The 56509-nt window shown below is 69.3% G+C and carries 49 protein-coding genes and 3 tRNA genes (1 of these 52 cut by a window edge); 37 read left to right on the forward strand and 15 right to left on the reverse strand.

Features of this window, described 5'->3' with window-relative positions:
- Nucleotides 1–265: 265 nt before the first annotated feature.
- The 7 genes from AC5JJ2_RS11765 to AC5JJ2_RS11795 all read left to right on the forward strand — a co-directional run bounded on the left by AC5JJ2_RS11765 (nucleotide 266) and on the right by AC5JJ2_RS11795 (nucleotide 6907).
- Nucleotides 266–988, forward strand: coding sequence for a flagella basal body P-ring formation protein FlgA (locus tag AC5JJ2_RS11765; protein ID WP_495858180.1), 723 nt, complete (start codon nucleotides 266–268; stop codon nucleotides 986–988).
- Nucleotides 985–1566 carry a flagellar basal body L-ring protein FlgH gene (locus tag AC5JJ2_RS11770; RefSeq protein WP_495858181.1) on the forward strand — a complete coding sequence of 194 codons (582 nt, stop codon included), beginning with the start codon at nucleotides 985–987 and terminating at the stop codon, nucleotides 1564–1566. The genes AC5JJ2_RS11765 and AC5JJ2_RS11770 overlap by 4 nt, the downstream gene beginning before the upstream one ends.
- 118 nt (nucleotides 1567–1684) lie before the next feature.
- Entirely contained in the window at nucleotides 1685–2788 is a 1104-nt protein-coding gene (locus AC5JJ2_RS11775; RefSeq protein WP_495858182.1) for a flagellar basal body P-ring protein FlgI, read from the forward strand.
- 325 nt (nucleotides 2789–3113) lie between these two features.
- Nucleotides 3114–3467 (forward strand): rod-binding protein, encoded by a 354-nt coding sequence (locus tag AC5JJ2_RS11780; protein WP_495858183.1) that lies wholly within the window; start codon nucleotides 3114–3116, stop codon nucleotides 3465–3467.
- Nucleotides 3400–3897 carry a flagellar protein FlgN gene (locus AC5JJ2_RS11785; RefSeq protein WP_495858184.1) on the forward strand — a complete coding sequence of 166 codons (498 nt, stop codon included), beginning with the start codon at nucleotides 3400–3402 and terminating at the stop codon, nucleotides 3895–3897. The genes AC5JJ2_RS11780 and AC5JJ2_RS11785 overlap by 68 nt, the downstream gene beginning before the upstream one ends.
- Nucleotides 3898–3906: 9 nt before the next feature.
- Entirely contained in the window at nucleotides 3907–5862 is a 1956-nt protein-coding gene (gene flgK / locus AC5JJ2_RS11790; RefSeq protein WP_495858185.1) for a flagellar hook-associated protein FlgK, read from the forward strand.
- A 112-nt stretch (nucleotides 5863–5974) separates the two neighbouring features.
- On the forward strand, nucleotides 5975–6907 hold the full coding sequence (locus AC5JJ2_RS11795; protein ID WP_495858186.1) for a flagellin N-terminal helical domain-containing protein: 933 nt from the start codon (nucleotides 5975–5977) through the stop codon (nucleotides 6905–6907).
- Between the two features lie 128 nt (nucleotides 6908–7035).
- Here the strand turns inward: AC5JJ2_RS11795 and AC5JJ2_RS11800 are convergent, their stop codons facing one another.
- The 3 genes from AC5JJ2_RS11800 to AC5JJ2_RS11810 form a co-directional block, all read right to left on the reverse strand.
- Nucleotides 7036–7494, reverse strand: a complete 459-nt coding sequence (locus AC5JJ2_RS11800; RefSeq protein WP_495858187.1) for a YaiI/YqxD family protein — start codon at nucleotides 7492–7494, stop codon at nucleotides 7036–7038.
- Nucleotides 7495–7506: 12 nt separating this feature from the next.
- Complete coding sequence (locus AC5JJ2_RS11805) at nucleotides 7507–8550, reverse strand: Gfo/Idh/MocA family protein (RefSeq protein ID WP_495858188.1); 1044 nt, start codon at nucleotides 8548–8550, stop codon at nucleotides 7507–7509.
- 70 nt (nucleotides 8551–8620) lie between these two features.
- Nucleotides 8621–9922, reverse strand: a complete 1302-nt coding sequence (locus AC5JJ2_RS11810) for a patatin-like phospholipase family protein (RefSeq protein WP_495858189.1) — start codon at nucleotides 9920–9922, stop codon at nucleotides 8621–8623.
- Between AC5JJ2_RS11810 and pfp the strand changes: the two genes are divergently transcribed.
- From pfp to hemF, 12 genes are all read left to right on the forward strand, one after another.
- The gene (gene pfp / locus AC5JJ2_RS11815) at nucleotides 9921–11210 is read left to right on the forward strand and encodes a diphosphate--fructose-6-phosphate 1-phosphotransferase (protein ID WP_495858190.1); all 1290 of its coding nucleotides are present in this window, start codon (nucleotides 9921–9923) and stop codon (nucleotides 11208–11210) included. The genes AC5JJ2_RS11810 and pfp overlap by 2 nt on opposite strands.
- Before the next feature lie 663 nt (nucleotides 11211–11873).
- A complete protein-coding gene (locus AC5JJ2_RS11820; protein ID WP_495858191.1) occupies nucleotides 11874–12374 on the forward strand; it encodes a hypothetical protein in 501 nt (166 codons plus the stop codon).
- 197 nt (nucleotides 12375–12571) lie between these two features.
- Nucleotides 12572–12643 (forward strand) — tRNA-Asn (locus tag AC5JJ2_RS11825).
- Between the two features lie 102 nt (nucleotides 12644–12745).
- Nucleotides 12746–12816, forward strand: a tRNA-Gln gene (locus tag AC5JJ2_RS11830).
- A gap of 105 nt (nucleotides 12817–12921) precedes the next feature.
- Nucleotides 12922–12992: transfer RNA gene (locus tag AC5JJ2_RS11835), tRNA-Gln, on the forward strand.
- A gap of 120 nt (nucleotides 12993–13112) precedes the next feature.
- Nucleotides 13113–14075 carry a glycosyltransferase family 2 protein gene (locus tag AC5JJ2_RS11840; RefSeq protein WP_495858192.1) on the forward strand — a complete coding sequence of 321 codons (963 nt, stop codon included), beginning with the start codon at nucleotides 13113–13115 and terminating at the stop codon, nucleotides 14073–14075.
- 49 nt (nucleotides 14076–14124) lie between these two features.
- Nucleotides 14125–15105, forward strand: a complete 981-nt coding sequence (locus tag AC5JJ2_RS11845) for a glycosyltransferase family 2 protein (RefSeq protein ID WP_495858193.1) — start codon at nucleotides 14125–14127, stop codon at nucleotides 15103–15105.
- A 39-nt stretch (nucleotides 15106–15144) separates the two neighbouring features.
- On the forward strand, nucleotides 15145–16356 hold the full coding sequence (locus AC5JJ2_RS11850; RefSeq protein ID WP_495858194.1) for a cofactor-independent phosphoglycerate mutase: 1212 nt from the start codon (nucleotides 15145–15147) through the stop codon (nucleotides 16354–16356).
- A 189-nt stretch (nucleotides 16357–16545) separates the two neighbouring features.
- Nucleotides 16546–18339 (forward strand): alkaline phosphatase family protein, encoded by a 1794-nt coding sequence (locus AC5JJ2_RS11855; protein ID WP_495858195.1) that lies wholly within the window; start codon nucleotides 16546–16548, stop codon nucleotides 18337–18339.
- A gap of 11 nt (nucleotides 18340–18350) precedes the next feature.
- Nucleotides 18351–18881 carry an O-acetyl-ADP-ribose deacetylase gene (locus AC5JJ2_RS11860; RefSeq protein WP_495858196.1) on the forward strand — a complete coding sequence of 177 codons (531 nt, stop codon included), beginning with the start codon at nucleotides 18351–18353 and terminating at the stop codon, nucleotides 18879–18881.
- Nucleotides 18882–19079: 198 nt separating this feature from the next.
- The gene (locus AC5JJ2_RS11865) at nucleotides 19080–19826 is read left to right on the forward strand and encodes a YdjY domain-containing protein (protein ID WP_495858197.1); all 747 of its coding nucleotides are present in this window, start codon (nucleotides 19080–19082) and stop codon (nucleotides 19824–19826) included.
- Nucleotides 19823–20731, forward strand: a complete 909-nt coding sequence (gene hemF / locus AC5JJ2_RS11870; protein WP_495858198.1) for an oxygen-dependent coproporphyrinogen oxidase — start codon at nucleotides 19823–19825, stop codon at nucleotides 20729–20731. Before AC5JJ2_RS11865 ends, hemF begins: the two co-directional genes overlap by 4 nt.
- Here the strand turns inward: hemF and AC5JJ2_RS11875 are convergent.
- On the reverse strand, nucleotides 20689–22026 hold the full coding sequence (locus tag AC5JJ2_RS11875) for a sigma 54-interacting transcriptional regulator (protein WP_495858199.1): 1338 nt from the start codon (nucleotides 22024–22026) through the stop codon (nucleotides 20689–20691). The genes hemF and AC5JJ2_RS11875 overlap by 43 nt on opposite strands.
- Before the next feature lie 367 nt (nucleotides 22027–22393).
- On the reverse strand, nucleotides 22394–22864 hold the full coding sequence (locus AC5JJ2_RS11880) for a hypothetical protein (RefSeq protein ID WP_495858200.1): 471 nt from the start codon (nucleotides 22862–22864) through the stop codon (nucleotides 22394–22396).
- Between the two features lie 272 nt (nucleotides 22865–23136).
- Here AC5JJ2_RS11880 and AC5JJ2_RS11885 point away from each other — a divergent pair, with 272 nt between their 5' ends.
- Nucleotides 23137–26211 carry an FAD-binding and (Fe-S)-binding domain-containing protein gene (locus AC5JJ2_RS11885; protein WP_495858201.1) on the forward strand — a complete coding sequence of 1025 codons (3075 nt, stop codon included), beginning with the start codon at nucleotides 23137–23139 and terminating at the stop codon, nucleotides 26209–26211.
- Between the two features lie 98 nt (nucleotides 26212–26309).
- On the opposite strand, the gene AC5JJ2_RS11890 is transcribed toward AC5JJ2_RS11885, so the two are convergent.
- Together AC5JJ2_RS11890 and AC5JJ2_RS11895 are read right to left on the reverse strand one after the other, a co-directional pair.
- Nucleotides 26310–27767, reverse strand: coding sequence for a hypothetical protein (locus AC5JJ2_RS11890; protein ID WP_495858202.1), 1458 nt, complete (start codon nucleotides 27765–27767; stop codon nucleotides 26310–26312).
- 219 nt (nucleotides 27768–27986) lie between these two features.
- Nucleotides 27987–28394 (reverse strand): thiol-disulfide oxidoreductase DCC family protein, encoded by a 408-nt coding sequence (locus tag AC5JJ2_RS11895; protein WP_495858203.1) that lies wholly within the window; start codon nucleotides 28392–28394, stop codon nucleotides 27987–27989.
- Between the two features lie 199 nt (nucleotides 28395–28593).
- On the opposite strand from AC5JJ2_RS11895, the gene panB reads away from it, so the two are divergent.
- From panB to AC5JJ2_RS11915, 4 genes are all read left to right on the forward strand, one after another.
- Complete coding sequence (panB, locus tag AC5JJ2_RS11900) at nucleotides 28594–29397, forward strand: 3-methyl-2-oxobutanoate hydroxymethyltransferase (RefSeq protein WP_495858204.1); 804 nt, start codon at nucleotides 28594–28596, stop codon at nucleotides 29395–29397.
- A 9-nt stretch (nucleotides 29398–29406) separates the two neighbouring features.
- Nucleotides 29407–30336, forward strand: a complete 930-nt coding sequence (locus tag AC5JJ2_RS11905) for a WD40 repeat domain-containing protein (protein WP_495858205.1) — start codon at nucleotides 29407–29409, stop codon at nucleotides 30334–30336.
- A 234-nt stretch (nucleotides 30337–30570) separates the two neighbouring features.
- Nucleotides 30571–31509: a WD40 repeat domain-containing protein gene (locus tag AC5JJ2_RS11910; RefSeq protein ID WP_495858206.1), complete on the forward strand. Its 939-nt coding sequence runs from the start codon at nucleotides 30571–30573 to the stop codon at nucleotides 31507–31509.
- A gap of 33 nt (nucleotides 31510–31542) precedes the next feature.
- Nucleotides 31543–32451 (forward strand): WD40 repeat domain-containing protein, encoded by a 909-nt coding sequence (locus AC5JJ2_RS11915; protein ID WP_495858207.1) that lies wholly within the window; start codon nucleotides 31543–31545, stop codon nucleotides 32449–32451.
- A 10-nt stretch (nucleotides 32452–32461) separates the two neighbouring features.
- Here AC5JJ2_RS11915 and AC5JJ2_RS11920 read toward each other — a convergent pair whose 3' ends face one another.
- The 6 genes from AC5JJ2_RS11920 to AC5JJ2_RS11945 all read right to left on the reverse strand — a co-directional run bounded on the left by AC5JJ2_RS11920 (nucleotide 32462) and on the right by AC5JJ2_RS11945 (nucleotide 39991).
- Entirely contained in the window at nucleotides 32462–34627 is a 2166-nt protein-coding gene (locus AC5JJ2_RS11920) for a S8 family serine peptidase (RefSeq protein ID WP_495858208.1), read from the reverse strand.
- 260 nt (nucleotides 34628–34887) lie between these two features.
- Nucleotides 34888–36492, reverse strand: coding sequence for a prenyltransferase/squalene oxidase repeat-containing protein (locus AC5JJ2_RS11925; RefSeq protein ID WP_495858209.1), 1605 nt, complete (start codon nucleotides 36490–36492; stop codon nucleotides 34888–34890).
- A gap of 170 nt (nucleotides 36493–36662) precedes the next feature.
- A complete protein-coding gene (locus AC5JJ2_RS11930) occupies nucleotides 36663–37529 on the reverse strand; it encodes a hypothetical protein (protein WP_495858210.1) in 867 nt (288 codons plus the stop codon).
- Between the two features lie 328 nt (nucleotides 37530–37857).
- Nucleotides 37858–38403 carry an ExbD/TolR family protein gene (locus AC5JJ2_RS11935; RefSeq protein ID WP_495858211.1) on the reverse strand — a complete coding sequence of 182 codons (546 nt, stop codon included), beginning with the start codon at nucleotides 38401–38403 and terminating at the stop codon, nucleotides 37858–37860.
- 175 nt (nucleotides 38404–38578) lie between these two features.
- Nucleotides 38579–39052 (reverse strand): ExbD/TolR family protein, encoded by a 474-nt coding sequence (locus AC5JJ2_RS11940; protein WP_495858212.1) that lies wholly within the window; start codon nucleotides 39050–39052, stop codon nucleotides 38579–38581.
- A 102-nt stretch (nucleotides 39053–39154) separates the two neighbouring features.
- The gene (locus AC5JJ2_RS11945; protein ID WP_495858213.1) at nucleotides 39155–39991 is read right to left on the reverse strand and encodes a MotA/TolQ/ExbB proton channel family protein; all 837 of its coding nucleotides are present in this window, start codon (nucleotides 39989–39991) and stop codon (nucleotides 39155–39157) included.
- A gap of 523 nt (nucleotides 39992–40514) precedes the next feature.
- Between AC5JJ2_RS11945 and AC5JJ2_RS11950 the strand changes: the two genes are divergently transcribed.
- The 6 genes from AC5JJ2_RS11950 to AC5JJ2_RS11975 all read left to right on the forward strand — a co-directional run bounded on the left by AC5JJ2_RS11950 (nucleotide 40515) and on the right by AC5JJ2_RS11975 (nucleotide 48619).
- A complete protein-coding gene (locus tag AC5JJ2_RS11950) occupies nucleotides 40515–42869 on the forward strand; it encodes a transglutaminase TgpA family protein (protein WP_495858214.1) in 2355 nt (784 codons plus the stop codon).
- Between the two features lie 118 nt (nucleotides 42870–42987).
- Entirely contained in the window at nucleotides 42988–43563 is a 576-nt protein-coding gene (locus tag AC5JJ2_RS11955; RefSeq protein ID WP_495858215.1) for an isochorismatase family protein, read from the forward strand.
- A gap of 214 nt (nucleotides 43564–43777) precedes the next feature.
- Nucleotides 43778–44962 (forward strand): pyridoxal-phosphate-dependent aminotransferase family protein, encoded by a 1185-nt coding sequence (locus AC5JJ2_RS11960; RefSeq protein WP_495858216.1) that lies wholly within the window; start codon nucleotides 43778–43780, stop codon nucleotides 44960–44962.
- A gap of 407 nt (nucleotides 44963–45369) precedes the next feature.
- The gene (locus tag AC5JJ2_RS11965) at nucleotides 45370–45960 is read left to right on the forward strand and encodes a hypothetical protein (RefSeq protein ID WP_495858217.1); all 591 of its coding nucleotides are present in this window, start codon (nucleotides 45370–45372) and stop codon (nucleotides 45958–45960) included.
- The gene (locus tag AC5JJ2_RS11970; RefSeq protein ID WP_495858218.1) at nucleotides 45953–47191 is read left to right on the forward strand and encodes a BaiN/RdsA family NAD(P)/FAD-dependent oxidoreductase; all 1239 of its coding nucleotides are present in this window, start codon (nucleotides 45953–45955) and stop codon (nucleotides 47189–47191) included. The genes AC5JJ2_RS11965 and AC5JJ2_RS11970 overlap by 8 nt, the downstream gene beginning before the upstream one ends.
- Nucleotides 47192–47407: 216 nt before the next feature.
- Nucleotides 47408–48619 carry a hypothetical protein gene (locus AC5JJ2_RS11975; RefSeq protein WP_495858219.1) on the forward strand — a complete coding sequence of 404 codons (1212 nt, stop codon included), beginning with the start codon at nucleotides 47408–47410 and terminating at the stop codon, nucleotides 48617–48619.
- A gap of 54 nt (nucleotides 48620–48673) precedes the next feature.
- On the opposite strand, the gene AC5JJ2_RS11980 is transcribed toward AC5JJ2_RS11975, so the two are convergent.
- Entirely contained in the window at nucleotides 48674–49726 is a 1053-nt protein-coding gene (locus AC5JJ2_RS11980) for a DUF1559 family PulG-like putative transporter (protein WP_495858220.1), read from the reverse strand.
- A 384-nt stretch (nucleotides 49727–50110) separates the two neighbouring features.
- Between AC5JJ2_RS11980 and AC5JJ2_RS11985 the strand changes: the two genes are divergently transcribed.
- The 5 genes from AC5JJ2_RS11985 (at nucleotide 50111) to AC5JJ2_RS12005 (ending at nucleotide 54476) form a co-directional block, all read left to right on the forward strand.
- Nucleotides 50111–50665, forward strand: a complete 555-nt coding sequence (locus tag AC5JJ2_RS11985; RefSeq protein WP_495858221.1) for a hypothetical protein — start codon at nucleotides 50111–50113, stop codon at nucleotides 50663–50665.
- Between the two features lie 137 nt (nucleotides 50666–50802).
- Nucleotides 50803–50964 (forward strand): hypothetical protein, encoded by a 162-nt coding sequence (locus AC5JJ2_RS11990; RefSeq protein ID WP_495858222.1) that lies wholly within the window; start codon nucleotides 50803–50805, stop codon nucleotides 50962–50964.
- A 54-nt stretch (nucleotides 50965–51018) separates the two neighbouring features.
- Nucleotides 51019–51351 carry a hypothetical protein gene (locus AC5JJ2_RS11995; RefSeq protein WP_495858223.1) on the forward strand — a complete coding sequence of 111 codons (333 nt, stop codon included), beginning with the start codon at nucleotides 51019–51021 and terminating at the stop codon, nucleotides 51349–51351.
- Between the two features lie 146 nt (nucleotides 51352–51497).
- Entirely contained in the window at nucleotides 51498–53927 is a 2430-nt protein-coding gene (locus AC5JJ2_RS12000; RefSeq protein WP_495858224.1) for a CehA/McbA family metallohydrolase, read from the forward strand.
- An 87-nt stretch (nucleotides 53928–54014) separates the two neighbouring features.
- On the forward strand, nucleotides 54015–54476 hold the full coding sequence (locus AC5JJ2_RS12005; protein ID WP_495858225.1) for a hypothetical protein: 462 nt from the start codon (nucleotides 54015–54017) through the stop codon (nucleotides 54474–54476).
- Nucleotides 54477–54605: 129 nt separating this feature from the next.
- Here the strand turns inward: AC5JJ2_RS12005 and AC5JJ2_RS12010 are convergent, their stop codons facing one another.
- A complete protein-coding gene (locus AC5JJ2_RS12010; protein WP_495858226.1) occupies nucleotides 54606–55190 on the reverse strand; it encodes a hypothetical protein in 585 nt (194 codons plus the stop codon).
- A 54-nt stretch (nucleotides 55191–55244) separates the two neighbouring features.
- On the opposite strand from AC5JJ2_RS12010, the gene AC5JJ2_RS12015 reads away from it, so the two are divergent.
- Entirely contained in the window at nucleotides 55245–55802 is a 558-nt protein-coding gene (locus tag AC5JJ2_RS12015; RefSeq protein WP_495858227.1) for a Uma2 family endonuclease, read from the forward strand.
- A gap of 9 nt (nucleotides 55803–55811) precedes the next feature.
- Nucleotides 55812–56509 carry the 5' portion of a DUF58 domain-containing protein gene (locus AC5JJ2_RS12020; RefSeq protein ID WP_495858228.1) on the forward strand. 208 nt of this gene lie beyond the right edge of the window, so 698 of the gene's 906 nt are visible here — the first part of the coding sequence; the start codon lies at nucleotides 55812–55814; its stop codon lies off the right edge, out of view.

Here is a 56509-nt window from a genome sequence, read left to right on the forward strand (position 1 = left end):
GCCGCCCCCCCGCCCCCCCCCCCCCCCCCCGCGGGGGCCCCCCCCCCCGCCCCCCCCCCCCCCGCCCGGGCCGCCCCCCCCCCCCCCCCCCCCCCCCGACCTTCCTCCCGCGGTGAGGGTCGCGTCCGCGGCGGGAAGCCCACCCCCCTCCCTAGCCCTCCCCCCCAAGGGGGGAGGGAACAGGAAGGGCCGTCGTGGGGGATGGGCAGCCCTCGTTCTCTTCTTCCTCACGAATGCCGCGTCGGCCGGCGAGGCGGTCGTCGTCGTGCTGCCGGCGAAGGCGGCGGCCGGCACGCCGGTCGTCACCCTCGGCCAGGTCGCGAAGCTACACGGCGGCGACGACAAGCTCCGCGCGAAACTCGCGGCCGTCGATCTGTTCGAGCGAACGAAGAAAGACGCGGCCGTCACCGTCTCCCGGCGGCAGATCGAGATTCGCCTGCAACTGGCCGGGTACACGACGGCCGACGTGCTCGTCGGCGGGGCGGAATCGGTCACCGTCGCCGTCGCGAAGAAGACGGTTCCCGCGGACGACGTGATCTCGGCGGCGAAGAAGGCGCTGCTCGCGCAGTTCCCGGAGAACGGCGACGGGCTGGCGGTCTCGCTCGCCCTGCCGCTCGCGGTGAAGCTGCCGGAAATCGTGGACGCTGACGCGATCGGCATTTCCGCCGTGCCGCACGCCGCGACGGTGAAGCCCGGCCGCGTGCAGATGGACGTAACGATCAAAATCAACGGCGAGACGAAGCTGGCGCACCCGGTCCACTTCGACGTGAAGGCCACGAAGGTCGAGCCGATACTCGTAAAGGCCCGCCAGCCCGTGCGGCTAGTCGTCCGGCAAGGGGCGATGACGTTGGAAGCGACCGGGGAATCCCTGCAAGACGGGCGGGCCGGCGAGACGATTAAGGTTCAGAACGCGGTCACGAAGAAGGCCGTGACCGGCCGCGTGTCCGCGGCCGGGGTGGTCGAGGTCGAACTCGGAGGCCCCCCATGACCCGCTGGCTGCTCGTCCTTCCGCTGGCCCTCGCGGCCGCCGTGCCGATCGCCGCCGACGACATCTGGCAGCGCCGCGACCCGCGGCAGGCGTTCCTGTTCCAGGACAACCGCGCCCGGAACGTCGGCGACATCGTCACCATCATCGTCAACGAGACGACGAACACGAACGAGCGGGAGCAGCGGGCCCTCGACAAGAACAGCAACGCGAACGGGACCGCGAACGTCGGCGGGACGTCGTTCCTGAACTTCACGAACGCCTTCCGCCGCCGGTTCAACGGCGCGGCGCAGCTGACGAGCAACCGCGTCTTCCAGGACCGGATCGCGGCGACCGTCGTGGACATCATGCCGAACGGCAACCTCGTGATCGAGGGCTACCGCAGCCGGGTCGTCTCGACGGAGGAGCGGGTGCTGCGGATGACCGGCATCGTCCGCCAGCAGGACATCGGCAACGGCAACGTGGTGCAGTCGTCGAGCATCGCGAACCTGAAGGTGAGCTACCTCGGCCGCGGCCCGGCGACCCGGACGGTGAACCAGAACTACCTCGGCCGGCTCGTCAACCGCGCCTGGCCGTGGTAGTGGGAAAATGAATTAGCCACAGATGAACACAGAGAACACAGATGAAAACCAAATCATGATTTAGTTTTGATCCGTGTTTATCGGTGCTCATCTGTGGCTAATTGGCTGGGCTATTGAAATGAAGAGTCTGCTTTCAATCTCGATTCTTCTCGCGGCCGCGACGACCGCGTCGGCGCAGGTGCGGATCAAGGACATCACCGAGATCGGCGGCGCGCGGAGCAACCAGCTCGTGGGCTTCGGCCTCGTCGTCGGGTTGGACGGCACGGGCAGCCGGAGCACGTTCACGCAGCAGATCGCCGTGGACATGCTCCAGCGGTTCGGCGTGTCGGCGCAAATCTTCAGCCAGTCGCCGTCGGACGCGGTCATCCGCTCGACCAGCATCTCGGCCGTCATGGTCGTCGCGGACATCGGCCCGTTCGCGCGGGTCGGCGGCCGGCTCGACGTGACCGTCTCGGCCCTCGACGACGCCCGGAGCCTACAGGGCGGCACGCTCGTGTTCACGCCGCTGAAGGGGTCCGACGGGCAAGTGTACGCCACCGCCCAGGGGCCGCTGTCGGTCGGCGGGTTCGCCATCGGCGGCGCGGCCGCGGGCATCCAGAAGAACCAGCTCAACACCGGCCGCATCCCGAACGGCGGCGTGATCGAAAAGGAAGCGCCCGGCAGCTACGTCTGCCGCGGCCGGTCGCAGTTGCTGCTGAAGGACCCCGACTTCAACACCGCCCGGCTGATCGCGAAGGCGATCAACGCGCGGCATCCCTTGTCCGCCCTCGCCGTGGACGCCGGGTCGGTGGACCTCGATCCGGGCATGGACATTACGAAGACGCCGCTTCAGTTCCTGGCGGAGGTCGGGCTGCTCGAAGTGAAGCCGGACGTGCCGGCGCGGGTGGTCATCAACGAGCGGACGGGGACGATCGTGACCGGCGAGAACGTGACGATCTCGGCGACGGCCATCGCGCACGGCAACCTGTTCCTGTCCGTGGCGGAAGCGCCGCTGGTGTCGCAGCCGGCCCCGCTGGCGGGCGGGACGACGGCCGCGGTCCCGCGGACGGCCGTGGGCGCGGCCGAGCAGCGGAGCCGCCTCGTGCCGGTCCCGAAGGCGACGACGGTGGCCGACCTGGCCCGGTCGCTGAACGCGCTCGGGGTGACGCCGCGGGACTTGATCTCGATCTTCCAGGCGCTGAAACAGGCCGGCGCGCTGCACGCGGAGTTGGTGATCCTGTGACAGTCATAGTAGCAGGCACACTCCGTGTGCCGTTTCCTTCCCGCCGCGGGGAGTTCGTGCGAGTCACCGCGGCCGACCATAGTAGTAGGCACACTCCGTGTGCCGTCTCCTCGGCGTGTCGGCGAGTTCGCCCGAGTCGCGGCCGCCGATACCGGACAGCGTGCGAACCCCTCGGCGGGTCGGCGAGTACGTCCGGGTCGCTGCGACCCACAGCAAACGGCACACGGAGTGTGCCTACTACTATGCCACGGCTCGAATCGAAGGTTTGCTGGAACCTGAAATTCCATCTCAACTCCTGAAACCCATGACCCCAACGTCCTCATTCTTGCCCCCCTTCGCCGCCCCCGCCGCCACCGCCACGGGGGGCGGTGCTAAGGTTCCCGCGGCCACCAAGGTCGCGCAGACGGCCCGCGAGTTCGAGGCCACGTTCCTCGGCATGCTGCTGAAGGAAATGCGGCAGACGCTCGACGAGGAGGACGGCGGCCTGTTCCCCGGCGACGCCGGCGACGTGCAGGGCGGCATGTTCGACCTGTTCCTCAGCCAGCACCTGGCGGACGCCGGCGGCGTCGGCCTCGCGGCCGTCATCGAACGACAACTACAACCTCCAGACCATGCCTCCCAGCCCCGCCCCCAGCCACCAGCAGTTGACCGAGCGGCTGCTCGGCCACCTTCGCCATGAGGAATCGCTCCTGCACGTCAGCAAGGAGTGCCTCACCGCCGTCCACCACGCGCTGCGGCAGGGCGACCTGAAAGCCCTCGACGCCGCCCGGCCGCAGCAGGAGCAACTCGCCGCCGACCTCCGCGAAGCATCCCAGGCCCGCGCCCAAGTCGCCGCCGAACTAGCAATCTCCCTCGGCCTGTCGCCACAGAATCCGGCCCTCGGGGACATCGCCGACCGGCTGCCGCTCGCGCCGGGGCGGGAACTTCGCGCCGTGCGGGACGACCTCCGGGCGGCGCTCGGCGAGGTGGTCGAACTTCAGCGGGCGAACGCAAATCTCGTGCAGACCCTTCGATCCTACTTCCGCGGGGTGCTGTCCGGCCTGACGACCCCCGAGGCGTCTTCCACCCGTTACGGCCCGACCGGCGGCCGCCTCCAGACCACCGGCTGAACCCCACCCATGAACGCCCTCACCATCGGCACGGCGGCCCTCGCGGCCGGCCAGCGCGGGCTGGCGGTCACCGGCCAGAACATCGCCAACGCCACCACCCCCGGCTACCGCCGCCAGGGCGTCGTGCTTTCCAACCGCGAGACGGCCGGGCAGGGGACCGGCGTGGACGTGGTCCGCATCTCCCGGTTCGACAGCCCGCCGCTGCGGTCCGCCATCCTCCGCGGGAACAGCGAAGAGGCCGCCACCGCCGCCCGACTCGACGTTCACCGGCAGGTCGAGGCCGCCCTCGGCCAGTCGCCGAGCGACATCGGCAGCGGGATCGCGGACGTGTTCACCAAGCTCGACCGGCTCGGGTCGCGGCCGGCCGACACGGCCGCCCGCCGGGAGTTCCTCGCCGCCGCCGGCGAACTCGCCGGCCGGTTCAACGCGGTCGGGACCGAGATCGGCCAGCTCCGGGCCGACGTGGGCGGGCGGATCGGCCAGGAAATCGACCAGGTCAACGGCCTGACCACCCGGATCGCCGACCTGAACGCCCGGATATACGGCGTCGAAATCCGCGGCGGGACGGCGAACGAACTCCGCGACCAGCGGGACCAGCTCGTGGACGACCTGTCCCGGAAGGTCGATTTCCGGATCGTCGAGCAGCCGTTCGGCGTGGTGAACTTGATCGGCCGGGACACGGCCGTCGTGGTCGGCAGCACCGGCACGCAATTCGAGGCCGCCACGAACGCGGCCGCGCGGATCGAGGTCCGCGTCGCCGGGACGACCGCCCCGGTCCGGTTCGACGGCGGCGCGGTCGGCGGGCTGCTCGAGACGTACAACGTCGAACTCCCCGCGACGCAGGGCCGGCTGGACGACCTCGCCCGGCAGTTCGTCGGCAAGCTGGACCAGGCCCAGGCCACCGGCCTCGGCACGACCGGCCCGCTGACGCAACTCGTCGGCACCCGGCCGGTGGCCGACCCGGCCGCCCCGCTCGCGACGCAGAACCTGGACCTCCCAATTCAGAACGGCCGGCTGACGATCAGCCTCACGAACACGGCGACCGGCGGCCGGACGAACGCGGACATCGCCATCGACCCGGCGACGCAGAGCCTCAACGACGTGGCCGCCGCGATCACCGCCGGGACCGGCGGGCAGGTGACGGCCACGGTGGACACGCCGGCCAACGTCCTGCGGTTCCAGGCGGCCGCCGGGTTCGCGTTCGACTTCGCCGGCCGCGTGCCGACGACCCCGCCGACGAACGCCCTGACCGGGACCAGCACGCCGACGCTCGACGGCGCGCTCGACGGGACCGGCAGCGAGAACTTTACCTTCAACGTCGTCGGCGGCGGCACGGTCGGCACCACGGCCGGGCTTCAGCTCGAAGTCCGCGACGCGGCGAACGCCGTCGTCAACACGCTGAACGTCGGCGACGGGTACACGCCCGGCGCGCCGCTGGCCGTCGGCAACGGCCTGTCCGTCCGGCTGTCCGCCGGCACGCTGACCGGCGGCAGCTTCGCCACCCCGGCCGAGGGGACGGCGGACACCGCCAACGTCCTCTCCGGCCTCGGCGTCGGCGGCCTGTTCGCCGGGACGAGCGCCACGAGCATCCGCGTCCGCCCGGAGGTGGCGGCGAACCCCGCCCTCGTCGCCGTCGGCCGCAACGGGCAGCCCGGCGACACGTCGAACCTGCAACGGCTCGCCGCGCTGCGGTCGGCCCCGGCGTTCGGCCCGCGGTCCTTCAGCCAGGAGGCGTCCGACATCGCCGCGACCGTCGGCACGGGCATCCGCGCCCTGGACGACCGGCAGACGACGCAGACGAACATCGTGCAGAACCTGTTCGCCCAGGAGCAGGCCGTCGGCGGCGTGGACGTGAACGAGGAAGTGGTGAAGCTGCTCGACTTCCAGCGGATGATCGAGTCGGCCGCCCGGTACATGGGCGTCGTGAACGAGGCCCTCGACGAGATCGTGAACATCGTGCGGTAAGCCGAGGTCAGAGGTCAGGAAACTAAAAACCGGATTCCTTCGATAAAGTCTTTGCTGACTTCTGACTTCTGACCTCTGACCTCTGACCTCTGACCTCTGACCTCTGACCTTCATGAATATCCGAGTCACCGCCCAGGCGCAGACGGCCGCGACGATCGCGAACCTCCGGCGGCAGTCGGCGGCGCAGGCGAAGTTCCAGGACCAGGTCGCGTCCGGCACGAAGGTCAAGGCCGCGTCCGACGACCCGATCGCGTTCGCGGCCCTGACGCAGGCGAAGGCGGCCGGCCGGGCGTTCGCGGCCACGCTGGAGGTCGCCGCCGAGGCGACCGGCGGGCTGAATGCGTCCGTGTCCGCCCTGCTCGACGGCAACCAGGTCTTGACGCGGGCGAAGCAACTCGCCATTACCGGGGCCGACGCCGGGACCGACCCCGCCGCCTTCGAGGGGCTGGCGCTGGAAGTGGACTCGCTGATCGACCGGTTCCTGGAATCGGCGAACGCGCAATACGACGGGGACTACCTGTTCGGCGGCGACGCGACCACGACGCCGCCGTACCGGGTGAGTGGCACGAATGGACAGGGGCGGCCGACCGCAGTCACATATGACGGATCGGCCACCCCTGCCCAGACGCCGCTCGGCGGCGGGCAGGCCGTCGAAACGCGGGCGGCCGGCCCGGCCGTCTTCCAGCAGGCCGGCGCGGACGCCTTCCGCGCGCTCATCCAGCTCCGCGACACGTTCCGCGACACCACCCTGACCGACTCCCAGAAGACCGCCGCCGTCGGCCAGCGGCTGGCCGAGGTCGATGCCGCCCGGACCGCCCTCGGCGAGGCGATCGGCACGCAGTCGGCGGCCCTGAGCGGGCTGGACGCGGTGACGACCCGGCTGCAGGACATGAGGCTGGCCGCGAACGCCCGGACGAACGACCTGGAGGTGACCGACTTCGCGGACGCCGTGGTGCGGATGAAGCAGGAGGAGGCCGCGTACCAGGCGACGCTGAACGTGGCCGCGTCGCTCGTCCCACCGAGCCTGTTCGACTTCGTCCGGTAAGCCCGCCCGGTCGCGGCCTCGTAGGGCGGGTCAAGGCTTTGCGCCGACCCGCCGCGACCCAGGCTGTTGAGCGTATCTCCGATGTGGTTGTGTTCCCCCGGCGGGTCGGCGCAAAGCCTTGACCCGCCCTACCTCGCCCGCTGAAGCGCCAGGTCGAGCGCCTGCAGGAACCGCGACCGGTCCTTCTTCGAGAAGCTCGGGTTCGCCCCCTTGATCTCCCCCGCGTCCCGCAAATAAGCGTTGAGGTCGCGCATCGCGAGCGCCGACCCGATCGTGTCGGCGGTGAACGCTTCTCCCGTCGGGTTCAGCACCCGGCAGCCCTTCTCCAAGCACCGGGCGGCGAGCGGGATGTCGGCGGTGACGACGATGTCGCCGGCCGCCGCCCGTTCGACGATCCAATCGTCCGCCGCGTCCGCCCCGGCCGCGACCACGACCTGTTGCACGGTAGGCCCGACGATCGGCCGCAGCCCGTTGTTGCTGACGAACGTGACCGGCACGCCGTACCGCGTCGCCACGCGGGCGGCCTCGTCCTTGACCGGGCAGGCGTCGGCGTCCACGAAGATTTGGATCGACATTGAGAGGGCCATGAAGGAAGTGTATCAGCCGTCGAGCGGCATCCCGCACGCCCGCAGCAGCGTCTCCTGCACGGCGCGGTCGTGGGCGTAGGGGAAGTCGGTCGCCTTCTCGCCGCGGACGACGCGGGCCATGTCGGCCGCGTCGTCCACGTACCGGACGTACTTCGGGAACTTCACCTCTTGCACGCCCTTCTTGTACGCCCCGCGGGGCTTCGCCAGGGCCACCCGCGCGGCCGGGTTGTCGAGCGGCTGAACGTGGAACGTGCCTTCCGTCCCGCACACGACGAGGTGCCGCCGGTCGCCGCCCTCGACCTCCAGGGCGGTCGAGCGGACCGTGGCCGTGGCCTTCGGGTACGCCAGCACGGCGAGTGTGTTGTCGAGCAGCCCGTCGGCGAGCGGCGACGTGTGCCGGTGGAACCCGACGACCTCCTTCGGCGGGCCGAGGACGCCGAGGACGAGGTCCAGGACGTGGCAGCCGAGTTCGAACATCATCCCGCCCTTGAACGCGGCGAGCGGCTTGCGGCCGGCCGCGTCGATCACCTTGCTCATGACGGCGTGGACCTCGAACACGTCGCCGAGCCAGCCGTTTTTCAAGAACTCGCGGAGCAGCACGACGGCCGGGTTGTACCGGTACATGTACCCCATCTGCACGAGCAGCTTCTGCCCCGCGGCGGCGTCCAGGATGCGGCGGAACTGCGGGAGCGACTCGCCGGCCGGCTTGTCGATGTGGACGTGCTTGCCGGCCGCGACGCACGCCTCCGCGTTGTCCAAGAGGTCGCGGACGTGCGTTTCGACGAGGACGGCCTGCAACCCCGGCGTGGCGAGCAGCTGGTCGCGGGTGAGCCACGGCAGGCCGCGGTAGGCGGGCAGGTTCTCGGCGCGCTTACGCAACTCCGCGTCCGGCTCGACGACGCCGACGACCTCGTAGTCCGGCGAAACGCGGTAGGCGGCGAGCTTCGTGGCGTGGGCGTGGCCGACGCCGATCTGCCCGACCTTGATCCGGGGCCTCTCGGCGGCGCGGGCGAGGGCGGCCGTCCCCGCGACGGCGACGAACGTGCGGCGGCGCATGGCGCGGGCCTCGTGACGGGTGGGTTCTCCCCTCCCCAGATTACGGACGTGGGGGCCGGAAGGCCCGCCGTCACCGCGGCAGGTACGGCCCGGCGAACTCCGTCCCGGTCCGCGGGACGGCCTGCTCGTTCCGCAGCACGGCCGGCGGCTGCGTCCGCCACCCGTCGCCGACGCCGCCCTGGAGGCCGACCCGGTAGCCCTCGGCGTACAGCTTCCGCTGCTCGGCCGGGTCGAACGACAGCGCCCCGCCGCTCGCGTCCTGGTAGTCCTGCCGCAGGGCCGTGAACTGGAAGTTCATCCCGGTGAGCAGCGACAGCGTGTAGATGCGGATCAGGTCGTTCTGCGTCATCGCGGAGATGAGCGACGACACCGAGTTGCCGAGGATGCCCAACAGCGTCGGGGTCACGCACTTCGGGTCGGCGTACACCTTCCCGGAAATGATCGTGTAGATGTTCGACCCGGCCAGCGGCCGCGGGCCGGCCGCCAACTGCTCTTGCGGGATGTTCAGGTGCGCCAGCCGGATGAACACCTCGCTCGACACGCCGCCGTCCACGTGCAGCTCGGTGTACGTCTTCCCGTTGATCGTCACGTCGAACTTCTCCGGCGGGAACTGGCCGGGCACGGCCGTCGCCGCCACCAGGATTTTGCAGATCAGCTCCCGGCGGTCCGGCCGGTCGGACGCGGCGATCGCCCCCACGTCCCAGACGGCCAGCCGCTTCGTGTCCAGGTTCGTCGTGCCGAGGAGCAGCCGCCGGCCCGATGCGTGCGCCGCCGCCAGGTCGGCGACGACCTCGTCCGACACGGCCTCCCGGATGCCCTGCCGGAGCGGGGCGTTGGACGCGAACGAGCTGGTCAACAGCGCGACGAGGATCGGCTTGCGGCGGTAGATGTCCCGCTCCGTCGCGTTCAGGTAGTACCGCTCCAGCACGCCGTCGTACTGCGGGCCGAGGAACGCGAACAGGGCGACGAGCGACCCGGTGCTGACGCCGGTGACCACGTCGAACGTCGGCCGGTTGCCGGCGGCCGTCCACCCGGTCAGCACGCCGACGGAGTACGCCCCGTACTTGCCGCCGCCGGAGATGGCCAGCACGTTGTACTTCTTGTTCGCCGGGTTCGGCGGCGGGGCGTTCGCCTGGAGCCGGTCGGCGAGCGCCTGGAACACGTCCGGCGGCGGGGCGAAGTACGGCCCGCCGTTGGTGTTCTCGCAGAACGCCTCCGGGCACGCGGGGGCGCAGTTCCGTTCCCGCTGGACGAGGTGGCAGCCGGCCAGCGCCACCAGCAGCGCGACGGCCGCGCCCCTTGAAATGCGCCGCGAGAGTCCGAAACTTTCCTCGGTCCATCCTCTCGCAACATGTTGAGGCAGTCTGTCCATGAGCAATACGGCGTCCCGGGGTCGGTTGGCGATCGTGGTCGGCGGCGGTCCCGCCCCCGGCATCAACGGCGTCATCTCGTCCGTCACCATCGAGGCCATCAACCAGGGCCTCGACGTGTACGGCGTCCGCGACGGGTTCTCCGACCTCATCAACGGCGACACCGGGCGGGTGAAGCCGCTGACCATCGCCGAGGTCGCCCAGTACTACACCCGCGGCGGGTCGATGCTCGGCACCGCCCGCACGAACCCGGCGAAGAAGGACGCGGACATGGCCAACGTCCTCGCCGCGTTCGACAAGATGGGCGTCGGCTACCTGGTCACCGTCGGCGGCGACGACACCGCATTTAGTGGGAGCCAGGTGTATAAACGGGCCGGCGGCAAAATCAAGTGCGTTCACGTCCCGAAGACGATCGACAACGACTTGCCCCTCCCCCCCGGCATCCCCACCTTCGGGTTCGAGACGGCCCGCCACCACGGCGTCGGCCTCGCCCGCAGTTTGCACGAAGATGCGAAGACGACCGGCCGGTGGTACATCATCATCAGCATGGGCCGCGCCGCGGGCCACCTCGCCCTCGGCATCGGCAAGGCGTCGGCGTCCGCGATCACGATCATCTCCGAAGAGTTCGGCGGCAAGAAGATCACCCTGGACCACGTCTGCGACCTCGTCATCGGCGCGATGCTCAAGCGGCGAGCGCAGGGCAAGAAGTACGGCCTCGCGATCCTGTCCGAGGGGTTGCTCGAGAACATCGGCGAGGACGGGCTGAAGGCCGCGCTCGGCGACGAGCTGAGCCGGTACGGCGAGGTCGAGCGGGACGACCACGGCCACCTGCGGCTGGGCGAGATCGAGTTCGGCCGGCTCATCAAGAACCGGGTGAACAAGCGGCTGAAGGAACTCGGCGTGAAGGTGACGATCATCGACAAGGACATGGGGTACGAGCTGCGGTGCGCCGACCCGATCCCGTTCGACGCCGAGTACACGCGGAACCTGGGGTACGGGGCGGTGAAGTTCCTGATGTCCAAGGACGCGGAGCAGTTCGGGGCGATCGTGAGCTTCGTCGGCGGGAAGATGGTGCCGCTGAAGTTCGAGGACATGATCGACCCGCAGACGCTGCGGATGCGGCCGCGGCTGGTGGACGTGACGAGCGAGAACTACGAGTGCGCCCGCCGGTACATGATCCGGCTGGAGCCGACGGACTTCACGGACGCGACGAAGCTGAAGAAGCTGGCCGACGTGGTGAAACTGACGCCCGAGCAGTTCCGCGAGAAGTTCGAGTATTTGGTGAAGTAGGGGTTATCCATTTTGCATTTTTCATTTCGCATTTTTGCATTGGTTCGATCATTTCGGACCAGTGCAAAGTGTGAAATGAAAAGTGCGAAATGACGACCGCATCTCCGAGCGTCCGCCATGCGTCAACTCGTCTTGCCGCGGACGCAGCCCGTCGCCGACCTCGCGCTCAGCCCGGACGGGCAGACGCTGGCGGTGGCACAGCGGGGCGGCTTGCTCCTGTGTGACCCATTCGACGGGCGGGTGAAGCTAGAATTTCGTGGGAACTATTCCCGGCTTCAATTCCGCGAGGACGGCCGATGGCTGCTCGCCGCGAATCCGGGGGCCGTCGTAGTGTCGTTCGAGGGGGATCGGCCGCGGGAGATACACGTCCACAGCAACGAATACATTCATCACGGCCGGTTCGGGCTTGATGAGACGATCACTTTACACTGTTCCCAGTCCCGGCGCACCCTGCGGCTCCCGAACGAGGGAGAAACCTACGGTTATGACATTCACGCCTACGAAATAAATTGGAATGCGTTCCCCCGCCCCGATCCTACCCACGTCTTTTATTGCTTTGGGCTTATTGATGAACACATACACATCGGATTCGAGATGCGGGTACGCGGAGAAGATTTCGTACTTGTGATTGTTGACCGGAGTAAGGGCCGGTTAATCGCGAGGGTGGATTCGCCCAACCAGTTCATCTTCAATCCGAACGGGCCACACTTCCGCCAGTCCGCCGATTGGCTCGCCCTTAGCAGCAATCGCGAACTCACGATCTGCAACGGGTCTGACCTCGGTTCACTCGTCGCACCGACTCGCGAGCCGCGTCGCCGCAGCCTGTTAGAGACCGTTCGCGAAACCCTTCTCGGCCCGTCCGCGGCGACGCTCCACGACCAGCGCTACGGCCACCTCCCCACGCTCCGGCCGCGGCATCGGCTGCCGGCCGTCGGCACGCCGCCGGTCGATCCGCTGCCGGTCGCGTTCCTGCCGGACGGGTCGGCGTTCCTCTGCCGCGGGGCCGGGGCGACGGTCGAACTCCGCGACACGGCCACCGGCCGGGTGCGGACCAGCTGGCAGTTCCAGCGGGCGTGGCCGCGGGTGCTCGCTGTCGCGCCGGACGGCCTCACCGCGATGGCCGCCGTCCGCGGCGGGACCGTCGTGTTCTGGGATTTGGAATAATTTCCCGGCAAGTCGCGAACCTCGCGGCGTTCGCCCGCGTCCTATTCGCACACCAACGGGGTCCGGCCATGTGGAATCAACGCACGAGCCAGTTCGACCAACCTCCCATCGGGTAGTCCCGCGCCAATCGTCGCACACCGCACGACGGCCGAGCCTCCCGACCTGGGACGCTCGGCCGTCGGTGCTTTTTTGCTCACAGTGGTGTGGCCTAACGGTAAGGCGGCTCTCTGTTAAAGAGTCGGATGCTGGTTCGAATCCAGCCACCACTGCTTCGATCGCGGAACTCGGAACGCGGAGTGTGGAATGCAAAACCGGTCCAGGGTGGCGGGTTTCCATTCCGCGTTCCGCGATCCGCGGTCCGCGCTCCAAACACGGGGATCGGCTAACGGTAGGCCCGCGGACTCTGAATCCGCCGGTGAAGGTTCGAATCCTTCTCCCCGTACTGGAATAGTTGGGAGTTGATGGTTGGTAGTTGGTAGTCCGAAGCCGCAATCGGTCTCGCTCCCTGCTTCGGACTATCAACTACCAACCATCAACTCCCAACTGCTTCGGAGTCGTCCAACGGTAGGACCCCGCGCTTTGAACGCGGCGATGCTGGTTCGAGTCCGGCCTCCGGAACTGTCACGACCCTCACGGCGAGCCTCCGGGTGACGCGGCCTCACGGCCCGCCCCGGAGGCTCGGCCATTTCTCGGCCGCCCGCGCGGTATCATGACCCTCCTCACGGCCCGGAGGCGGTCATGCGGTGGTCGGTGGCGCTGGCCACGTTCAACGGCGGCAAGTACCTCGCCGCCCAGCTCGCGTCGGTCGCCGCCCAGACCCGGCTGCCGGACGAGTTGGTCGCGTGCGATGACGCCTCTACCGACGACACCGTCGGCATTCTCGAACGCTTCCGGGCGACGGCCCCGTTCCCGGTTCACGTTCACGGCAACCCGACGACGCTCGGCCCGACGCGGAACTTCGACCGGGCCGTCGCGCTCTGCACCGGGGACGCGATCGCGCTGTGCGACCAGGACGACGAGTGGTTGCCGGAGAAGCTCGCCCGGTTCGACGCGGCGCTGGCCGACTGGAGAATCGGACTGGTGGCGGCCGACCTCGACCTGATCGACGCGGACGGGAAGCCGCTTGGCCGGCGGATGTGGTCTGAGGTTCCGTTCACCCCGGCGATGCGGGCGGAAGCGGAGGCCGGCTTCGGCCCGCGGCTGTGGCTGCGCGGCAACACCGTCACCGGGGCCGGGATGGCGTTCCGCGCCGACTTGCGGGGAGTGCTGCAACCGTTCCCGCCGGCGTGGGACCACGACGCCTGGGTCGCGTTCGCGACGGCGGCCGTCACGGGCGTGCGGTTCCTGCCGGAGCCGCTGACGCGCTACCGCGTCCACCCGCAGCAGCAGATCGGCATCGAGCCGCGCGGCGTCGGGCGGCAGGTCCGGTCGGCCCGGCGGCGCGCCGCGGCGGACCTCGCGAAGGCGGCTGTTTGTTTCGACGCGGCCCTTCACCGGCTGAACCAATTCCCCGGTCGGTTGCGCGACCCGGAGTTGTTGGGGCACGTCCGGAACAAGGCGGCGTTCATGCGCGTCCGGCAGCGGATGCACGAGGGCGGGCGGTTCGGGCGGGTCGTCCCGGCCGTGCGGGAACTGCTGGCCGGGAACTACGCGCGGTACGGCCGCGGGTGGAAGGGGTTCGCTGCGGACGTGCTCCTGTAGCGCGGTTCCCCTTGACGGCGTTCGTTCAAACGCGGTACTCCGTACCGCCATGCGAATCAGCACCCCGGTGTCCGTGGTCGTGCCGTGCTTCAACGAGCAGGCCGTCCTGCCCGCCCTGTACGAGCGGCTGACGGCCGCGTGCGCGCGGCTCCACACGGACTACGAGATCGTCCTCGTCAACGACGGGTCCCGCGACGGCACCTGGCAGGTGATGTGCGAACTCGCGTCGTTCGACCCGCGGCTGGTGTGCGTCAACCTGTCCCGCAACTACGGCCACCAGCCGGCGCTGTCGGCCGGGCTGAGCGAGTGCTCCGGCGAGGCCGTGCTGGTGATCGACGCCGACCTGCAAGACCCGCCGGAGCTTCTCCCCGAGATGCTCGCCGTCATGCGGCGGGAAGGGGCGGACGTGGTGTACGGCCGCCGTACCTCCCGCGCCGGCGAGCCGTGGTTGAAGCGGGTCGCGTCGCACGCCTACTACCGCGGCCTCGTGTGGCTGGCGGACGTGCCGATCCCGCCGGACGCGGGGGACTTCCGCCTCCTGTCACGCCGCGTCGTGGACGGCCTCTTGGCGATGCCGGAACGCCAGCGGTACGTCCGCGGCCTCGTGAGCTGGCTGGGGTACAAGCAGGTCCCGTTCGACTACCACCGTCAGCCGCGGGCGGCGGGGAAGTCGAACTACAACTTCCGCCGGCTGGCCGCCCTCGCGTGCGCCGGCGTCACCGGGTTCTCGACGCGGCCGCTGACGCTCGCCCTGCGCGTCGGCGGGCTGTGCCTGCTCGCGGCGCTCATCACCCTCGTGGCCGCTTTGTACGCATGGGCGAACGGCCCCCTTCCCGTCACCGGGTTGCTCGCGGCACTGATGCTCTTCCTGTCCGGCGGGCAGTTCCTGGCGCTCGGCGTAATCGGCACGTACCTCGGCCAGATGCACGCCGAGGTCCGCGGCCGGCCGCTGTACGTCGTCGATCGCATTGTCCGCAACTCCGCGTCGGCCGTCGTCCGGCCGGGGAACCGCCTCCCGACCGCGGCCTGACCGGTCGCAAGAACGGCGGCGGTTCTTACAATTCCCCGCATGAAGTACGCCATCATCATCCCGGACGGGTGCGCCGACGAACCGGTGGCCGCGCTCGGCGGCCGCACGCCGCTGCAGGCCGCGAACATCCCGAACATGGACCGCGTCGCGAAGCTCGGCCTCGTCGGGCTGTCGAACAACGTCCCGCCGACGCTCACCCCGGCGTCGGACGTGGCCACCCTCTCGCTGTTCGGGTACGACCCGCTCAAGGTCTACACCGGCCGCGCCCCGCTCGAAACCGCCGCGATGGGCATCACGCTCGGGCCGAACGACTGGGCGATCCGGTGCAACCTCGTCCACGTGCCGGACGGCCACATGCGGGACTTCACCGCCGGGCACATCTCCAGCGAAGACGGCGGGCCGCTGATCCGCGAGCTGCACAAGCACCTCGGCGGGAAGGAAGTCGCCGGCGGCGTCCTCGAGTTCCACCCCGGCGTGCAGTACCGCAACATCCTCGTCTGGCGCGGCAAGTCGAGCGAGGCCCCGTTCGTCGGATTGAAAACGCAGGCCCCGCACGACGTGCCGGACCAACCGGTCGAGAAGTACCTTCCCCAGGGGCCGGGCGGCGAGATTCTGAAGGAGCTGATGGAGGCGAGCAAGCCGATCCTCGCGAATCACCCCGTGAACCAGAAGCGGATCGCCGAGGGGAAAAAGCCGGCGACGCAGGTGTGGCTGTGGGGCCAGGGGAAGGCCCCGGTGGTTCGACCGTTCCAGGAACTCTACGGCAAGCGCGGGGCGATCATCTCGGCCGTGGACCTCGTCCGCGGCGTCGGGCAGCTCATCGGCTGGGGGCGGATCGACGTGCCCGGCGCGACCGGCTACCTCGACACCGACTACGCCGCGAAGGGGCGGTACGGCGTCGCGGCGTTGAAAGATTACGACCTGGTGTGCGTCCACGTCGAGGCCCCGGACGAGGCGTCGCACGAGGGGAAGGCGGACGAGAAGGTGAAGGCGCTCGAGCGGATCGACGAGCACATCGTCGGGCCGCTCCTGGAGGCCCTGCCGAAGCACGGCGACTGGCGCATCCTGGTGGAACCGGACCACCGGACGACGCTAAAGACGCGCGCCCACGCCTACGGCGCGGTCGCGTTCGCCGCGGCCGGCACGGGCGTCCCGGCGGGCGGGCAGAGTAGTTACGATGAAGTTTCCGCGTCGAACGGCCCGCGGAGCTTTGATCCGGGCTGGGAATTGATGAAATGGTTCCTGGGCTGATAGTAGTAGGCACACTCCGTGTGCCGTCTGCTGTCGGCCGCGGCGACTCGGGCGAACTCGCCGGGCGCATGAACGAGACGGCACACGGAGTGTGCCTACTACTCTGGGTTACCACCAACTCCGTGCCGGCCTCCGCGACGGGAAGGAGACGGCACACGGAGTGTGCCTACTACTTTGAGACCCCTCCCCATGCCCCGCGTCACGCTCCTCGCCTCCGTCTTCGCCCTCGCCGTGCTCGTCGCGGCCGTGCGGCCGACCCGCCACACCCGCGCCGAGGACGCCGCCGCCGGCAAGCTGCCGGTCAAGCTCGCCGTCGTCCTCGTGTTCGACCAGATGCGGGGCGACTTCGTCGAGAAGTGGCGGCCGCTGTTCGGGGCCCGCGGGTTCCAGCGGGTCCAGAACGGCGGGGCGTGGTTCGCGAACTGCTACTACCCCTACGCGAGCACCAGCACCGGGCCGGGGCACGCCGCGATCCTCAGCGGGGCGACGCTCGACAAGACCGGCATCATCAACAACGAGTGGTACGACCGCGCCGCCGCCCAGCAGGTGTACTGCGCCGGGTCCGACCGGTACGAGTTCGTCCCCGCCCCGCCGCCGGCCGCCCCGACGACGAGCGCCAAGCAGGACGAGACGGCGAAGAAGCCGAAGGCCGTCGGCAACCCGGACCGGATGCTCGCCGAGACGGTCGCGGACGTGCTGAAGCGGACGCACCCGGCGGGCAAGGTGTTCGGCCTGTCGCTGAAGGACCGGTCCGCCATCCTGCCGTGCGGCAAGAAGCCGGACGGCGTGTTCTGGTTCACCGGCAAGTTCGTCACGTCCACGTACTACACGGACGCCGTGCCGTACTGGGTGGCCGCGTTCAACGCCTCCGGGCTGGCCGAGCGGTGGTTCAACAGGCCCTGGGAGAAGGCGCGGCCGGGGCTGAACTACGCCGCGTACAGCGGCCCGGACGACGTGAAGGCGGAGAGCAGCGCGAACGGCCGGACGACCACGTTCCCGCACAAGATGACCGGCGGCAAGGACAAGGTTCAGAAGGAGTACTACGACGCGCTCGCGAACTCGCCGATGGGCAACGAGCTGCTCCTCGCGTTCGCGCGGACGTGCATCCAGGCCGAGCGGCTGGGGCAGGACGACGCGCCGGACCTGCTCGTCGTCAGCTTCTCGTCGAACGACCTGATCGGCCACACGTTCGGCCCGGACTCGCAGGAGGTGCTGGACGTGACGCTGCGGTCCGACGACGTGCTGGCGAACCTGCTGGACTACCTGGACGCGACCGTCGGCGTCGGCAACTACTCGGTGACGATCTCCGCCGACCACGGCGTCTGCCCGCTGCCGGAGGTCGCCGCCGCGACGCTCCCGGAGGCGAAGGACGCGACGCGGGTGAGCGTCGTCAAGCTGATGGTCGGGGCCGAGTCGATGCTCCGGGCGAAGTTCGGCAAGCCGGTCGGCCCGGAGGAGAAGGCCGAGGACCTCGGCGACGAGGCCAAGGCGTCGAAGGGCAAGGCCGGGCTGTGGATCGAGGCCGTGCCCGCGCCGTGGATTTACCTGAATGCCCGGCAGGTGGAGGCGAAGAACCTGGACCGCAAGGTGGTGGCGAAGGAGCTGGCCGACTGGCTGAAGCGGCAGCCGGGCATCCAGACGGCGTACACGGCCGACGAGATCGCGACGACCGCGAACCCGAGCGAGCAGTTGCGGCTGGTGCAGCGGTCGTTCGTGCCGGACCGGGCCGGGGACGTGTACGTCGTGCTGAAGCCGTACCACCTGATCGGCGACCCGCTGAAGGCGAAGGGGACCAGCCACGGCACCCCGCACCTATACGACCGCCACGTCCCGCTGATGGTGTTCGGCCCCGGCGTCGCGCACGGCCGACTCACGGAGGGCGTCACGCCGCAGCACACGGCCGCGATCGTGTCGCACTTCCTCGGCCTGCCGAAGCCGAAGGATGCGATGTACGACGTGCCTTCGACCTTACTCGCCCGTTGACGGGTTTTTCCATGTTCCTTTCTTCCCAAATCCTCGGCCGCGTCCACGTGGTGCGCGGCGACATCACGAAGCTGGCCGTGGACGCCATCGTCAACGCGGCGAACGAGTCGCTACTCGGCGGCGGCGGGGTGGACGGCGCGATCCACCGGGCGGCCGGGCCGGAGTTGCTCGCCGCGTGCCGCGCGCTCGACGGCTGCCGGACCGGGCGGGCGAAGGCCACCCGCGGCTACCGGCTGCCGGCGAAGCACGTCATCCACACCGTCGGCCCGGTGTACGCCGACGGCCGGTCCGGGGAGCCGGACCTGTTGCGGTCGTGCTACGTCGAGAGCCTGAAGCTGGCGAAGGAACTCGGGGTGGCGTCCGTGGCGTTCCCGTGCGTCTCGACCGGCGTGTACGGCTACCCGAAGGCGGCGGCGTGCGCCATCGCCGTGGACGCCGTGCTGGAGTGGCTGGCGGCCAACGACGTGCCGAAGCAGGTGACGTTCTGCTGCTTCGGCGCGGACGACGAGCAGTTGTACCGCGACCGGCTCGCGGCCGTGTGACGTGGGCAGAATGTGGACGCCGGTGGGCACATAGTAGTAGAGGCACACTCCGTGTGCCGTCTGCTGTCGGCCGCGGAGACTCGGGCGAACTCCCCGCGGCATGAAGGAGACGGCACACGGAGTGTGCCTACTACTATGTCGGCACGCATCGTGCATTTCCCCGGCCGACGCGATACCATATCCGCACGAGGAGAACCCATGACCCGCACGTTGCTCGCGCTCGTTCTCGCCGCCGTCGGCCCGCCGCTGTTCGCGCAACAGGAGCCGCCGAAGGGCGAGGAGCTGCCGCCGGCCCCGAAGGCCGACGCGAAGTCCGAACTCACCGCCCTCCAGCCGGACAAGTCGCTGTACCTGGAGAAGAAGCCGGACGGCTCCCGCCGCGTCCTGGTCGTCGCGGAAGTCTGCCTCCGCGAGGGGCCGCTCGAAGTCTTCGTCACCAAGAAGGGGACGAAGGAGCACGAGTCGATTCTGCGAATTTCCCAGGACGCGCGGTTCATCCACGCGGCCCTCGAAGCGGCCGGGGCGAAGGTCGGCACGCCGGTGCAGTTCGTGAACCCGAAGACGATGGAGGACGACTACAAGGCCGCGACCGGGCCGGTCATCAAGGCGACCGTCCACTACACGAAGGACGGCAAGGCCCACACGCACGCGGCCCAGGAGTGGGTGACGAACAAGAAGACGAAGAAGCCGATGACCGACGACTGGGTGTTCGCCGGCGGGCGGTTCATCAAGAACCCGGACGCGCCGAACGCGCCGCCGTTCTACAGCGCGAACAACGGCGTCGTGCTCGGGCTGTCCAACGACTACGACGCGATGCTCGACCTGCCGGTCCAGGTGACAAAGGACGACGCCTTCCTGATCTACGAGGCGCGGACGGAAAAGATTCCGCAAATCACGTCGAAGGTGTGGCTGATCCTGGAGCCGGAGGCGGCGAAGAAGAAGTGACCGCCATCGAAACCCACCGCTTGCAAGCCGTCGATTACTTCCGCGGTTTGCAGGACCGCATCTGCGACCGGCTGTCGGCCCTCGACGGCACGGCGTTCCGCGAGGACGCCTGGGACCGCGACGGCGGCGGCGGCGGGCGGTCTCGCGTCCTCGAGAACGGCAACGTGTTCGAGAAGGCCGGCGTCAACTTCTCCGAAGTGTTCGGCGAGATGGACCCGCAGTTCGCGAAGCACCTGCCCGGCGACGGGACGCGGTTCACCGCCGCCGGGGTGTCGCTCGTGCTGCACCCCCGCAGCCCGCTCGTGCCGACGGTCCACGCGAACTTCCGGTTCCTGACGAAGGGCGACGCCGCGTGGTTCGGCGGCGGCGGCGACCTCACCCCGTACTACCCCTTCAAGGAAGATGTCGTCCACTTCCACCGCACGTGGAAGGCGGTGTGCGACAAGCATGCGGCCGTCGCGAACCACGCGAAGATGAAGCACGACTGCGACGAGTACTTCTTCCTCAAGCACCGGAACGAACCCCGCGGCGTCGGCGGCATCTTCTTCGACTACCTCGGGACCGGCGCGGACCGCGACACCGTGTTCGCGTTCGTCCGCGACGCGGGGGATGCGTTTTTGGAGAGCTACGTCCCGATCGTGGAGCGGCGGCGGGGGCTGGCGTGGACGCCGGAGCAGCGGGCGTTCCAGGAGTACCGCCGCGGGCGGTACGTCGAGTTCAACCTCGTGTACGACCGCGGCACGACGTTCGGGCTGCGGACGAACGGCCGGGTCGAGAGCATCCTGATGAGCCTGCCGCCGGTGGTGCGGTACGTGTACGACTACCGGCCCGCGGCCGGGACGCCGGAGGCGGAGCTGACCGACTACTGGCTCAAGCCCCGCGACTGGGCGGGCGGCGGGGCCTGAACCGGCCCGATGCCCAGCGCCTCGATCCGGCGGCCGAGGCGGGTGCGGAACACGCCGAGCAACGCCGCCGCCTCCGTCTGGTTGCCGTTCGCCCGCCGCAGCGCCATCGCGATCAGCCGCTTCTCCACGGCCGTGAGAACCTCGTCCAAGTTCAACTTCCGCTCCGGCGGCGGGGCCGGGTTCGCCGCGATCAACGCCCGCTCCCGCACGTACCGCGGCAGGTGCGCCACTGACACCGGGGTGTCACCCGCGCGCACGGCGGCGGCCGTCAGCGTCTCGACGAGTTCGCGGAAGTTCATCGGCCACGGGTAGGCCCGCAGCACCGGGAACACGTCCGGCGACACGCTCACCGATAACTGCGCGACGATCAGCGGCAGGTCGTCGAGTCGGTCCCGCAGCGGCGGTAGATGCAGTTCCAGCACGGAAAAATCGGTCTGAAATTCCTCCCGCAGCCGGCCCGCCGCCACGTCCACGGCCGCCGTGTTCGTCGAAGAACAAATCAACCGCGGCGGGTGCGGTGCGGTCCGCACCCAGTCCGCGAGTCGCTGTTGCAGGTCGCGGGGAAGCGCGGCCGGCGACTTCAGCAACAGCGTGCCGACCTTCCCGCTCGCGGCCAGGCCGCCGTGGCCGAACAGAAGTGCGTCGATCAGGTACGGCTGAAGTCCGGCGCAGTCGCACGCCAGGAACGCCCGCTCGCGGAGCGGCGAGTTGTGGTGGACGACGCGGGCGGCCTTCTCCTTGCCGCCGCCGGGTTCGCCGACGATCCAGACCGGGGCCGTCGTCTGCGCCGCGAGCCGGAGTTGGTTCAACAGCCGCTCGCCGGCCGGGGTGTCGCTCGCGAGCCGGTCGAAGTTGAACGCGGCGGCGTGCCGGTCGCGGGCGGCGGCGACGGCGGCGGGCAGCTTCTTCGCGGGAACCGCCGGCTGCGGCTGCACCACGTCGATGACGCCTATGAACCCGCTCGCGCCGTCGGCGGCGGTCAGCGGAACGAACGTGATGTCCCACCACGGCGGTCCGGCCTTCGCCGGCGGGGCGGGGCGGCGGACGCGGACGACCTGTCCGGCGACGGCGTCCGGCGGCGGCGAGAGGGCGCGGAACAGCGGCTCGATCTTCCCGGACCGCACGCACGCCCGGCCGACGGCGTCGGCGGCGGCGGTCTTGGTGAGTTGTTCCCACGCGGCGTTGACGAACCGGATGCGCCGCGTGCGGTAGAGCACGAACAGCGGCTTGGCGGACTGTTGAAGGAGCGCCGGCCACCGCTCGCGGCGGGGGGCGGGATCGTCCGGCGGGGTCATGTCGCCAATATAGCGGAACCCGCGGTTGTCGCGGCGGCTCTTCGATCCGAAGGGGCGACTTGGTTTTCGCCCCGGAGGGGCGCGGGAGTGTAGCCACGGGTGGAGCGCAGCGGAACCCGTGGAAGGGACGCGCAGGGATTTCTGCCCCGGAGGGGCAGCGGGACGTGGGGCGTTTCTTCCGCCGCCCCTCCGGGGCGGGTGCATTGGGACGGTTTCCACGGGTTTCACCCGTGGCTACAGCCCGCGGCCCCATCCGGGGCCGAAAACCAGACGCCCTGTCCGGGGCAGATAACGGGTCACCGGGAGTGTCAACACACACGGGCGTCGGGTTCCCCCGACGCCCGCGGTTGCGACTTCAATTACTTCCTTACCGGCGGAAGATGCGGCTCAGCAGCCCGGTGCGGGTCCGCATCCGGCTGCTCGTGGTGGTCGTCGTCGGCTCGTAAGCCATCACCGTCGGCGTGACGGTCATCGGCGTCGGGGCCGTCGTGACCACGTCGCCGGTGGTCGTCGGCTTCGTCGTGGTCGTCGTGGTCCCGCTCGGCATCGGCATCGGCGTCGGGATCGGGCTTTGCGACATCATCACCGGCGCGGTCATCGTGACCGGCGCGGTGTAGCTGGCCGGCGTCACCGTCGCGCGGGTGCGGCGGCCGAACAGCCCGCGGCGGCGGGTCGTTTCCGTCACCGGGGTCGATTGCGTGACCACGGCCGTCGGCAGCGCGGCCGGGGTCATGACGACCGGGGCGGGCGTGGTGGTCGGGGTGGTCGGGGTTTCGGCCGAGGCCGAGAGGCCGGTGAGGGCGAACGCCCCGGCGATCAACAGACGACGTGCGAACATGCTGCTTCTCCTGCAGTGGGAATCCGTCCCGGATCGGCGGCACGCGAAGGCGGCCCCCGCCGCCCGACCCGCCTCCGCGGGCCGTACCGGCCGTCCGTGGGGACTATGTTCGCACCCGCGGGCGAAAGTTCAACCCTTCGGGAGGAAAAATCAGAGGTCAGAGGTCAGAGGTCAGACGTGGCGGAATTTGTCTTTGCTGATCTCTGACTTCTGACTTCTGACTTCTGACCTCCGACCTCTGTTGCCCCGACCGTCAGCGGTAAAATGACCGGATGACCAACTTCGCGGCGGTGAAGCACGACTCGCTGGTTCGCTACCTGGCCCGGCACGTTTCCGGCGAGGTCCGGTTCGACGACACGTCCCGCAAGCTCTACGCCACGGACGCCAGCCACTACCAGATTCCGCCGCTCGGCGTCGTCGTCCCCAAGACCGAGGAAGACCTGCAAGTCGCCGTGCAGATCGCGGCCGACCTGGGCGTGCCGATCACCGCCCGCGGCGGCGGCACGTCGCTGTCCGGGCAGTCGATCGGCCCCGGCATCGTCCTCGACTGCTCGAAGTACCTCAACCGCGTCGGCGAGGTCGATGTCGCGAACCGCACCGTCCGCGTCCAGCCGGGCGTCGTGCTCGACCAGCTGAACCGCGAACTCGCCAAGCACGACCTGCTGTTCGGCCCGGACGTGGCGACGGCCAGCCGGGCGACCATCGGCGGCATGATCGGCAACAACTCGGCCGGGTCGCGGTCGATCCGGTACGGCAAGACGATCGACCACGTCCGTAGTTTGACCGCTATCCTCTCCGACGGCACGCGGACGACGTTCGGGGCGCTCACGCCGACGGAGAAGCAGCAGAAGCTCGAACGCCGGGACCGCGAGGGGGACATTTACCGGACCGTCGAACGGGTGGTCACTTCCAACGCGGAAGAAATCTCGCGCCGCTTTCCCAACATCGTGCGGCGCGTCAGCGGGTACAACTTGCCGGACGTGCTTTCGGGTCTCGGGTCTCGGGTCTCGGGTATCGCAGAAGAAGACGCCGGGGGTTTGCGAAACCCGATACCCGATACCCGACATACCCGAAGCCTCGTCCCCCTCGTCGTCGGCAGCGAGGGGACGCTCGCCGTCGTGACGGCCGCGGAGCTGGCGCTCGTGCCGCGGCCGAAGCACCGCGGGCTGCTCGTGCCGCAGTTCGACTCGCTGCGGGCGGCGCTCGACGCACTCGCGGTTTGCCTGGAGTTCCAGCCCACGGCCGTCGAGCTGATGGACGAGCTGCTGCTGAAGCTCGCGCGGGAGCAGCGGGCGCTGAAGCACGCGATGGGCGCGATCCGCGGCACGCCGGCGGCCGTGCTCATGGTCGAGTTCATCGGCGACACGCCCGGCGAGGTGAACGATCTCGTCGAGAGGCTGTCCGCGAAGCTCCGCGGCGCGCGGGGGTTGACGGCGGCCGTGACCGCGACCGACCCGCACCTCCGCGACCCGCTGTGGAACCTGCGGTCGGCGGCCGTGCCGCTCCTGTACGGGATGCCCGGCGACGGCAAGCCGGTCACGTTCTGCGAGGACACGGCCGTGTCGCCGGAGAAGCTGCCGGAGTTCGCGAGTCGGTTCCGCGAGATCTTCCACAAGCACGGCACGGACGGCACGTTCTACGGCCACGCGAGCGTCGGGTGCTTGCACATCCGCCCGGTGCTGAACCTGCACGACCCGGACGACGTGACGCGGATGCGGGCGATCATGACGGACGTGACCGACCTCGTGCTGGAGTTCGGCGGGTGCCTGAGCGGCGAGCACGGCGACGGCCTCGTGCGGTCCGAGTGGAACCGCAAGATGTTCGGCGACGCGATCTACGACGGCTTCCGCGAAATCAAACGCGCCTTCGACCCGGCGAACGTGCTGAACCCCGGCAAGGTCGTGGACGGCCCGGCGATGGAGGAGAACCTCCGGTTCGAGCCGGGCCACGTGATCGGCGACCCGAAGACGGTATTCGACTACGGTGCGCAGGGCGGGTTCTTCCGGAGCATCGAGCTGTGCAACGGCGCGGGCGTGTGTCGGAAGACGCAGGGCGGCGGGATGTGCCCGAGCTACCGCGCCACGATGGACGAGAAGGACACGACGCGGGGGCGGGCGAACGCGCTGCGGTTGGCCCTCACGGGCCAGGGTATGGGGAATGGGGTATCGGGTATGGCAGAGAAGAAGCCGGCGGTGACTTCTTCCGACCATACCCCACACCCCATACCCCATACCCCGGACGCGCTCGCGTCGCGTTGGATCGCCGACGTGATGGACCTCTGCCTGTCGTGCAAGGCGTGCAAGGCCGAGTGCCCGAGCAATGTCGATCTCGCGAAGTTGAAGGCCGAGTGGCAGCACGCGTACTACCGCCGGCGGCCGCGGCCGGTCGGCCACCTCATGCTGAAGAACATCGACTGGCTGTCGCCGCTCGCGGCGCGGGTCGCGGGGCCGCTCAACTGGCTCGGCCGCCGCGGCGTCCTCCGCCGGGCGATGCAGTGGGCCACGGGGTTTGATCGCCGCCGCAGCCTGCCGGAGTTCCACCGCAACCACCTCCGCCGCTGGTTCGCCCGCCGAGTACCGAGTACCGAGTACGCAGTACCGAGAACCCAGTACGGAGTACCGAGTACCGAGTACCGAGTACCCAATACCCGGAAGGTTATCCTGTTGGACGATTGCTTCACCACGTTCCAGGAGCCGCACATCGGCCGCGCGGCAGTGGAGGTACTCGAACGCGCCGGGTACGCGGTCGAGCTGGCGAACGTCTGCTGCGGCCGGGCAATGATCTCGAAGGGGTTCCTCACGGCCGCGAAGGCGCTCGCCGAGAGCGGCGTCGCGAAGCTGGCCGCCGCCGTCGCGGACGGGACGCCGATCCTCGGGCTGGAGCCGAGTTGCGTCCTGACGCTCGCCGACGAGTGGCCGGAACTGGTGCCGGGGCCGGACGCGAAGCGGGTGGCGGAATCGGCGTTTCTCGTCGAGGCGTGGCTGGCGGGTCAGGCCGCAGAAGGCAAGTGCGAGTTGAAGGTGTCGCCGGGCGCGGGCAAGGCGCTGTTCCACGGGCACTGCCACCAGAAGGCGCTGGTCGGCGTCGGCGGGACGCAGGCGGCGCTGAAGCTCGTGCCGGGGCTGGACGTGACGACGCTCGACGCCGGGTGCTGCGGCATGGCCGGGGCGTTCGGGTACGAGCAGGAGCACTACGACGTGAGCGTGAAGATCGCCGGCTTGCAGCTCCTGCCGGCGTTGGCGGCCGACCCCTACGCGACGGTGATCGCGACGGGAACGTCGTGCCGCCACCAGATCCGCGACCTCACCGGGCGGCCCGCCGTCCATCCGGTGGAGCTGCTTCAATAATAGTAGGCACACTCCGTGTGCCGTCTGCTTTGGGTCGCAGCGACTCGGACGAACTCTCCGGGCGCATGAACGAGACGGCACACGGAGTGTGCCTACTACTATCGCAGCGTCTTTTTCGCCGCCGCCGCGGCCCGGCGGACGGCCGGCTCCGCGTCGGCCGTCCAGGTGTCCAGCGCCTGCACGAACGCCGCGTCGCCGTACCGCAGCGTCGCGAGCTGGCCGATGCAGTGCCCGCGGACCACGCCGGTCGTGTCGTTCATCGCCCCGTGTAGCAGCGCCGCCAGCACGTCCGGGTGCTTCGCGTAGGCCGACTCCGCCAGCGCGGTCGCGTTCTCCATGCGGAACGACGGCCGCTTGTGCCCCTTCAACTGGTCGATCATCACCTGCACGTCCACCGGCAGCGCCGCCTCGACGGCCCGCGCCACGACCGGCACGGCCCCGCTCGGCACGCCCGTCGGGGCGGGCGGCAGCGACACGCTCGGCAGCGGCAGCGGCGGCGGTTCGACCGCCGGCATCGGCAACACCGTCGGCAGGGGCGGCGGTTCCACGGCGGGCGGGGCCGTCACGACCGGCGGCGCGTCGATCGGCGGGATCGGCGTCGTGGGGATCGGCGGGATCGCGACGGTCGGCTTCTCCACCGCCGCGGCCGGCTGGCTGTCGAAGATGCCGGTCGCGGCGCTCGGCCTCGCGTCCGCGGCGATGCTCGGGATCGACAGCCCTTCCGCAACCGGGGAAACCTCGGCCTTCGGGATCGGCGGGATCGTCGCCGCCGCGACCGACGGCATCACGACCGGACTCACCTGCGCCACCTTGATCGTGGGCTGCGGCTCGGGGGCGGGAACGGCCGCTTGCCGCGGCGGCTCCGGTAGAACCGCGACCGGCGGCGGCCGCACGCCCACCCGCGGCGCGGGCAGGTCTTTACTCTTCTGGCCGAAGACGTTGCTCAGCACGGACGGCGAATCCGCGGCCACCGTCGTCCCCGCCGGGTACGGCGTTCGCGCGGTCATGGCCGCCGGCGTCGTCGCGGCCCCGGCCAACAGCGGGTCGGCCTTCCGGTCGCGGGCCTGCGGCAGCGCCCCGGCCGGCACTTGCTCCGCCGGCACGAGCCGCTCGCCGGCCTTCGTCTTGTTCGTCGCGTACTGTTGCTGGTTCGGGAACGAGCCGAACAGCGGCCGCGGCGTGCCGCGGGGAAGGGGGGCCGTCGTCGGCGGCGGTGGCGGGACGTACCCCGTCGTCGCGGCCACGGCCGTCGGTTTCGGCGCGGGCGGCGGTGTCGTCGTCGTGCCGAGGACGTTCGGGTTCGTCAGCGTGTACACGACGCCGGACGCGAGGTCCTTCACGTCCGTCAGGTACGTGCCGTCCGGCAGCTTCTCGCTCTTCACCACCTGGACGCGGCGCTCCGGCTGCCCGGCCGTCTTCATGACGTACACCGGGCCGTCCACGGCCGTGTTGGAAGATGAACCGGCGGGCGGGTTCGCGGGCGGCGCTTGAGCCGTGGCGAATCCGACCCAAGCCGCGGTGGTCGCGAGCGACCCGACCCACACCCGCCGGTTCATGGCCTGCCTCCGTGCTGGCCCCGGCGCGTCCGTGCGCCGAGAGACATCCGTGTCTGTCGAATGTATCGGCCGCAGCGGACGGCGGAGTTGAGGGGAATGTTCGGGGGCTGCGGAAGAGGGGGAAGCGGGGGGATTGTGGACGACAATGTGGCGAGCCGAGCGGCGTAAGCCGCCGGGTGAGGGCGCGTTACCCGGCGGCTTACGCCGCTCGGCTCGCCGTCAGCCCGTTTTCTTGAGTTGAACCTGGCACGCCCCGTTCGCGCACGGGACGAGCTTGAACCGGTTCCGCGCCACCCACCGGTAGACGCGGTTGCCCAGCCACAGCACGCCGGGGACGTAAAGCAGCGGCGCGACGAACATCGTCGCCGGCAGCCGCCACGCGATCCAGCGGAACGCCGAGAACCCGGCGAACGCCCGATCCCGGCCCGGCGGGACGACGTGCATCTCGTCCAGCAGCTTCTGCGGGTCGAGTTCGACCGCCGCGTCCGGCAGGTTGTCCACGTCGCGGGCGCTCTGGAAGTGCAGCCGCTTGAACCAGTCGAGCGCCTTCAGGATGCGGACCGACCGCTGGCAGAAGCCGCAATCGCCGTCGTACAGCACGATTCCCTGGTCCGCGATGGCTTGCATGATACGCCCTCTCTTCCCCATCTTAACCGCCGGGCCGCTGCTCGCCGCAACCGGGCCGGTAGAATGTCGGCACAAAGTAGTAGGTACACTCCGTGTGCCGTCGGCTTCCTCGGTGCAACCGCTCCCGCGGGTTCTCGAAGACTCGACCCCGTGAAGACGGCACACGGAGTGTGCCTACTACTATTTCGAGGCCAACCCGATGTCTTCCAACCCCCCGGCCGCGAGGCCCGTCACCGTGCCCGAGTTCCGCGCGGCGAAGGGCGTCCGCAAGCTCGCCGTCGTCACCGGCTACGACTACACGGCCGCCCGGTTGCTCGACCTCGCCGGCGTGGACGCCATCCTCGTCGGCGACTCCGTCGGCATGGTCGTGCAGGGCCACCCGCACCCGCTGCCGGTCACGCTGGCCGAAATGCTCTACCACACGAAGTGCGTCCTCCGCGGGGCGAAGCGGGCGCTCGTCATCGGCGACCTGCCGTTCCTGAGCTACCAGGACTCGCCGCGGCGGGCGGTGCGGAGCGCCGGGAAGTTCCTGAAGCTCGGCGCGGCCGCGGTGAAGCTGGAGGGCGGCGAGCGGGTGGCGGACCACATCGCCGCGTGCGTGGCGGCGGACATTCCTGTTGTCGGCCACGTCGGGCTGACGCCGCAGTCGTACCAGCGGCTCGGCGGGTTCAAGGTCCAGCGGGACGCCCCCCGCATCTTGGCCGATGCGCGGGCAGTCGAGCAGGCCGGGGCGTTCGCGCTCGTCATCGAGAGCGTGCCGCCGGCCATCGCGGACGAGGTGACGAAGGCGGTGGGCATCCCGACGATCGGCATCGGCGCGGGGGCCGGGTGCGACGGGCAGGTGCTGGTGTTCCACGACCTGCTCGGCCTGTTCCCGGACTTCCGGCCGAAGTTCGCGAAGGCGTTTGCGGAGTTGGGGGCCGCGACGACGACGGCCGTGGCCGCGTACTGCCAGGCCGTCCGCGACGGCAGCTTCCCCGGGCCGGAACACACGTTCAAGTGAGGGCCGCGGATGCTCGTCCTTTCCCACCTCAAGCAGTCCGTGGACGCGCTGGCGTTCTCGCCCGACGGGTCCACGCTCGCCACCGGCGGGACGAGCGAGAAGGCCGGCGTTCAACTCTGGAATCTGGCAACGCAGTCGCGGGCCGATCCGCCGCCACCGGTCCCTGCCGCGGTCTACAACTTGCTCTGGATCGACCACCCGAGCCGCATGCTTGTTGTCGGCACGCGGGGGTTCGGAACCTACTTCCTTCGCCCGCTAGACAACGTCTTGGCGATCATCCGACCGCCTAGTAGTTTTCTTCTCGCCGGCGCAGGCCCCCGAGACAAAGTTTGGTCCACGGAACGAGCCTCGCCCGCTCAGCCCGGTTTAGTTCAAGCACGCATAGACGTTCGCGGACAACTTCAGGACATCTGGCGAAGCCCTCTGCCTTCGCGCGGATGGGTCAGCAACGTGCTCGAAATCCTCGGCGGGCGACAAATCCTCTCGCTGGAATACGTACCGGAGGGGGACGGCTACATCGGGAGTTACCGCCTACTGGTGCGGTCCCAAAAGACGGGCGAAGAACTGGCCCGACTCGACTATGCGTGTCGGGATCGCGGCGTCCTTGCGACGACGCCTGACGGCCGCCTGTTCGCCGCCTCGAGTCGCACGAAGATATGGGCTTGGAAGGCGGACGAAGGGTTCCCTCGGCTGGCCGAGATTCGCAACGACGGCCGCCTGCACTTCACCGCCCTCGCCTTTCACCCGTCCGGCCGTTACCTCGCGGCCACGAACAACGACGCGACCGTGAAACTCTACGACACCGCGAGTTGGCAACTCGCGAAGACGTTCATTTGGGACATCGGCAAGATGCGGAGCATCGCGTTCTCGCCCGACGGCACGCTCGCCGCAGCCGGTAGCGACGCGGGCAAGGTCGTCATTTGGGACATTGACATATAGCGGTGGGCTTGCCCACCGTGTGGGTTCGAGTCTTCGAGAACCCGCGAGGACCTTCCCGCGTCCGGGACGTTCCCCCCCGCGCGGCGAGGTTCCCGCGGGCGGGAAGGCGCTCCTCCCGCGGGGACGTTCCGCCCATCGGAGGCAGTTCCCCGACGGAGGCAGGTGGTGCGGGTTCTCGCAAAGCCTCGAACCCGCACGGTGGGCAAGCCCACCGCTATCTGACGGAGGACCATCGTGCAAACCCTCGTCGCCGCCTGGGAGCCGGTTTGGCATCTCGCGTTCTCGCCGGCCGGCGGGCTGTACGCCCCGTTCTCGGCCGGCGTGTACGCCTGGCCGAACCCCGGCGCGGGCGGGCCGCCGGTCGTGCTGCCGTACCCGGAACGCGAGCAGTACTGGGATCGCGGGTCGCGGCGCGTGGGGTTCTCGCGGGGCGGCGGGCGGATGCTCCTCGACGGCGCGAACGTGGTCCTCCACGACGAGGCGACCGGCCGCGGCACGCCGGTCCCGTTCGACGCCCCGCTGCACCCGTTCGTCGTCGCCGAACTGTCGCCCGACGGCGGGTTCGCGGTGTTCGTGCAGTCGCAATCCGGGTGGCCGGCCCGCAGCCGAATCATCGGCCGGTCCCTCGCCGACCCGACGGTGAACGCCTGGACGGTGGACGAGGGGCGGTACGTGGACGCCGTCCGCGTCCTGGCCGACGGGGACCGGTTCCTGTCGTTCGAGCGGCCGGGGACCGTCCACGACTACGCCCGGGCCGTGACCCGCGACCTCCGCACCGGGGCCGCCGTCGGCGAGCAGCACCCGCACGAGGACCTCGTCCGGCGGGCCGGGTGGTACGCGCGGGCGGCCGCCAGCGGGGACCGGCGGCGGATGGCGGCCTTCCAGGACGACGGCGTGGCCGTGTTCGACCCGGCCGACGTGACGGCCCCGCCGGTCGTGTTGACGAACAAGCCCCGCCGGCCCGCCATTGCGGCCGTCGCGTTCCCCCCGGCCGCCGACCGGCTCGCGGTGACGGTCGGGCAGGCGGTGAAGGTGTTCGACCTCCGCACCCGCAAGGTGGTCCGGACGCTGACGTGGAACGTCGGCAACCTGGTCAGTCTCGCGTTCTCCGCCGACGGCACGCTCGCCGCGGCCGGGACCGACGCCGGGCGGATCGTCGTCTGGGACATATAGCGGCGGGCAGAGCCACGCCGCTATATTTCGATCATGCTCATCCTCGACGCCGGCTGCCCGGTCAGGGTTTTGCGGTTCGCGCCCGACGGCTGCCTGCTAGCCGGCAGCGGCTACCCGAACGGCCGCCACGAACCGCCCCGCGAGCCGGCGTTCATCGACGTGTGGACGCTGCCGGCCGGCACGCGGGTGCGCGTCCCGCTGGCCGACGGCAGTTGGAAGTTGCCGGAAGAACTGGCCGTCACGCCGGACGGCGCGGAGGCGTGGGCCGCCGTCAACGGACGACTCGTCAACTTCAACGTTGAGACCGGCGCGGTCCGACTGGACACCCACTTACTATCTTTCCACGCGATTGCCTTGTCGCCGGACGGCGACCGGGCCGTCCTCGCCCACGTCGAGTACGGCAACCAAACTCTTCACGGGGCCGTAGGGGTTTCACTCCGTTGGGAACGGAAACTTGAAGCGTGGAACGGCCGCCTCGCGGGGTTCCTACCGGACGGTGATCGGTTCGTAATGGCCCGAGAGAAACGAGTAGACATTCACAGCTTCGTCGCCACCGGGGAGTTGGTCGAATCACTTCGTTACCGCATCGCCGGCGTGTCCCAACCTCAACTCTCGCCGGACGGCCGCTACCTCGCCACCGTGGGCTACGGCAACATGTACGTCTGCGACCTGTCGTCCCCCGGCGCGTTCGGGAAGATCGACGGCGGCAGCAACTTCGGCGACTTCCGATCGTTCGCGTTCCACCCGGCCGGTCGGTCGCTGGCCGTCATCCACGGCGGCCCGACGCTGGTGAAGGTGTACGACCTCGCGACGCTGAAGCTGAAGCACAAGCTGAACTGGAAGCTCGGCGCGCTGCTCAGCGTGGCGTTCTCGCCGGACGGCACGCTCGCCGCCGCCGGCAGCGCGGACGGCCGCATCGTCGTGTGGGACGTGGACGAATAGAGGGGCTGCGTTACTTCTTCGCTTCCGTCTCCCGGACCCAACCGAGCAGGCTCGCCACGTCGATCCCCAGGAGTTGCTGCGCCTCCGGCCGCACGGCGGCCGCGGGGGTCGTCGTCACGTCGATGCTCGCGGCCGTCACGCGGCCGAGCTTGCCGCCGCTGCGGTCGGAGACGATCAGCGTCCACGTCCCGCGGGCCGGCAGGCCGTCGAACCCGGACAGCGCCTCCTCCGGCCGGTACGACCCGACGAACGGCGACGCCGCCTTCGAGATTAGCGTCCGGGCCTCGTCGTCGAACGTCGTGCCGCGGAACCCGCTGCCGGCCCCGCCGCGGCGCTCCACGAGCGTGACCGTCTTACCCGACGGCGAGCGGAGCTGGACGACGAGGTCGCCGACGTTCTGGTGCTCGATGAACACGTAAAGGTTCACGTCCGCGACCGCGCCGTCGCGGGTGACGGCCAGCGGGACCTCCAGCGTGCCGCCGTCCGGGATCGCGGCCGGCAGGGCCACCGCCGGGGCCGGGGCGGCGAGCGTCGCCGTGCCGACGAACCTGTCCGTCGGCTCGCCGTTGACCGCGTTCCCGTTCTGGTTCATCCGGTTCGCGGCGATGTCGTACACGTCCACGCCGACCGTGGCCGTGTACGCGCCGACCGCCGACTGCGGGGCGAACGCGATGTCGAACTGCGTGGAGTTCGTGTTCGCCACCGCCGTGACGCTGACCGCCGCGAACGGGCCGGCCGGGCCGACGAGCCGCACGTCCGCCGGGGTGAAGGACCCGGCGTTGATCTTCTCGTTGAACGTGACCCGCACGCGGTCGAAAGATTGCGGCGCGGTCCCGGCGAAGGCGTGGGCCGTCACCCGCGCGCCGTCCGTCTCCCGCGTCGTCGCGGGCGGCGGCGAGACCGGCGGCGGGACGACCGGCGGCACGGCGGCGTCCAGCATCCGGGCGACGTTCAGCCGGCCGCCGGTGACCGTCTTCCCGGCCAGCGACGCGAGCGGGTCGACGGACGCCTTCAGCTTCGCGATGACCTGCTGGTACGTCAGCGCCGGGTTCGCGTCCCAGAGCAGGGCGATCGCGCCGCTGACGAACGGGGCGGCCATCGACGTGCCGCTGAGCGTGCCGTACCGGTTGTTCGGCAGCGTGCTGTACACGCCCGTCCCCGGCGCGGCGAGGGTGACCGTCTTCGCCCCCTGGTTCGAGTAGCTCGCGAACCGGTCGGCGGAATCGGTCGCGGCGACGGCGACGACGTTGTCCGCGGTCGCGCCGTAGTTGGCCGGGTAGAACGGGACGAGGTCGTTGTTCCCGCCGTCGTTCCCGGCCGACGCGACGAACACCATGCCGGCCGTCCGCGCCCGGCCGATGGCGCTGGCGAGCGTCGAATCGAACGTCGCCCCGCCCCAGCTGGCGTTCGCCACCTTCGCCCCGTTCGCGATGGCGTAGCTCAGCGCCCGGACGGCGTCGCTGGTGTACCCGGTCCCGCCGCCGGCGATGAACTTCAGGGCCATGACCTTGGCGGCCGGGTTGACGCCGCTGCCGCCGACGCCGTTCCCGCCGACCATGCCGAGGATGCCGGCGACGTGCGTGCCGTGCCGGTCGTCGTCCATCGGGTCGGCGTCGTTATTAACGAAGTCGTACCCGTACACGTCGTCGGCGAACCCGTTGCCGTCGTCGTCCACGCCGTTGCCGGGGACCTCCCGCGGGTTCCGCCACATGTTCGCGGCCAGGTCCGGGTGGGTGTAATCGACGCCCGTGTCGATGACGGCGACGACCGTGCTCCCGGTCCCGGTCGAGCGGGTCCAGGCGGCCGGGGTGTTGGTGATCGAGAGGCCGTACTGCGAGGGAATCGCGGGGTCGTTCGGCGTCGCGTTCAGCGCGAGGACGCGGTCCGGCTCGGCGCTGGCCACGTCCGGCTGGGCCGTGTAGAACCCGACGGCGTCCGCGACGGACGCGAACGGCAGCAGGTCCACGCGGTAGACGCCGAGGCCCAGCGGCGTGACGGCCTCCGCGAACGGCGGCTTGGCCGGGGCGGCCGCGCCGTCGGCGACGCTGACGAGCACGCGGTCCGGGGCGAACGCGGGCGTCGGCGTCAGGTCGGCGAAACTCGCGGCCGGGGTGGAGCGGTCTTCCAACGGCTCGGCGCGGAGGATGGTCCGCGGCGCGGGGGAGCGGGTGTTCATCAAATCCGCCGTGCTCGAGATGTCGTTCGGCGAGTGCCAACACAATGCAACGCCTGAACTGTAGGTGATGAACGCCCGGCGGCCGAGACGGGATGAGTTGCGAAGTGGGATTCAAGTTCGATCGCGGCGCGGTCGTGGCGGTTGTCAGGGTGGTATGGAAAGGGCGAAATGAAAAGGCTGACGAACCCTTGCGGGCAGGGGCAAAAAAACAAAAGCCCACGGACGAACGTCCGCGGGCAGGGCCTTCCCCCATCAATGACTTACTTCGCCCGCTCGAGTTCCTTCAGGCCGCCGGTGTCCCGCTTGTACAGCGGCAGGTGGCGGTAGTAGACCTCGAGCGTCAGGATTGCCAGGCACGTCGTCCCCAGTCGGCCGCAGTGGCTGCCGATCATCCCGTTGTCCGGGTCCCAGCTGCCGCCCAGCTCCTTGTTCGAGTCGGCGACCTGCATCTTGACAAGCATGTCCCGCATCCGCGGGTTCCAGTCCTTGTGCCACGCCTCGCCCTCGTGGAAGTGCGTCACCTGCGTGGCGTAGTAGTAGTAGTACATGTCCCACCGGTTCTGCATCGGCATCCACGTCGCCATGTACTTCTTCACGCCGTCCACCATGCCGGGGTGGTTCGGCCCCCACCCCGTGTAGTACCGGCACAACAGGCCGACGGCCGACAGCGCCGGCGTCGTCGTCTCGTTGGACGTGTACCCGTACTGCGACTTCAGCGACCCCTTCGCCACCCGGTCCAGGAACTCGCCGGCCTTCTTCAGCGTCGCCTCCGGGACGGTGATCTCCTTGCACATCTGCGCCGACTTCAGCGCCTGAATCTGCCACCCGACGATGGACGTGTCCCCGGCCGTGCCGGACGAGTAGCCCCAGCTGCCGTTGCCGGCCTGCGCCTTCACGATGTACTCGATCGCCTTCCGGGCCGGGCCGAGGAGCAGGCTCTTGTCCCCGGTCATCCCGTAGGCTTCGCACAGGGCCACCGTGGCGATGGCGTGGGCGTACATCCCGCTCGACCCCTTGAACGTGCCGCTGGGCAGCTGGTTGAACACGAGGTACTTGAGGCCCAACTCGACCGTCTTCTGGTACTTGTTCGCGTCCTTGCCGGCCTTCGGGTCCTTCGGCTTGAGGTGCGTCTGCCCGGCGGCGAGGAACGGGAGCAGGCCCATGCCGGTCGAGGCGATCGTGTCGCCGCGGGACGTGCCGTCGTACACCCAGTTCCCCTGCGCCTTGTTCTGCTTCTTGTCGAGCCACGCCAGCCCGCGGGCGACGGCCAGCTCGCTGTCCTTGTTCCCGCCGCCGGCCATGAGGCTCTTTTCCTTCGTGGCCCCGGACCGGCCGGCGAACCCGGTCGTGCCGACGCCGCCGGCCCCCTTGTTGCCGGCCATCACGTTCCCGTCCGTGCCGAGGACGCCGAGGTCGGCCCCGGTCCCCTGGCCGATGAGCGACTGCACGTCCATCGGCGTCGTGTCGCTCAGGTCGTTGCCGACCGGCTGGTCGAGGTTGACGGCGGCATCGACGGTCGTTTCGTCCAGCCGGTCCACCGGCAGGGCGTTGGCCAGCTCGGAGTCGAGGCCCTTGTCGGTGTTCGTCAGATCGACGGCCTTCTCGGCCTCCTCCTCCTTGTCCACGACGGCCTCGGTGATGGCCTCGCTCGCCTGGGCCGGGGCCGGCTGCATCTTCCCGATGACGATGAGAGCGACGAGGATGACGACGTGGAACGCCCCGCTGACGACCCACGCCGGGACCTGCTTCTTGAGCAGCCGCTCCTGGGACGTTTCCTCGGCCCCGCGGACGAGCCGGATGACGTTCGCCCCGGTCGCCTTCGGGTCGGCCGGCGGCGGCGTGGCGGTGTCGGTCGCGTCGCTCATGGGTTCACTCCTGCGGACGGCGGGGAGCGCCGTCGGAATACGAACGATGATTCGGCGTCACCCGTTGGCGGGCCGTCCTTATATAGCCGCCGGCTTGCCGGCGGGTTTTGCGACCACCTCACCCGCCGGCAAGCCGGCGGCTATATAAAGGCGGCGGCGATAGATGCACGTCACCCGTTGGCGAACGGGTTCTCGGTCAGCTTGTTGTCGATCTCGCGGCGGACCAGGGCGTCGCCGCGGCGGAAGTACCAGGACAGCCCGAAGATCGCGCACGCCACCGCCCCGACGCCGGCGACGACCAGCGGCAGGAACGTCTGCCGCCACGCCGCCCCGGCCGAGGTCGGCTCGTCCTTCACCGTCAGCGACCGGGCCATCAGCACCGGGGCGCGGCGGGTCGTGTGCTCGCCGAGTTTGTCCTTGCTCGGCTGGTTCGACTCGTACCGCAGCAGCTTGAAGAAGTACCCGCCGACCGACACGAACCGATCGACCGGCTGCTTCAGCTCCGCCTGCGGCGTCAGGCCGGGCGGCAGTTCCGTGACGAACACGCAGACCGGGTCGATGCCGCCGCTGGGGAAGATCCACGCCTCGTACAGTTCGGTGACGCCGCTCTCGCGGAGCAGCTTCGTCGGCTCGGCCTTGCGGAGGGACTTCAGCCACCCCTCGACGAAGATCAGGTCTAACTTGTAGGACGCGCGGCCGTTGGTGTAGAGGTCCTTGATCGCGAGGTCGCGGCGGGCGTGCTGCTCCAGTTCGGCCGTCGAGAACTGGCGGGCGTGGCGGAGGACTTCGTCGTAGGCCCGCTCCTCCATCTCGTCGGTCAGGGCGTCCGCGAGGTCCCGCGGCCCGGTGTCGGCCCACGGGAAGATGGCGTCGTCCTTGATCCCGGCGAACATCGCCAGCCCCTTCTCGATCCGGTACTTGGCGGCCGGGTCCGGGTCGGCGGGCGGGGCCGGCGGCGGGCCGGCCGGCGACTGCGCGGCCGCCCGGCCGGCGAACAGCAGGCAAACGGCGAGCGTGGCTAGCGGGGTCCGGGTCATGGGGTTCGAGTCTTCAGGCGGCGTGTGGGATGTGGCCGCCACCTACGGGGTTGGACGCCTCACGGGTATTATTAGTTCCGGCCGAACAGACCCGCTCGCAAATTCATTCTCGTCCCGAACGTCTCGTTCGGGACGCCCCGCCGCGAACCTCTGGTTCGCGGGCACGGGCGGCTGCAACCGCTTGCTCCGCCGCAAACCAGAGGTTTGCGGCGTCGCGTCCCGAACCGGAGGTTCGGGACGAGAACACGAATCATATAGCCGCCGGCTTGCCGGCGGGGTTTTGCGACCCCCTCGCCCACCGCCGGCAAGCCGGCGGCTATGCAGGCGGCTACTTCTTGTCGTCCTTCAGGACGGGGGCGACGGCCGGGTAGCCGGCCCGCGTCGATTCGTCCATGACCGCGATCACGACCTTGTAGCTCAGGTTGTCCGCCAGCTCCAGCTTCACCTTCGGCGGGGTGAACGGCTTGCTCTCGTTGAGCTTCGCCATCCGGGCGGCGTGGTCGGCCTTCGCCGCGGCCAGCCGCTTCTTCATCTCGTTGAACAGGTTCGTCCGGGCGTCCTTGCTCTTGCCGGGGATCGCGACCTCCGCCCCCTCCTTGCCCTGGGTCAGCGCGATGGCGGAAATGTCGCCGGCGTCGTCCGCCTCGATCCGGACCGTCAGGTCTTCGACCTGGTCCTCGGTGAACGGGTCCGGCAGCTTCGTCGAGGGGCCGCCCTGCTGGGCCGGCAGCGCCACGTCGATGTGCCCTTCCGTCGGCGTCGGGTTGAACGTCATCACGAAGAACGCCAACAGCTGGAACGACATGTCCAGCATCGGCGTGATCGGCAAGTCCGGCTCGACGAAGGCCCCGGACCCGTGGCGGTGACGACGCATGACGAACGGACCCTCGAAACGGTAGAGTTCACCGCGGGCCGCGCCCGACTTCCGAAGTCGGCTTCGACTTCGGAAGTCGAACGGGGCCGGAACGGAGGCCGGGTTCGCTTTGGCCGCTGCGCGGGGTTGGACTTCCGAAGTCGAAGCCGGACTTCGGAAGTCGGGGCCTTTGCCCTTACTTCGCCGCGCCGACGATCGCGCGGAACTGAATCTTGTCGTACCCGGCCTCCTGGCAGCCGAGCAGCACGTCGGCGATCTCGCCGTACTTGCAGTCCTGGTGCGCCCGCAGGATCACGAGCGCCGGCTTCGGCTCCTTCTTCCCCTTCGCCACCGCCTGCTTCTTCAACTCCTCGTCGATTTGGGCCATGCTCTTCATGTGGTTCGCCACCATGATCCGGTTCCGCAGCGGGACGGTGTTCCCCCGGCCGGTCGGCAGCACCCACCCGTTCTTGTCCACGTTCAGGAAGATGACCCGGTCCTCGGTCTTGTCCAGCGGCCGCGCCTGCAACGCCGTCGGTAGCTTGATCGTGGCGTTCACGTCCTCGGCGATGAAGTTGGCGCACAGCATGAAGAACATCACCAACTGCAGGACGAGGTCCAGCATCGGGATGAGGTTCGGCTCGCACTTCTCGAGGTTGCCGTGACTCATTTGCGGGGTATGGGGTATCGGGTGTGGGGTGTGGTCGGAAGAAAACCAGCTTCAAGGCGGGGCCTGGGGTTCTGCCATACCCTAAACCCCATCCCCCATACCCTACCTAGCGGGCGGCGCGCCCGCCGTCGGGGCGGCGGCCGCGGTCGTCGCGGCCGGGGCCGGGCCGGGCTTCTTCGAGTTGTGGTACATCTGCGTCAGCAGGTCGTCGGCGATGTGGCCCACGTCCATCGTCACCTTGTTAATCCGGTTCCGGAAGAACGCGTTGAACGAGATCGCCGGGACGGAGATCGCGATGCCGACGAGCGTGACGGACAGCGCGTGGGCGATGTTCTCGGCCAGCTTCGTCGGGTTGTTCGAGACGCCGCCGGCCAGCTCCATGAACGCCCCGATCATGCCGAACACCGTGCCGACCAGCCCGAGCATCGGCCCGAGGCTGGCGATCACGGCCGTGTAGTTGTTCTTCGCGTCCTTGTCGCCCTTGATGCTCTCGACCGTGTTGAACGCCGCCTCGCGGGCGTCCTCCAGGCCGTACTGGAGGCGGGCCATGCCGGCCGTCAGGACGCGGCCGAGGAACGACGGGTCGCCGCGGGCCATGTCGTAGGCTTCCTTGAACTTCCGCTTGTTCACGATGTCCGTGAACTCGTCCACGAACCCCGGCGGGATCGCGTTCTGCATCCGCAGGTCGAGGAAGAGCAGCACGCAGATGGCGACGAGCCAGACGGAGCAGCCGAGGAGGACGATGCCGAACACCCACCCGATGGAGGTGATGATGAACACCATCTTGTTCCCCTCCGCCGCCTTGCTGGTGGCGGGGGCGGCGGGGGCGGCCTCGTCCTGGGCGAGGCCGACTTGCGCGAGCGCGAAGAACAGCACGGCCGCGACCAACACGCCGAGGGCGAGGCGGCCCGAGGGGAGGGCACTCAACAAGCGCTTCATGGATTCGATTCCCGGTTGTCGGAGGCAATCGGCGTCACGATGGGGTCAGGCCGTCCGGCTGGTCGGGGCGGAAGGGGTCGGGCGTCGGGGGGCGTTCGGGGCCGACCCGGACGGGCGGCGGACCGGTGCGACGGCGACGGTGGTTTCCGCGAGTCGAGCAGTCGGGGGTTACGATACCGTGACACTTCGACGACGGCGGGCGAGGGTTAGTTCCGCCGGTTGTCGAAATCGTGGCTACCGAATGACCGGTCGTGGTCACAGGCTGCTACCCAATAGAGATAACATCGGTCGGAAGAGGTCAAGGAAATTTCCCGCCGCGGCGAACGGGAATTGAGGGTCCGGGCCGACCGGCGGGCGAAATTGGCGGGACAGTCGGAAAACTCAGGCGAGGTATGATGCTGATCCGTGGCGCGACGGATTTTATATAGCCGCCGGCTTGCCGGCGGGGTTCTGCGACTTCCAAAGCCCGCCGGCAAGCCGGCGGCTATATAAAGCCCACTCGCTCGCCCGCTACAATGCCCCCATGCCGACCGACTTCGCGTTCCGGTTCAGCACGTACCTCACGCTCATGCTCGCGTGCGCCTGCACCGGGTACGCCGAGTGGGAGTACCTGCCGGAAGTCTCGTTCTTCACCGGCATCGTCGCCGCGCTGATGGTCGCCGCGTTCGTGTGCGACCGCCGCGGGTGGGTCATGTCCCTGCAGAACGCCAACGTCCTCGGCGGCGGCATCTTCCTGCTCGCCGCCCTCTGGTTCGGGATGCACTACCGGCGGGCGGACAGCCTCATGAACGTGCTCCCGTGGCCGGCCGGCGGGCTGCCGTACATGGCCGCCCTCATGATGCTGCTCGTGCCGGCGAAGCTGTTCCGCCCGAAGCACGTCGGCGACTGGTGGGCGCTGCACGGCCTCGGCCTCGCCATGGTCGGCGTGGCCGGGGCGATGACCGACGACGTGGGGTTCATGGTCCTCCTGACGGCCTACGCCGTCGCCGGCGTGTGGAGCCTGACGCTCTTTTACGTCCGCCGGTCGGCCGGGCACGTCCCGCCGCCGCCGCCGTTCGAGCCGGTGGAAGGGCTTCGCGCGATCTTCAGCCCGCAGACGTACCTGCCGCGGTGGTTCTTCGTGGCCCGGTCCCGGCCGACGGTCGCGGAGCCGTTCGCCGGGGTCGGCAAGCCGACGCCGACCGAGCGCCTCGGCCGGTCGCACCTCGTCCGGGCGCTGCGGTGGGTCGCCATCGGCGGGGTGCTGACGCTGCCGCTGTTCCTGGTCTCGCCGCGGTCCCAGGGGCTGCGGTGGGAGCTGTTCAACTCGCGGATGGAGACCGGCCTGTCGCCGACCGGGGTGGACCTGTCCCGGACCGGGGAGCTGCACGCGAACCCGGAGCCGGCGTTCAAGGTGTTCGTCACCCGGCCGGACGGGTCGCCGGCCGCGATCCCGGAGGACAAGCGGTTCCGGGTGCGGGCGCACTGCACGTACAACTACCCGAAGGGGCTGTGGAACCCGAGCGCCCTCGGCCCGCTGTTCGTCATGGCCAGCGGCAGCTCGCGGGTCGTCCCGGACCGCCGGTTCCCGGACATCGGGTCGGACCCGATCTACCTGGAGTTCCTGCTCGAGGCCAAGACGTTCGGCACGCCGATGGCGGACCCGGTGTACCACGCCGCGGACCAGCCGGCCCCGATGATCTACGTGAAGGGCGGCGGGTACGCGCACGCGGAGGGGTTCAAGAACGGGTCGTTCCGCGTCGTCCTGGACTCCACCCACCGGGAGCAGCCGCGGCAGTACTGGCAGATCAGCCGGGCCGTCCCGGACCAGCCGAGCGCGTACCACCGGCTGAACGTGGACGACCCGCAGGTCCACGGCAGCCGGAACACGCTCGTCGAGGTGGCGTCGTCCCGGATCGCGGCCGAGGCGAAGAAGCTGCTCGACCGGCTGATCCGGGCCGGGAAGCTCCCGGCGGCCGTCCGCGACCGGATGGACCCGGTCAAGCTCCTCCCCCACCCGGACGACCATCTGGCCGTGGCGGCGGCGTTCGAGCAGCACTTCGCGTTCTCCGGCGAGTACGAGTACACGCTCAACCTCCGCCGGCAGAACCGGACGATCGACCCGGTCGAGGACTTCCTGTTCAACACGAAGGCCGGGCACTGCGAGCGGTTCGCGTCCGGCCTGGTGCTGATGCTCCGGGGCGTCGGCGTCCCGTGCCAGTTCGTGATCGGCTACCGCGGGTGCGAGCAACTCCAGGAGGGCGAGTACCAGGTCCGGCAGGACCACGCCCACGCCTGGGTGGAGGTGCTCGTGTCCCGGCCGGCTCGCGACGGGGACGGGCGGGAGTGGTACTGGCAGACGCTCGACCCGACCGCCCCGTCGATCGACGAGGCGGTCGCGGCCGGGGAGGCGGACACCGCCGGCAAGCAGGGGAGCCGGCTCATCAGCATGTTCATCACCGGGCTGACGCCGGAGACGCAGAAGCAGCTGTGGGAGGACGCGCAGGAATTCGGGAAACGGAACGGCCCGTGGGTCGTCGCCTTTGGTGTCGCCCTGCTCGGCGGGATCGTGCTCGTCGGCCGCGTCCGCAACCGCCGCCGGCCGCCGGTGCCGGCGGCCGCGGCCGCGGCGGTCGATCCGGTCCCGTGGTACACGCGGTTGGTCGAGGTTCTGACCGCCCGCGGCCTGCCGCTGACGGCCGGCCAGACGCCGGCCGAGGTCGCCGCCGCCGCCGCCGCGTGGCTGCGGGCGCGGCCGGGGGCGGAGGCCGTCGCCGACGTGCCGGGCCGGGTCGCGGACGCGCTGGACGCGCACCGGTACGCGAACCGGGCGTTCACCGCCGAGGACGCGGCCCGCGTGTCCGCGGACCTGGACCGCCTGGCGGCGGCGCTGAAGTAGGGCGGGTCAAGGCTTTGCGCCGACCCGCCGCGCGGCCAGCCGGTTCGGCGTCCCTTCCGTGTGGTTGCGGTCCCCGGCGGGTCGGCGCAAAGCCTTGACCCGCCCTACGAGAAATCCCATGCCCGCCATCCCCCGGCTGACCGTCGCGACCAGCACGCTCGTCGTCGTGGACGTGCAGGACAAGCTGCTCGCGAAAATCCCCGCGGCCGACGACCTCGTCCGCAACGTCGGCTTCCTCCTGGACGCCGCCACCCTCCTCGGCGTGGAGGCGCTCGCCACCGAGCAGTACCCGAAGGGCCTCGGCCCGACGACGCCGGCCATCGCCCGCCGGCTGCCGCCGAACCTGCCGGCGAAGACGGCGTTCAGTTGCTGCGGCGCGGCCGGGTTCCTCGCCGACCTGCGGCGGGGCGGGCGGCCGAACGTCGTCCTCGTCGGCATGGAAACGCACGTCTGCGTCGCGCAGACCGCGTTCGATTTGCTCGAATCGGGCTTCACCGTCTTCCTGCCGGTGGACGCGCTGGCGACGCGGAACCTCGTCGATCACGCCACGGCCGTCCGGCGGTTGGAGCGGGCCGGGTGCGTGCCGACGACGGCCGAGGCCGTCGCGTTCGAGTGGCTCGGCGATTCGACGCACCCGCAGTTCAAGGCGATCAGTAAGCTAATCATCGACCGCACGAACGCGGCCGGCGCATAGTAGTAGGCTCACTCCGTGTGCCGTCTGCTGACAGCCGCAGAAACCCGGACGTGGTCCCGGCGGCACATAGTAGTAGGCACACTCCGTGTGCCGTCTGCTGAGGGCCGCGGAGACCCTCACACGGTCCCGGCGGCGTGAAGGAAACGGCACACGGAGTGTGCCTACTACTATGTGCCGGCCGCGCCACGAAGACTTCATCACGAGAACCCACGCCATGTCCACGATCCCCGGCCAACTCGCCCCGGCCCCGCGGCTGCTGCTCGGCCCCGGCCCGAGCGACGCGCACCCCCGCGTGCTGACGGCCATGACCACGCCGTTGCTCGGCCACCTCGACCCGCAGTTCATGGAGCTGATGTTCGAGACGCAGGAGATGTGCCGGCAGGTCTACAAGACGAAGAACAAGTTCACGCTGCCGATCTCCGCGACCGGCACGGCCGGCATGGAGACGTGCCTGGTGAACCTGCTGGAACCCGGCGACAAGGCCGTCGTCGCGACGATGGGGTACTTCGGCAACCGGATGGTGGACATCGCCGGCCGCACCGGGGCGCAGGTCACGCGGCTCGACGCGAAGTGGGGGACGGTCTTCGACCTCAACTTGCTCCGCGACACGCTGAAGTCGGTCCGGCCGAAGGTGCTGGCCCTGGTCCACGCGGAAACGTCCACCGGTGCGCTGCAGCCGATGGAGGAGGTCGGCAAGCTGGCCCACGAGTTCGGCGCGCTGGTCGTCGTGGACGCGGTGACCTCCCTCGGCTGTTCGCCGCTCGAAGTCGATGCGTGGGAACTCGACGCGGTGTTCAGCTGCTCGCAGAAGGGCCTCGGCTGCCCGCCGGGGTTGTCGCCGGTGACGTTCAGCGAGCGGGCGATGGACGCGGTCAAGGCGCGCAAAACGAAGTGCCAGAGCTGGTACTTCGACCTGACGTTGATCGGCACATACTGGGGCGGCGACCGGGCGTACCACCACACCGGGCCGATCAGCATGGTCTACGCCCTCCGCGAAGGACTTCGCATCGTGCTGGAAGAAGGGCTGGAAACTCGCTGGGCGCGGCACGTCCGCAACCACCGAGCGCTGAAGGCCGGCCTCGAAGCGCTGGGCATGGAGTACACGGCCGACCCCGCCCACCAACTGCCGCAGCTGAACGCCGTCCGCATCCCGGCGGGCGTGGACGACATGACGTGTCGGAAGAAGCTGCTGAACGACTTCGGCATCGAGATCGGCGGCGGCCTCGGCGACTTCAAGGGCCTCGCGTGGCGGATCGGGCTGATGGGCCACAACAGCAAGCCGGCGAGCGTGCTGCTCGTGCTGGCCGCACTGGAGCAGGTGCTGAAGACGGCGGGGGCCGGCATCACGCCGGGGGCCGGCGTCGCCGCCGCCGAGGGCGTGTACGCGATGAAGGTGTGACTCTTGGCGAGCGGGGGGCGTAAGCCCCCTGATTCTCGTGGGAGCTTCTCAAGAATCAGGGGGCTTACGCCCCCGCTCGCCGAAAGAGGGTACCGCAGGTGGCAAATCTCCGACCGCTTGGCATGGTTGTGATTGTTGTCTTGTGGAACGTCCCCTTAGCGGCCGGAATGTGGTTTGACGCATTCGGTAGGGGGCTTCTAGCCAGCAGTCTGCTGTCCGGCGGGTGGTTGGTGGCCGCTTGGTTCTCGGCCGCTTGGCGGACACGGTTTTTCACCCCGGACGCACCGTCACGGTTGACCGACGAACAGGTGATATGGTCAGTGGCGGGGGTGCTCGGTACGGGCGTTGTCGGGTGCGCTCTGCTTTGACTTGGATACAGGCCGGACATCGAACCGTGGAGACGACCGATGGCCGCGCAACTGCTCTTCGAGCCTTCTTGGGAAAGGATGTTCCAGGCCCTTGAGAACGTCCGTCTCTGCCGGGAACGGGCCGTTGCCGCCCTTAACGCCACCGGCATTCCCTATACAGTGATCGGCGGGCAGGCGGTCGCGTATTGGGTCGAAACGAAGGACGACGGGGCGGTCCGCGGCACGCCGAACTCCGACTTCCTGATCCGCGACGCAGACTTCGACGCGGCTCGCTCGGCGTTCGAGTCGGCCGGCTTCGTCCACCGGCCCGAAGCATTTCGAGGGGCCTTCGGCGACGGGCCGGACGGCAAGCCTCGAAATGGCGTCCGGCTCTGGATCGCGGACGAGCGGGTGCGGACGGACGACCTGTTACCGCTCCCCGACGTTTCGGAACGGATCAACGGGCCGCGCTTCCCGGTCATCACGCTCGAAGCCCTGCTCCGCATGCTGCTCGTCCGGGACCGCAACGTCGATGGGATGTACCTCCGCGACCTGCTCGGCGTCGGCCTGTTCGATTGGTCCTGGCCCGACCGCTACCCGCCACCGCTCGACGAGCGGCTTCGCCACGTGCTGAACACTCCCGATGGCTGACCCCTTCGACTTCGACGCCATCGTTCTTGGCGGGGGGGCGGCCGGCCTCATGGCCGCGATCCACGCCGCGGAGCGGGGCCGCCGCGTGCTGCTGCTCGAGAAGGGGAAGAAGCCCGGCGTCAAAATCCTCATGTCCGGCGGCACGCGGTGCAACATCACCCACGACTGCGACAACCGCGGCATCGTCGAAGCCTTCGGGCACAACGGCCAGTTCCTTCACTCCGCGCTCGCCACCTTCGGCGTCCGCGACACGATCAACTTCTTTGAAGCCGAGGGCGTCGCCACGAAGGTCGAGGAGACGGGTAAAATCTTCCCCGTCTCCGACCGCGCGCTCGACGTGCTCAACGCCCTCCTCCGGCGGCTCGCCCGCACGGCCGCGACGCTCGCGCTCCAGGAACCGGCCCGCGACGTGGTCGCGTTGCCGGAGGGCGGGTTCCGCGTCGTCACGGACAAGCGCTCGCCCACCTGCGAGCGCGTCGTCGTCACGACCGGCGGCCTCTCGTTCCCCGGCTGCGGCACGACCGGCGACGGGTACGCCTTCGCCACGAAGTTCGGCCACACCCTCGTCCCGACGCGGCCGGCCCTCGTGCCGGTCACGGTCCAGCCGGCGTGGATCAAGGAACTACAAGGCGTCACGCTCCCCGACATCGGGCTGAAGGTGCTGGACGAAAGCAAAGTCCTCTCGGCCCGCCGCGGCTCGACGCTGTTCGCGCACTTCGGGCTGACCGGCCCGGCCCCGCTCGACGTGAGCCGGGCGATCAGCGGCCACGCCGCACCGACAAGCCTGACCCTAGAAGCCGACCTGCTGCCGACGGTGAAGGAGCCGGCGTTCGACGACTTCCTGCGAACCGAGACGGCCGCGAACGGCAAGCAACTGCTCGCCGGGGTAATGTCCGCGATGCTGCCCCGCCGCGTGTGCGACCAGTTGCTCGCGCAATGCGGCCTCCCCGCCGACCGGCGCGCGGCGGCGCTCAGTAAGGTCGAGCGGCAGAAGCTCGTGGCCGCGGCAAAGCGGCTGCGGCTGCCGGTGCGGGGCACGCTCGGCTACGAGAAGGCCGAGGTCACGGCCGGCGGCGTCGCGCTCGCGGAGGTCGATTCCCGCACGATGCAGAGCAAGCGGCAGCCGGGCCTGTTCCTGGCCGGCGAGGTACTCGACCTCGACGGGTGGATCGGCGGGTACAACTTCCAGTCCGCGTGGAGCACCGGCTGGCTGGCGGGGAAGCACGTGTGAGCGACCCGACTTCCGAAGTCCGGCTTCGACTTCGGAAGTCGATCCCGCGCAGAAGCATTTCTTCCCTTCCGTGCGTGCTGGCCCCCACTCGACTTCCGAAGTCGAAGCCGGACTTCGGAAGTCGGGCCTGGTTCGACGAAAACTACTCGCCCGCCCCGGCGGTCGGTAGAATGTCGGAACGATTCCCTCTCCCGCGTTCCCCGTGGAGCCGCCGCCATGACTCGCCATGCGGCCGCGATCTCGGCCTTCCTCACCCTCCTCGGCCCGGCCGTGGCCATCGACCCGGACCCGGCCAAACTCGCCCCGACCGCCGAGCAGGCCGACCGGGCGAAGCAACTCGCCGCCAAGCTCGGCGACCCGGTGTTCCAGGTCCGCGACGACGCCACCCGCGAGCTGAGGAAGCTCGGCCGCGCCGCGCTGCCGGTCCTCGCCGACACGCTCGACACGACCGCCGACCCGGAAGTCCGCAACCGGTGCGAGACGCTCCTGCCGGCCGTCCGGGACGCCGACCTCAAGGCCCGGCTCGCGGTCTTCCTCGCCGACGCGGACGGGAAGTTCGACCACGACCTGCCGGCGTGGGACGCCTTCCGGGAGGTCGCCGGGAACACGGCCGCGGCGCGGCAACTCTACGCCGACGCCTGCCGCACGAAGGTGAACGTGGAACTGCTGCGGGCCCACGGCCGGCCGACGGAGGCCGAGCCGCTCGTGCTCGCCCGGCGGGCACAACTCTACTCGGTCGCGATCCGGGTTGCCAACGCTTCCACGACGCGGACGCCGTCGCCCGCGGACGTGGCGGCCCTGTTGTTCGCGGAGGCCGGGGTCACGATCACGAACCGGACGAACTCCTACGCCCTCACCAGCCTGATGACGCGGCCGCACGTCCGCGACGCGCTGACCGCCCCGGCCGGGGAGCCGCTCCGCAAGCTGCTGGCGCACTGGATGGACACCCGGACCAACCCACTGGAAATCTCCCAGGCGCTCAGCCTGGCCGGGCTGTTGAACTTCAAGGAGTTTCCGGTCGGGAAGTACGCCGAGCGGGTGCTGACGACCGCGGGGACGGCCCCGACGACGCGGATGATCGCCCTGACGACCGCCGCCCGTGTCGGCGGCAAGGACGTGCTCCCGGTGCTCGCGAAGGGCATGGCCGACAAGACGGCCCACACCGTCACGTGGTTCGTCAACGGCCAGCGGACGGCCCACGAAATCCAGGTCCGGGACATCGCCCTCGTGATGAGCCTGATCCTGACCGACCAGAAGGTGGAGGACTTCGGCGTCGAGGTGAAGAACCGGCCGGCCGGGTTGGCCGGCAACGACGTGCTGAAGTTCAGCTACCTCTACTACGCCTTCCCGACCGAGAAGGCCCGCGACGCCGGGTTCGCGAAGTGGGACCAGTTGAAGGCGAAGGTGAAGCCGGCCGAGAAGAAATGATCGACTAACGGTAAAACGCGGGCGGAGGGGATCGGTCTCTCCGCCCGCATTCGTTTACTGATCGAGGCCGACCGTCTCGCCGCCGTTCGGCGTGATCGCCGAGTAGAACGCCTGCGGGGCGACGCCGCCGCTGATCGTCCGGACGCTGCCGTCGCCGAGGCCGGCGAGCACGATCCCGGTGTGGGCCGACTGCGGCACGGCCGGGTTGCACGCGACCTGCGACACGGCCGCCTGGAACGGCGGCGTCGGGTTCGTGGCCGTCGGCGTGCCGCCGCCGCCGTTCGTCGGCCCGTTGCCCACGTACCCCAGGACCTGGCCGGTCGTGTTCAGCGTCACCGGGCTGGCCGGGGCGAACTGCCCCGTGCCGGGGGCCGCCTGGATCGCCGTCGGCACCACGTAGGTGACGACCGGGGTGGCGGTGAACGTGCCGGGGAACGACCCGGTCGAGACGGTCACGGTCGCGATCCCGCCGAGCGCCCACAGGTTCGGGACCGTGCCGCACTCCATGTACCGCTCGGTGAACACGACCGTGTTCGACGTGCCGTCCGCCAGCGAGCCGGGGAACGTCGGCCCGGTCTGGCCGAACAGCATCCCGTTGGCCGCGTAGCTGCCCGGCGTCATCGGCACGGCCGACGCCAGCGTCGCCCCGTTGTGGATGATGTCCGTGTTGAACGTCTTCAGCCCGCTGTTCCCGGTCGGGTCGGACGGGCAGAGGAACGTCGGGATCGGCCGGTTGCCGACGGCCGTGCCGTAACTCGTCGCGGACGCGGCCGGCGTCGCCCCGGTCGCGTACAGCTTGAAGACGTTGTCCTGCTCGATGTTCGGCAAGAGCCGGAAGAACACCGAGTGCAGGCTCAGGCCGGTCGGCACGCTGGCGTTGACCGTGCCCACGTCCCGGACGACCGGCAGCTTCCCGCCGTTCGCGTCCGCGTAGCTGTGGACGGCCAGCGCGAGCTGCTTCAGGTTGTTCGTACACTTGATCCGGGCGGCCGCCTCCCGGACCTTCTGGACGGCCGGCAACAGGAGGCCGATCAGGATGGCGATGATCGCGATCACCACCAGTAGTTCGATGAGCGTGAACGCCCGGCGAGCGTGAGACCCGTGCATGGGCACCTCGAAAAGGAAGCGTGATGTCGGACGAGAGGTAGGCAGGGGAGCGAGAGGAGCCGATGGGAGGTGGCCGTCGCCTGCGAGGGTGGGCCGCGTCGTCCTCAACTTGCCACGCTACATTCATACAGGAACCGGCCGAAAGCGGGGACCGGATTCTTCTCGATTCTTTCACACGCCCTCCCGAAAACCCGACACCGTGCGGCCCGATCAAACCTTTTCGGGCGTCCGCTGAACCGCATTTCTCAGAAAGATTCCCCCGCGGCGTCGGTATCCGTCGCTGGCCATTGGTTCCCGACGGGCGGTTCCCGCCTACAATGTCCGCGACCTATCGGATTCGGTGGGTCGGTCGCTCCCACTCTCACGTTCCGAGGAGTTCCAAAGATGCGGAAGATGCTTGTTGCGGCCGTCGTCGCCGCCGCGACGTTCGGCGTGGCCTACGCCGAGCACGTCAAGTCCGGTCCGGAAACCGGCGCGAAGGTTCCGGGGCCGTTCCACCCGCTGAACATCAACGGGGACAAGGCCGGCGAGAAGGCGTGCCTGTACTGCAAGAACGGCAGCAACCCGGTGGCCGTGGTGTTCGCCCGCAGCACGACCGACCCGCAAGTCGCGAAGCTGCTGAAGAAGCTGGACGAGGCGACGAAGGCCAACGAGAAGGCCGACATGGGCAGCTACGCCGTCTTCCTGACGGACGACGACAAGGCCGCCGACGCGCTCAAGAAGATGGTGGACAAGGAAGGGCTGAAGACGCTGGTCGTGAGCGTGGACAACCCGGCCGGCCCGGAGAAGTACAAGATCGCGAAGGACGCGGACGTGACCGTGCTGCTGTACACCGACCACGTCGTGAAGGCGAACCACGCGTTCAAGGCCGGCGAGCTGAAGGACGCCGACATCGAGACGATCGCGAAGGACGTGTCCAAGATCCTGCCGACGAAGTAACCCGACGGCCGTCGAACGAAGCCGCCGGGGCCGCCCCGGCGGTTTTTTTGCGCCGGTTTCCGCCGATTTCCCTTCCCTTTCGCCGGTCCCCACGGCAGAATAGCCGCGCTCGCGTGCAATCCCGGAGAACTCATCCCATGAACCGTTTCGTGCTCACGACCCTCTGCGCCGGCCTGCTCGCCGCCGCCGGGGTCGGGGCCGACTTGAAGTCCGGCCCGGAGGTCGGCAAGTCGGTCAACGTCTTCCACCCGCTCCTCGTGACGGGGCCGGACGCCGGCGAGAAGGCGTGCCCGGTCTGAAAGAACGGGGGCAACCCGGTTGCGGCGGTCTTCGCCCGCGACCTCACCCCCGCCTTGGCCGGTCTGGTCAAGAAGCTCGATGAAGCCGCCGAAGCCAACAAGTCCGCCAAGCTCGGGTCGTTCGTGGTCCTGCTCAGCGACGACGACAAGGCCGAGCCGAAGGTCAAGGAATTCGGCGAGAAGGCGAAGGTCAAGAAGGTCGTCCTCGGGATCGACAACGTCAGCGGCCCGGACGGGTACGACATCGCGAAGGACGCCGACGTGACGGTCGTGCTGTACGTCAAGAAGAAGGTCGCCAAGACGTTCGCCTTCAAGAAGGGCGAGCTGGCCGACAAGGACGTGACCGCGATCGTCGATTCGCTGAAGGACATCCTGCCGAAGAAGTGACCCGCCGTTCCATTCCCGCACGCGACCACCGCCGGGGGCGTTCCCCGGCGGTTTTTTCGCGCCCGGCCCGCGGCGGAAATTACTGGCACTCCCGCCGGCCGCGCGGTAACACAAGGGTCCGCCCGCCGCGCCCCGGAGTTCCCGCCATGCGATCCCTTCTCTCCCTCGTTCTTGCTCTTGCACTCTCACACGCCCTTCTCGCCGCCGACAAACCGTTGGTCGTCAAGGAAGAAGGCCAACCCGTCGCGGCCAACGCCGAGCGGGTGATGAAGGCCCTCGACTTCCTCGGCACGCCGCTGCCGAAGGACGTGGCGAAGGACCTGGCCGCGGCCGTCGAGAAGCAGGACGCGGGCGAAATCCAGAAGCTGCTCGACGACCGCGTGCTGTTCGTCGTCAGCATCAACCCGGAAGCCCGCGTGAAGGTCGCCGCCGGGCCGGCCGCCCCGACGCTCCAACAGGCCGGGTGGACGCCGGTGCTCGTGAAGGTGACGAACGAGGCGGCGCTCAAGAAGCGGCTGTCCGTCGGCAGCTCCCTGTCCGGCCCGGTCTACTCCGGGGCCGGCCGCCAGGAGCGGGACCCGAAGGCGGACGCGACCATCGTGAAGCGGTTCGCGCAACTGGAGATGTTCCAATCCCCGCCGATGACGCAGAACCTCAGCGGGCTGAAGGTCGAGTACGCTATCGCCCTCATCTACTCCAGCGAGGCCGGGAAGCGGGAACTGACCGTCACGTTCGACGCGGGGCAGGGGACGCAGGACCTGGGGTTCCGCGCGGAGGTTCCGGTCGTCTTCGACATCAAGCCGGCGATCCCGGTGAAGCTGAAGGTGCTCGACTTCGACGGCAAGCCGACGGTCGGCCGGTTCACGTTCACGGACGCGGCCGGGCACGTCTACCCGCCGCAGGCGAAGCGGCTCGGCGTCGATCTCTTCTTCCAGAAGCAAATCTACCGGGCCGACGGCGGCACGGTGCTGCTCCCGCCCGGCGAGTTCCTCGTCGAGTACGGCCGCGGGCCGGAGTACCACGTCATTCAACAGAAGATCGCCGTGAAGCACCTCGTTGACACCGCGCTCAAGCCCGGCGTCCTCACCAACCCGCCGCCGGACGTGCCGCCGATGGAACAGGCGTTCACGTTCAAACTGCAGCGCTGGATCAACCCGGCGGATTTCGGGTTCTACAGCGGCGACCACCACATCCACGCGGCCGGGTGCGCCCACTACACGAACCCGACCGAGGGCATCATGCCGGAGGACATGTTCCTGCACGTCAAGGGGGAGGGGCTGAACGTCGGCTGCTGCCTGACGTGGGGGCCGTGCTACGACTTCCAGCGGAAGTTCTTCGACGCGAAGCCGTGGGAGCGGAGCGAGCCGTTCACGGTCCTGAAGTACGACGTGGAGGTGAGCGGGTTCGGTTCGCAGGCGCTCGGGCACGTCAACCTGCTGAACCTGCGGGACCAGACGTACCCCGGCTCCGACGGGACGAAGCTGAAAGGCTGGCCGACGTGGACGACGCCGCTCATGAAGTGGGCCAAGGCGCAGGGCGGCGTGACCGGGTACGCGCACTCGGCGAACGGCCTGAACGTGAACCCGGAGGCGAGCACCCGCCGGCTGTTCGTGGCGCTCGACAAGGGGACGAAGGGGCACGTCACGAAGGACGACGCCGCGGCCGGGTCGTGGCCGCTGCCGGAGAAGTTCGAGAAACTCGACGCGGACAAGGACGGCAAGGTGACGGAGATTGAGCTGCGGAAGGGGACGGACCGGCAGGTGCAGAAGCTGCCGAACCTGCTCGTCCCGGAGATGGGCGGCATCGGGGCGCAGGAGATCTGCGTCACGTCGGCGCTCGGCGTGTGCGACTTCATCAGCGCGATGGACACCGACCGCGTGGCCGAGTGGAACTGCTGGTACCACATCTTGAACTGCGGGTTCCCGCTGAAGGTGTCCGGCGAGACCGACTTCCCGTGCGTCAGCGGCGGCCGGGTCGGCCAGGGCCGCGTGTACGTGAACCTCGGCAAGGTCGAGATGGTGGACTACGGGGCGTTCTGCAAGGGGATCGCGGCCGGCCGGTCCTACGTGTCCGACGGGTACGCCCACTGCTTCGACTTCAAGGCCGGCGACGGCAAGCTCGGCGACACGATCAAGGTGGCGGCCGGCACGAAGCTGCCGGTGACGGCGAAGGTCGCGTTCGACCGGCACCTGTACCTCGGCACGGCCGTCGGCGGCCGGCAGGCCCCGACGGAAACGCGGACGGTCGAACTCGTCGTCAACGGTCAAGTCATCGCGAAGAAGGACGTTCCCGCCGATCAGAAGCTGCACGACGTGTCGTTCGACTTCACGCCGACGCGGAGCAGTTGGGTGGCGATCCGGCAGTTCCCGCAACTGCACACGAACCCGGTGTTCGTGACGGTGGACGACAAGCCGATCCGCGCCTCCCGCGACAGCGCCAAGTGGTGCGTCGGCGTGATCGAGCAGTTGTGGAAGGCGCGGGCGATGAACATCCGGCCGGCCGAGCGGCCGGAGGCGGAGAAGACGTTCAAGGAGGCGGTCGAGATTTACCGTCGCATCGCGAAGGAGGCGGAGTAAGTCATCGGGTATAACGGGTATCGGGTATCGGGTTTCGCAACCCGGTTCTGCGATACCCGATACCCGATACCCGACAGACCCGCTCCCATGTTCTACCACCGCATCTTCGCCCACTCCGCGGCCGCCGTCCCGCCGTCGGCCCTCGCCGAGCACCTGCACGCGCTCGGGCTGGCCGTGGAACCGCACTTCAAGGGGGACGACCTCGGCTGGACCCGCGGCGAGTTGGTCCTCCCTGGCGGGCAGACGCCGATCTTGTTGGAGCGCTATCTGACCGAGGAAGACGACCTGCGGGACGACTTGAACGCATTTGCGGCCGAGCTGGAAACGATGACCTACAGCCCGGCGAACGTGCCGCTGATGGAGCACGTCATCAACACGAAGCAGCTCGTCACGCTGCGCAAGCCGATCGACCACGCCGACGAGTCGCGGCTGGACGCGACGGTACAGGCGGCCGTGCGGTTCCTCGCGGCGGCGACGGCCGGCGTCTACCAGATCGACGGCCAGGGCTGGTTCGCCGCGGACGGGGCGCTGCTGCTGCAAGAGTATTGAGAGCGCCAGACTTCCGAAGTCCGGCTTCGACTTCGGAAGTCGAGGGGAGAGAGGCGTCAACAAACCCCGCGAACGCCTCCGTGCCGGATCGACTTCCGAAGTCGAAGCCGGACTTCGGAAGTCTGGCGCTCACCCGTCCGGCGTGTCGAGCAGCCCTTGCAGCCGGGCCGCCAGCTCCGGCGGGAACTTCGCCGGCCACGTCGCGTCGATCCCGCCTACGTCAATGAGGTCGCGAAGGTCCATCCGATCCCCGCGAAGAAACGACGTGAGTTTCATCCGCACCAGCGCTTCCAGGGAAAGGACACGGAAGTCCGCCGCGGGTTCCGATTCACTCAAGTCCGGCGTGGGCAGCACGTATTCCTTCCGAACCTTCTCCCCGGCGAAGATGACGTGAACCGCGTCGCGGGCCTTCGCATCGGGGCCGTCGAGGAACATGTCAATACTCGCCGCGTGCCGGTAAACGAACCCGACGCCTTCGAGCGCTACCTTCGCCGCGTCTAGGTCGGCGCGGTTCAGCAGGATGTCCACGTCCTGCGTGTTGCGGACGGCCGCCGCGTCCACGCGGCCGACCCACTCGGCGACGGCGTTCCCACCGATCACGGCATACGGCACGCCGCGGGCTTCGAGGGCGGCCGTCGCCCGCCGCAGGCGGTCGCGGACGGCGTCGGCGGCGGCCATGCTTCGCTCCCAGCCGGAGATCATGCGGGTGGTCATGTCGCCAGTATACATGGCCGGCTGCCCTTCGCGCGGCCCGGCCGGCAGGGTAGGATGCTGACCGACGGCGAGGGGGCGACCATGACGGTGGACGAATTCCTGTATCGCTACGGCGACGAGAGTGGCGTCGAACTTGTCGCCGGAGAACCAACTCCTGTGCCGCCGACCGGCGCGAGGCAAGGACAGGTTTGCGCGACGACTGCGTACCTGGTGGGGGACTTCATCAAGGCTCGCAAACTCGGGCGAGTGATGAGTAACGACACGTTCATCCGCACGACCGTGAATCCCGATGGCTGTCGCGGGGCGGACGTGTGCTTCGTCAGTTACGAGGTGTTGCCGGTGGGCCAGAACCTTCCGAAGGCGTTGGTCCCGCCGTTGGAACTGGTGATCGAAGTCCGGTCGCCGGCCAACACCATAGCGGCGATGGTCGCGAAGGCTCACGAGTACCTTGAAGCCGGCGTGCGGTGCGTGGTCGTCCTCGACCCCCAGACCGATTCGGGTGGCGTGTTTCGCTCGGACGAACTGCCGCAGCGGTTCCACAACGGCGACACGCTCACCTTGCCGGACGTGTTGCCCGGCTTCGCCGTGCCGGTGGCGAAGTTCTTTGAATAACATGTCCCCATGAGTAGCACGGCCGAGAAGTACCTCCGCCCCGAAGTCATCCGCCAGGTCGCGCGGCTCGACCTGCGGGCCAAGTTCATCGTCGAGGGGTTCCTCACCGGCCTCCACTCGTCACCGTTCCAGGGGTTCTCCGTCGAGTTCTCCGAGCACCGCAAGTACACGCCCGGCGACGACATCTCCGACATCGACTGGAAGGTGTACGCCAAGACCGGCCGGTACTACGTCAAGAAGTTCCGGGCCGAGACGAACATGACCGGCTACCTGGTCATGGACCTGTCGAAGTCCATGGGGTACACGTACCGCCAGGAACTCACGAAGTTCGAGTACGGCATCTGCCTCGCTGCCGCCCTCGCGTACCTGATGGTCCACCAGCAGGACCCGGTCGGCCTCGTCACGTTCGACGAGAAGATTCAAACCGTGCTGCCGCCGAAGAGCAAGCGGAGCCAGCTCGGGTCGATGCTCAGCGTCCTCGCGAACCTCCAGCCGACCGGCCCGACGGACATCGCCAACGGGCTGTTCCAGCTCGCCGGCCTCATCCGCGGCAAGTGCCTCATCATGCTGTTCAGCGACCTGTTGACCGACCCGGACCCGGTGCTCAAAAGCCTCTACCGGCTGCGGCACGCCGGGCACGAGGTCATCCTGTTCCACATCCTGGACGAGGCGGAGGTCAAGTTCCCGTTCACCGGCCTCAACGACTT

The sequence above is a fragment of the Limnoglobus sp. genome (genome assembly GCF_059499385.1).

Coding starts and splice junctions, on each gene's coding strand:
- AC5JJ2_RS11810 (WP_495858189.1), bottom strand. CDS start 9,922: ATGGACAGACTGCCTCAACATGTTGCGAGAGGATGGACCGAGGAAAGT.
- AC5JJ2_RS11990 (WP_495858222.1), top strand. CDS start 50,803: ATGAACCGTTTCGTGCTCACGACCCTCTGCGCCGGCCTGCTCGCCGCC.
- AC5JJ2_RS11805 (WP_495858188.1), bottom strand. CDS start 8,550: ATGCGCCGCCGCACGTTCGTCGCCGTCGCGGGGACGGCCGCCCTCGCC.
- panB (WP_495858204.1), top strand. CDS start 28,594: ATGTCTTCCAACCCCCCGGCCGCGAGGCCCGTCACCGTGCCCGAGTTC.
- AC5JJ2_RS11840 (WP_495858192.1), top strand. CDS start 13,113: ATGCGGTGGTCGGTGGCGCTGGCCACGTTCAACGGCGGCAAGTACCTC.
- AC5JJ2_RS11855 (WP_495858195.1), top strand. CDS start 16,546: ATGCCCCGCGTCACGCTCCTCGCCTCCGTCTTCGCCCTCGCCGTGCTC.
- AC5JJ2_RS11935 (WP_495858211.1), bottom strand. CDS start 38,403: ATGCGTCGTCACCGCCACGGGTCCGGGGCCTTCGTCGAGCCGGACTTG.
- AC5JJ2_RS11895 (WP_495858203.1), bottom strand. CDS start 28,394: ATGCAAGCCATCGCGGACCAGGGAATCGTGCTGTACGACGGCGATTGC.
- AC5JJ2_RS11785 (WP_495858184.1), top strand. CDS start 3,400: ATGCCTCCCAGCCCCGCCCCCAGCCACCAGCAGTTGACCGAGCGGCTG.
- AC5JJ2_RS11940 (WP_495858212.1), bottom strand. CDS start 39,052: ATGAGTCACGGCAACCTCGAGAAGTGCGAGCCGAACCTCATCCCGATG.
- AC5JJ2_RS12005 (WP_495858225.1), top strand. CDS start 54,015: ATGTTCTACCACCGCATCTTCGCCCACTCCGCGGCCGCCGTCCCGCCG.
- AC5JJ2_RS11945 (WP_495858213.1), bottom strand. CDS start 39,991: ATGAAGCGCTTGTTGAGTGCCCTCCCCTCGGGCCGCCTCGCCCTCGGC.
- AC5JJ2_RS11930 (WP_495858210.1), bottom strand. CDS start 37,529: ATGACCCGGACCCCGCTAGCCACGCTCGCCGTTTGCCTGCTGTTCGCC.
- AC5JJ2_RS11970 (WP_495858218.1), top strand. CDS start 45,953: ATGGCTGACCCCTTCGACTTCGACGCCATCGTTCTTGGCGGGGGGGCG.
- AC5JJ2_RS11925 (WP_495858209.1), bottom strand. CDS start 36,492: ATGAGCGACGCGACCGACACCGCCACGCCGCCGCCGGCCGACCCGAAG.
- AC5JJ2_RS11865 (WP_495858197.1), top strand. CDS start 19,080: ATGACCCGCACGTTGCTCGCGCTCGTTCTCGCCGCCGTCGGCCCGCCG.
- pfp (WP_495858190.1), top strand. CDS start 9,921: ATGAGCAATACGGCGTCCCGGGGTCGGTTGGCGATCGTGGTCGGCGGC.
- AC5JJ2_RS11975 (WP_495858219.1), top strand. CDS start 47,408: ATGACTCGCCATGCGGCCGCGATCTCGGCCTTCCTCACCCTCCTCGGC.
- AC5JJ2_RS11875 (WP_495858199.1), bottom strand. CDS start 22,026: ATGACCCCGCCGGACGATCCCGCCCCCCGCCGCGAGCGGTGGCCGGCG.
- AC5JJ2_RS11880 (WP_495858200.1), bottom strand. CDS start 22,864: ATGTTCGCACGTCGTCTGTTGATCGCCGGGGCGTTCGCCCTCACCGGC.
- AC5JJ2_RS11885 (WP_495858201.1), top strand. CDS start 23,137: ATGACCAACTTCGCGGCGGTGAAGCACGACTCGCTGGTTCGCTACCTG.
- AC5JJ2_RS11950 (WP_495858214.1), top strand. CDS start 40,515: ATGCCGACCGACTTCGCGTTCCGGTTCAGCACGTACCTCACGCTCATG.
- AC5JJ2_RS11955 (WP_495858215.1), top strand. CDS start 42,988: ATGCCCGCCATCCCCCGGCTGACCGTCGCGACCAGCACGCTCGTCGTC.
- AC5JJ2_RS11770 (WP_495858181.1), top strand. CDS start 985: ATGACCCGCTGGCTGCTCGTCCTTCCGCTGGCCCTCGCGGCCGCCGTG.
- AC5JJ2_RS11920 (WP_495858208.1), bottom strand. CDS start 34,627: ATGAACACCCGCTCCCCCGCGCCGCGGACCATCCTCCGCGCCGAGCCG.
- AC5JJ2_RS11985 (WP_495858221.1), top strand. CDS start 50,111: ATGCGGAAGATGCTTGTTGCGGCCGTCGTCGCCGCCGCGACGTTCGGC.
- AC5JJ2_RS12015 (WP_495858227.1), top strand. CDS start 55,245: ATGCTGACCGACGGCGAGGGGGCGACCATGACGGTGGACGAATTCCTG.
- AC5JJ2_RS12000 (WP_495858224.1), top strand. CDS start 51,498: ATGCGATCCCTTCTCTCCCTCGTTCTTGCTCTTGCACTCTCACACGCC.
- AC5JJ2_RS11960 (WP_495858216.1), top strand. CDS start 43,778: ATGTCCACGATCCCCGGCCAACTCGCCCCGGCCCCGCGGCTGCTGCTC.
- AC5JJ2_RS12010 (WP_495858226.1), bottom strand. CDS start 55,190: ATGACCACCCGCATGATCTCCGGCTGGGAGCGAAGCATGGCCGCCGCC.
- AC5JJ2_RS11980 (WP_495858220.1), bottom strand. CDS start 49,726: ATGCACGGGTCTCACGCTCGCCGGGCGTTCACGCTCATCGAACTACTG.
- AC5JJ2_RS11800 (WP_495858187.1), bottom strand. CDS start 7,494: ATGGCCCTCTCAATGTCGATCCAAATCTTCGTGGACGCCGACGCCTGC.
- AC5JJ2_RS11850 (WP_495858194.1), top strand. CDS start 15,145: ATGAAGTACGCCATCATCATCCCGGACGGGTGCGCCGACGAACCGGTG.
- AC5JJ2_RS11795 (WP_495858186.1), top strand. CDS start 5,975: ATGAATATCCGAGTCACCGCCCAGGCGCAGACGGCCGCGACGATCGCG.
- AC5JJ2_RS11845 (WP_495858193.1), top strand. CDS start 14,125: ATGCGAATCAGCACCCCGGTGTCCGTGGTCGTGCCGTGCTTCAACGAG.
- AC5JJ2_RS11905 (WP_495858205.1), top strand. CDS start 29,407: ATGCTCGTCCTTTCCCACCTCAAGCAGTCCGTGGACGCGCTGGCGTTC.
- AC5JJ2_RS11775 (WP_495858182.1), top strand. CDS start 1,685: ATGAAGAGTCTGCTTTCAATCTCGATTCTTCTCGCGGCCGCGACGACC.
- AC5JJ2_RS11860 (WP_495858196.1), top strand. CDS start 18,351: ATGTTCCTTTCTTCCCAAATCCTCGGCCGCGTCCACGTGGTGCGCGGC.
- AC5JJ2_RS11915 (WP_495858207.1), top strand. CDS start 31,543: ATGCTCATCCTCGACGCCGGCTGCCCGGTCAGGGTTTTGCGGTTCGCG.
- flgK (WP_495858185.1), top strand. CDS start 3,907: ATGAACGCCCTCACCATCGGCACGGCGGCCCTCGCGGCCGGCCAGCGC.
- AC5JJ2_RS11965 (WP_495858217.1), top strand. CDS start 45,370: ATGGCCGCGCAACTGCTCTTCGAGCCTTCTTGGGAAAGGATGTTCCAG.
- AC5JJ2_RS11890 (WP_495858202.1), bottom strand. CDS start 27,767: ATGAACCGGCGGGTGTGGGTCGGGTCGCTCGCGACCACCGCGGCTTGG.